This window comes from Pantoea sp. GL120224-02, from assembly GCF_900215395.1.
GTDB classification, from domain to species: domain Bacteria; phylum Pseudomonadota; class Gammaproteobacteria; order Enterobacterales; family Enterobacteriaceae; genus Pantoea; species Pantoea communis.
Genome location: NZ_OBEC01000004.1, coordinates 86587 through 144257 on the forward strand (window position 1 = coordinate 86587; position 57671 = coordinate 144257).

The 57671-nt window shown below is 56.8% G+C and carries 40 protein-coding genes, 2 tRNA genes and 1 pseudogene (1 of these 43 running past the window's edge); 10 read left to right on the top strand and 33 right to left on the bottom strand.

The genetic code is table 11. The features are described 5' to 3' along the window. Positions 1 to 8: 8 nt before the first annotated feature. Positions 9 to 85: transfer RNA gene (locus CRO33_RS09600), tRNA-Met, on the top strand. Between the two features lie 79 nt (positions 86 to 164). On the opposite strand, the gene amiC is transcribed toward CRO33_RS09600, so the two are convergent. Next, the gene (gene amiC, locus CRO33_RS09605; protein WP_034823092.1) at positions 165 to 1400 is read right to left on the bottom strand and encodes an N-acetylmuramoyl-L-alanine amidase AmiC; all 1236 of its coding nucleotides are present in this window, start codon (positions 1398 to 1400) and stop codon (positions 165 to 167) included. Positions 1401 to 1632: 232 nt separating this feature from the next. Here amiC and argA point away from each other — a divergent pair, with 232 nt between their 5' ends. Next, the gene (argA, locus tag CRO33_RS09610; RefSeq protein WP_034823094.1) at positions 1633 to 2961 is read left to right on the top strand and encodes an amino-acid N-acetyltransferase; all 1329 of its coding nucleotides are present in this window, start codon (positions 1633 to 1635) and stop codon (positions 2959 to 2961) included. A gap of 204 nt (positions 2962 to 3165) precedes the next feature. Here argA and recD read toward each other — a convergent pair whose 3' ends face one another. From recD to rppH, 12 genes are all read right to left on the bottom strand, one after another. Continuing rightward, a complete protein-coding gene (gene recD, locus CRO33_RS09615; RefSeq protein WP_097117985.1) occupies positions 3166 to 5016 on the bottom strand; it encodes an exodeoxyribonuclease V subunit alpha in 1851 nt (616 codons plus the stop codon). Beyond that, positions 5013 to 8558, bottom strand: a complete 3546-nt coding sequence (gene recB / locus CRO33_RS09620; protein ID WP_097117986.1) for an exodeoxyribonuclease V subunit beta — start codon at positions 8556 to 8558, stop codon at positions 5013 to 5015. The genes recD and recB overlap by 4 nt, the downstream gene beginning before the upstream one ends. Further along, the gene (gene ptrA, locus CRO33_RS09625; protein WP_097117987.1) at positions 8555 to 11452 is read right to left on the bottom strand and encodes a pitrilysin; all 2898 of its coding nucleotides are present in this window, start codon (positions 11450 to 11452) and stop codon (positions 8555 to 8557) included. The genes recB and ptrA overlap by 4 nt, the downstream gene beginning before the upstream one ends. A gap of 105 nt (positions 11453 to 11557) precedes the next feature. Then, positions 11558 to 14938: an exodeoxyribonuclease V subunit gamma gene (recC, locus tag CRO33_RS09630; protein ID WP_097117988.1), complete on the bottom strand. Its 3381-nt coding sequence runs from the start codon at positions 14936 to 14938 to the stop codon at positions 11558 to 11560. 79 nt (positions 14939 to 15017) lie between these two features. Further along, positions 15018 to 15290 carry a prepilin-type N-terminal cleavage/methylation domain-containing protein gene (locus tag CRO33_RS24775; protein ID WP_313373956.1) on the bottom strand — a complete coding sequence of 91 codons (273 nt, stop codon included), beginning with the start codon at positions 15288 to 15290 and terminating at the stop codon, positions 15018 to 15020. Position 15291: 1 nt separating this feature from the next. Beyond that, complete coding sequence (locus tag CRO33_RS09640) at positions 15292 to 15720, bottom strand: DUF2509 family protein (protein ID WP_097117990.1); 429 nt, start codon at positions 15718 to 15720, stop codon at positions 15292 to 15294. Then, on the bottom strand, positions 15717 to 16256 hold the full coding sequence (locus tag CRO33_RS09645; RefSeq protein WP_097117991.1) for a prepilin peptidase-dependent protein: 540 nt from the start codon (positions 16254 to 16256) through the stop codon (positions 15717 to 15719). Before CRO33_RS09645 ends, CRO33_RS09640 begins: the two co-directional genes overlap by 4 nt. After that, a complete protein-coding gene (locus tag CRO33_RS09650) occupies positions 16247 to 16717 on the bottom strand; it encodes a prepilin-type N-terminal cleavage/methylation domain-containing protein (RefSeq protein ID WP_097117992.1) in 471 nt (156 codons plus the stop codon). The genes CRO33_RS09645 and CRO33_RS09650 overlap by 10 nt, the downstream gene beginning before the upstream one ends. Positions 16718 to 16897: 180 nt before the next feature. Further along, a complete protein-coding gene (thyA, locus tag CRO33_RS09660; protein WP_045816400.1) occupies positions 16898 to 17692 on the bottom strand; it encodes a thymidylate synthase in 795 nt (264 codons plus the stop codon). Next, positions 17689 to 18570 carry a prolipoprotein diacylglyceryl transferase gene (gene lgt / locus CRO33_RS09665; protein WP_034823111.1) on the bottom strand — a complete coding sequence of 294 codons (882 nt, stop codon included), beginning with the start codon at positions 18568 to 18570 and terminating at the stop codon, positions 17689 to 17691. The genes thyA and lgt overlap by 4 nt, the downstream gene beginning before the upstream one ends. 115 nt (positions 18571 to 18685) lie before the next feature. Continuing rightward, a complete protein-coding gene (ptsP, locus tag CRO33_RS09670; protein WP_038645088.1) occupies positions 18686 to 20932 on the bottom strand; it encodes a phosphoenolpyruvate--protein phosphotransferase in 2247 nt (748 codons plus the stop codon). A gap of 12 nt (positions 20933 to 20944) precedes the next feature. Then, the gene (gene rppH / locus CRO33_RS09675; RefSeq protein WP_034823115.1) at positions 20945 to 21475 is read right to left on the bottom strand and encodes an RNA pyrophosphohydrolase; all 531 of its coding nucleotides are present in this window, start codon (positions 21473 to 21475) and stop codon (positions 20945 to 20947) included. 684 nt (positions 21476 to 22159) lie between these two features. On the opposite strand from rppH, the gene mutH reads away from it, so the two are divergent. The 4 genes from mutH to CRO33_RS09700 all read left to right on the top strand — a co-directional run bounded on the left by mutH (position 22160) and on the right by CRO33_RS09700 (position 25274). Continuing rightward, positions 22160 to 22846, top strand: coding sequence for a DNA mismatch repair endonuclease MutH (mutH, locus tag CRO33_RS09685; protein ID WP_097117994.1), 687 nt, complete (start codon positions 22160 to 22162; stop codon positions 22844 to 22846). 197 nt (positions 22847 to 23043) lie between these two features. Next, positions 23044 to 23754 (top strand): TerC family protein, encoded by a 711-nt coding sequence (locus CRO33_RS09690; protein ID WP_034823125.1) that lies wholly within the window; start codon positions 23044 to 23046, stop codon positions 23752 to 23754. A 117-nt stretch (positions 23755 to 23871) separates the two neighbouring features. Next, positions 23872 to 24090 carry a YgdI/YgdR family lipoprotein gene (locus CRO33_RS09695; RefSeq protein ID WP_034823127.1) on the top strand — a complete coding sequence of 73 codons (219 nt, stop codon included), beginning with the start codon at positions 23872 to 23874 and terminating at the stop codon, positions 24088 to 24090. Positions 24091 to 24233: 143 nt separating this feature from the next. After that, on the top strand, positions 24234 to 25274 hold the full coding sequence (locus CRO33_RS09700) for an NADP(H)-dependent aldo-keto reductase (RefSeq protein WP_097117995.1): 1041 nt from the start codon (positions 24234 to 24236) through the stop codon (positions 25272 to 25274). A gap of 212 nt (positions 25275 to 25486) precedes the next feature. Here CRO33_RS09700 and lplT read toward each other — a convergent pair whose 3' ends face one another. The 11 genes from lplT to CRO33_RS24575 form a co-directional block, all read right to left on the bottom strand. Next, entirely contained in the window at positions 25487 to 26677 is a 1191-nt protein-coding gene (gene lplT, locus CRO33_RS09705; RefSeq protein ID WP_097117996.1) for a lysophospholipid transporter LplT, read from the bottom strand. Then, positions 26674 to 28824, bottom strand: a complete 2151-nt coding sequence (gene aas / locus CRO33_RS09710; RefSeq protein WP_097117997.1) for a bifunctional acyl-ACP--phospholipid O-acyltransferase/long-chain-fatty-acid--ACP ligase — start codon at positions 28822 to 28824, stop codon at positions 26674 to 26676. The genes lplT and aas overlap by 4 nt, the downstream gene beginning before the upstream one ends. Positions 28825 to 29245: 421 nt before the next feature. Beyond that, positions 29246 to 30640 (bottom strand): efflux transporter outer membrane subunit, encoded by a 1395-nt coding sequence (locus CRO33_RS09715; RefSeq protein WP_097117998.1) that lies wholly within the window; start codon positions 30638 to 30640, stop codon positions 29246 to 29248. Between the two features lie 3 nt (positions 30641 to 30643). After that, complete coding sequence (locus CRO33_RS09720) at positions 30644 to 33745, bottom strand: efflux RND transporter permease subunit (RefSeq protein ID WP_097117999.1); 3102 nt, start codon at positions 33743 to 33745, stop codon at positions 30644 to 30646. Continuing rightward, positions 33745 to 36930 (bottom strand): multidrug efflux RND transporter permease subunit, encoded by a 3186-nt coding sequence (locus CRO33_RS09725; RefSeq protein ID WP_097118000.1) that lies wholly within the window; start codon positions 36928 to 36930, stop codon positions 33745 to 33747. Before CRO33_RS09725 ends, CRO33_RS09720 begins: the two co-directional genes overlap by 1 nt. After that, a complete protein-coding gene (locus tag CRO33_RS09730) occupies positions 36927 to 38171 on the bottom strand; it encodes an MdtA/MuxA family multidrug efflux RND transporter periplasmic adaptor subunit (RefSeq protein WP_097118001.1) in 1245 nt (414 codons plus the stop codon). Before CRO33_RS09730 ends, CRO33_RS09725 begins: the two co-directional genes overlap by 4 nt. Before the next feature lie 142 nt (positions 38172 to 38313). Beyond that, positions 38314 to 39714, bottom strand: a complete 1401-nt coding sequence (locus CRO33_RS09735; RefSeq protein WP_097118002.1) for an efflux transporter outer membrane subunit — start codon at positions 39712 to 39714, stop codon at positions 38314 to 38316. After that, a complete protein-coding gene (locus CRO33_RS09740; RefSeq protein ID WP_097118003.1) occupies positions 39704 to 42838 on the bottom strand; it encodes an efflux RND transporter permease subunit in 3135 nt (1044 codons plus the stop codon). Before CRO33_RS09740 ends, CRO33_RS09735 begins: the two co-directional genes overlap by 11 nt. A gap of 9 nt (positions 42839 to 42847) precedes the next feature. Further along, entirely contained in the window at positions 42848 to 43984 is a 1137-nt protein-coding gene (locus tag CRO33_RS09745) for an efflux RND transporter periplasmic adaptor subunit (RefSeq protein WP_097118004.1), read from the bottom strand. A gap of 199 nt (positions 43985 to 44183) precedes the next feature. Continuing rightward, on the bottom strand, positions 44184 to 44372 hold the full coding sequence (locus tag CRO33_RS09750; protein ID WP_058961818.1) for a hypothetical protein: 189 nt from the start codon (positions 44370 to 44372) through the stop codon (positions 44184 to 44186). A 425-nt stretch (positions 44373 to 44797) separates the two neighbouring features. After that, positions 44798 to 45187 (bottom strand): penicillin-binding transpeptidase domain-containing protein, encoded by a 390-nt coding sequence (locus CRO33_RS24575; protein WP_153012330.1) that lies wholly within the window; start codon positions 45185 to 45187, stop codon positions 44798 to 44800. An 81-nt stretch (positions 45188 to 45268) separates the two neighbouring features. Between CRO33_RS24575 and CRO33_RS24580 the strand changes: the two genes are divergently transcribed. Then, positions 45269 to 45381, top strand: a tRNA-OTHER gene (locus CRO33_RS24580). 556 nt (positions 45382 to 45937) lie between these two features. Here the strand turns inward: CRO33_RS24580 and CRO33_RS24950 are convergent. Then, positions 45938 to 46528 (bottom strand): annotated as a pseudogene (locus tag CRO33_RS24950) (peptidoglycan synthase); the annotation flags it as partial. Positions 46529 to 46814: 286 nt separating this feature from the next. Then, entirely contained in the window at positions 46815 to 49076 is a 2262-nt protein-coding gene (locus tag CRO33_RS09760; protein WP_097118006.1) for a molybdopterin-dependent oxidoreductase, read from the bottom strand. 196 nt (positions 49077 to 49272) lie between these two features. On the opposite strand from CRO33_RS09760, the gene galR reads away from it, so the two are divergent. Then, positions 49273 to 50274: an HTH-type transcriptional regulator GalR gene (gene galR / locus CRO33_RS09765; protein ID WP_034823157.1), complete on the top strand. Its 1002-nt coding sequence runs from the start codon at positions 49273 to 49275 to the stop codon at positions 50272 to 50274. Between the two features lie 29 nt (positions 50275 to 50303). Here the strand turns inward: galR and CRO33_RS09770 are convergent, their stop codons facing one another. Continuing rightward, positions 50304 to 50756 (bottom strand): GNAT family N-acetyltransferase, encoded by a 453-nt coding sequence (locus CRO33_RS09770; RefSeq protein ID WP_097118007.1) that lies wholly within the window; start codon positions 50754 to 50756, stop codon positions 50304 to 50306. Then, the gene (lysA, locus tag CRO33_RS09775) at positions 50753 to 52006 is read right to left on the bottom strand and encodes a diaminopimelate decarboxylase (protein ID WP_097118008.1); all 1254 of its coding nucleotides are present in this window, start codon (positions 52004 to 52006) and stop codon (positions 50753 to 50755) included. The genes CRO33_RS09770 and lysA overlap by 4 nt, the downstream gene beginning before the upstream one ends. A 108-nt stretch (positions 52007 to 52114) precedes the next feature. Between lysA and CRO33_RS09780 the strand changes: the two genes are divergently transcribed. Then, the gene (locus CRO33_RS09780) at positions 52115 to 53035 is read left to right on the top strand and encodes a LysR family transcriptional regulator (protein ID WP_097118009.1); all 921 of its coding nucleotides are present in this window, start codon (positions 52115 to 52117) and stop codon (positions 53033 to 53035) included. Here CRO33_RS09780 and CRO33_RS09785 read toward each other — a convergent pair. Further along, on the bottom strand, positions 53032 to 54195 hold the full coding sequence (locus CRO33_RS09785; protein ID WP_097118010.1) for an MFS transporter: 1164 nt from the start codon (positions 54193 to 54195) through the stop codon (positions 53032 to 53034). The two genes, CRO33_RS09780 and CRO33_RS09785, sit on opposite strands and share 4 nt — an antisense overlap. A gap of 365 nt (positions 54196 to 54560) precedes the next feature. On the opposite strand from CRO33_RS09785, the gene CRO33_RS09790 reads away from it, so the two are divergent. Continuing rightward, positions 54561 to 55187: a hypothetical protein gene (locus CRO33_RS09790; protein ID WP_097118011.1), complete on the top strand. Its 627-nt coding sequence runs from the start codon at positions 54561 to 54563 to the stop codon at positions 55185 to 55187. Here CRO33_RS09790 and CRO33_RS09795 read toward each other — a convergent pair whose 3' ends face one another. The 4 genes in view from CRO33_RS09795 to CRO33_RS09810 are tightly spaced (at most 13 nt apart) and all read right to left on the bottom strand, a layout consistent with a single transcriptional unit that may run on beyond the window. After that, positions 55188 to 55859 carry a DUF1989 domain-containing protein gene (locus CRO33_RS09795; protein WP_097118012.1) on the bottom strand — a complete coding sequence of 224 codons (672 nt, stop codon included), beginning with the start codon at positions 55857 to 55859 and terminating at the stop codon, positions 55188 to 55190. Positions 55860 to 55872: 13 nt separating this feature from the next. Beyond that, positions 55873 to 56538 carry an amino acid ABC transporter permease gene (locus tag CRO33_RS09800; RefSeq protein ID WP_034823167.1) on the bottom strand — a complete coding sequence of 222 codons (666 nt, stop codon included), beginning with the start codon at positions 56536 to 56538 and terminating at the stop codon, positions 55873 to 55875. After that, complete coding sequence (locus CRO33_RS09805; RefSeq protein WP_097118013.1) at positions 56538 to 57188, bottom strand: amino acid ABC transporter permease; 651 nt, start codon at positions 57186 to 57188, stop codon at positions 56538 to 56540. The genes CRO33_RS09800 and CRO33_RS09805 overlap by 1 nt, the downstream gene beginning before the upstream one ends. 3 nt (positions 57189 to 57191) lie before the next feature. Next, a protein-coding gene (locus CRO33_RS09810; protein WP_097118014.1) for an urea carboxylase-associated family protein crosses the window boundary here: on the bottom strand, positions 57192 to 57671 show its 3' portion. It continues 168 nt past the right edge of the window; 480 of the gene's 648 nt are visible here — the last part of the coding sequence; its start codon lies off the right edge, out of view; its stop codon occupies positions 57192 to 57194.

Consider the following 57671-nt stretch of genomic DNA (forward strand, 5'->3'; position numbering starts at 1 on the left):
CAGACGGACGCGGGGTGGAGCAGCCTGGTAGCTCGTCGGGCTCATAACCCGAAGGTCGTCGGTTCGAATCCGGCCCCCGCAACCAATTACAGATAAGCACCTTAACGGGTGTTTTTTTGTTTTTGGCTTCCGGTAAAAAAAGCGGCGCAGTGGCCGCCCTCCTCTCAGCGACGCGCCAGCACCGCACCTTTATCGAAATACGCCTTAATCCCATGCAGAATCGCCTCAGCCACCTGATGCTGATAACGCGGCGTGCGCAGCTTACGCTCCTCCTCCACATTACTGATAAACGCGGTCTCCACCAGAATCGACGGAATATCCGGGGCTTTGAGCACCGCAAACCCCGCCTGATCCACCGTGCGTTTATGCAGGTGATTAATGTGGCCCATGCGCGATAACACCTCTTTGCCGAACTTAAGGCTGTCGCTGATGGTCTGCCGCTGCACCATATCGAACATGGTGTGATCCAGATAGCGGTCACCGCTCATGCTCACCCCACCAATCAGATCCGATTCGTTCTGGGTTTGTGCCAGGAAGCGCGCTGCGGTTGAGGTTGCGCCGCTGGTCGAAAGGGCGAACACCGACGAACCGCGCGCCGCACGGCTGGTAAAAGCATCGGCGTGAATCGAGACAAACAGATCGGCGCGCTGTTTACGTGCTTTCGCTACCCGCACGCGCAGCGGGATAAACACATCCTCGTTGCGCGTCATATACGCCTTCATGTTGCGCTCTTTGTCGATCAGCGCCTTCAGATAGCGACCAATCTTCAACACAATGTCTTTTTCGCGCGTTTTGTATTTGCCATGCGCACCGGGATCTTCGCCACCGTGGCCGGGATCGATCATGATGATGATCGGACGATCGCGCCCCGCTTTGCCCGGCAAAGGTGCTTGCGCCGGTTGATCACGCTCAAGATCGCCCTGGTTGTAATCGTTCAGTAACGCCAGTAGCGGATCCTCTTCCGGCGAGGGCTGGCTCGGATAGAGATCGACCACTAAGCGATGTTTGATGCCCGCAACCGGTGCCAGCGTGAAGATCTTCGGCGCCACGTTGCGTTTCAGCTCCAGCACCACTCGCACCGTGTTGGCATCAAACTGGCCAACTCGCGCATGTTTGATATAGGGATCGTCAACGCGCACTTGCTTATCCACCCCTCTCAGGACCGGATTGATATGCAGGTTATCGATGTCGATCACCAGACGATCGGGATTGCTCAACGTGAACTGTTTGTACTTGAGGGGGACGTTCGACTCCAGCGTCACGCGGGAGTAGGTTGACGATGGCCAGATGCGCACCGCCACAATGTGCTGACTGGCCGCCAGCCCGGTTCGCGTTACGCTTAATAGCATGAGCGCACCCGCGCCCTGCAATAATCGTCGTCGTGTAAAAGCCTGGGACATGCCGCTCCAACTGCCGTGTAGTGTCTAAAATATCGTCAATTGACGAGAGGAAGGCGAAAACTTTGCTTAACAAGCCATGGGTTGTTTTGCCAGAAAAACCAGATAATGCAGGCTGTTAGCGAGGGTTGCATCAGGAAAATCGTAAAGTAACGTCAGGCCCGGCACTTGCATTAGCTGGCAAAAGAGCATAAAAATACACAAATTACGAATAAACATTCACAGAGGGTTTGCCGTGAAGGAACGTAGTACTGAACTGGTTCAGGGTTTTCGCCATACCGTTCCCTATATAAATGCCCACCGTGACAAGACCTTTGTCATTATGCTTGGCGGCGAAGCTATCGAGCATGAGAACTTTTCCAACATCGTTAACGACATTGGCTTGTTGCATAGTCTCGGCATTCGCCTGGTGGTTGTCTATGGTGCCAGACCGCAAATTGATGCCAGCATGGCGCAACAGCAGCTGGAACCGATTTACCACAAACACACGCGCGTAACCGATGCCCAATCACTGGAACTGGTGAAGCAGGCAGCAGGACGTTTGCAGCTGGATATCACCGCACGCCTGTCGATGAGCCTGAATAACACCCCGCTGCAGGGCGCGCACATCAACGTGGTAAGCGGTAACTTTATTATTGCCCAGCCGCTGGGCGTCGATGATGGTGTGGACTACTGCCACAGCGGCCGTATTCGTCGTATTGATGAAGAAGCCATCCATCGTCAGCTGGATAATGATGCCATTGTGCTGCTCGGCCCAGTCGCGGTGTCGGTGACCGGTGAAAGCTTTAACCTGACATCAGAAGAAGTGGCCACGCAGTTGGCGATTAAGCTAAAAGCCGAGAAAATGATTGGCTTCTGCTCTGAACAAGGCGTCACCAACCGCGAAGGTACGATTATCTCTGAGCTGTTCCCCAACGAAGCGCAGGCGCGTATCGATGAGATGGAGAACGACGGTGATTTCCTGTCAGGCACCGTGCGTTTCCTGCGCGGCGCGGTGAAAGCCTGCCGCAGCGGCGTGCGTCGTAGCCACCTGATCAGCTATCAGGAAGATGGCGCATTGATTCAGGAACTGTTCTCGCGTGACGGTATTGGTACGCAGATTGTGATGGAGTCCGCTGAGCAGATTCGTCGCGCCACCATCAACGATATTGGCGGCATTCTCGAATTGATTCGCCCGCTGGAGCAGCAAGGCATTCTGGTGCGTCGTTCGCGCGAGCAGCTGGAAATGGAGATCGACAAATTCACCATTATTCAGCGCGACAATCTGACCATCGCTTGTGCCGCACTCTATCCGTTCCCGGATGAGCAGATTGGTGAAATGGCCTGCGTGGCGGTGCATCCCGATTACCGCAGTTCTTCACGCGGTGAGCTGTTGCTGGAGCGTGTGGCGCTACAGGCTCGTCAAATGGGCCTGAAGAAGCTGTTTGTACTGACAACCCGCAGTATTCACTGGTTCCAGGAACGTGGCTTTACGCCGGTGGATATTGAGTCATTGCCGGAGAGTAAGAAGCAGATGTATAACTATCAGCGCCGGTCCAAAGTGCTGATGGCGGATTTGCGCTAACGGCGGGGAATGCCAGCTAACGCGGTTAAAGGCAGTTAAAGGCAGTTAAAGGCAGTTAAAGGCAGCGTAGGGTAGGTTTCGCTAAACGGTCTGGAATTGCCCAACGTCTTAAACTGATAACGTTGTCAGGATGCGCATCCACGCGCATCCAATAAAACATCTGCATTGCCTGCGGTCGGTTTCTTTACCGACCTCAACTCTCGCTCAGAATGACTCTCCGCTTAACCGGTCCAACAATCCGCTGCGACGCTGAGTGCGTAATTGCACCGCACGACGAAATACGCCTTCATCGCTGTAAAGGGTTAACTGTTTGCGCGCACGCGTAATGGCGGTGTAAATCAGTTCGCGGGTGAGTACCGGTAAAAACTGTGCCGGCATCACCAGCGCGGTATGCTCGAACTCCGATCCCTGCGATTTATGCACCGTCATCGACCAGGCCGTATCATGCGCCGGTAACCGGCTTGGCTGTACGGCTTTGATGCTGCCATCCGGCAACGGGAAGAAAACTTTCAGCAGCCCTTCATCATCAAACAGCGTAATGCCAATATCGCCGTTAAACAGCCCAAGCGCGCTGTCATTGCGAGTCACCATCACCGGACGGCCCTGATACCAGCGGCTCCCCCCCAGCGGACGACGAATCAGCTGCATCTGCATCAGTTTTTGCTCAATACGCTGATTTAATCCCTGCACGCCAAACGGCCCTTCGCGCAATGCGCACAGCAGCTGATAACGCCCAAATGCGTGCAGAATCTCTGCGGGCTGTGCTCGCTGGCTCACCAGCCGCAGGAATGGACGGTAGCCTTCCGCGATATCATTCAGCATTGCCTGATAGGCCTCGCCATCATTAAGTGGCTGGCGTGATATATCGCTGAAGCCCGCGTTAAATGCCGCCTCAACCGCTTTTGGCTCACCGGCATTGACCGCAGCCGCCAGCTTGCCGATGCCCGAGTTAGCATCAAAGCGATAGCTCTTGCGTAGTAGGCAGATGGCGTCGCGCACGGCTGGCGCGCTGTCATCATCGTGGCCTTCAACCTGGCAACCGGTTAACGCACTCAGCTGGGCTGCACGCGCGACGCTGTATCCCGCTTCCGCACAGCGGCAAATATCGCCCAGTACCGCACCGGCTTCTACTGACGCCAGCTGATCGCGGTCACCAAGAAAAATCACGCGCGCCTGGGGTGGCAGTGCGGCGATGAGATTGGCCATCATGCCCAAATCAACCATTGAGGCTTCATCCACCACCAGCACATCCAGATGCAGCAGGTTACCGGCGTGATAGCGCAAGCGCTGGGTTTCGGGCTGGGCACCTAGCAAACGGTGCAGCGTGGTAGCTTCCGCTGGGAAGCGTTGGCGCTCAGTGTCGCTGACCGGCAGTTTTTGCAGCGCTTTACCGAGCGATTCGGTTAAACGCGCCGCCGCTTTGCCGGTCGGGGCTGCCAGTTGAATGCGCAGTGCACCCTGGCTCAGGCGAATCAATGCCGCCAGCAATTTTGCCACGGTGGTGGTTTTCCCGGTGCCTGGGCCGCCGGAAATGACTGCTGTTTTCTGCGTTAGCGCCACCGCCGCCGCGATTTTTTGCCAGTCATCGGGTTCAGTACCAAACAGGTTATCCAGTACCGCACGCACCTCTCCATCAGGAAATGCCTGCGGAGCAGACTGCGCCTGAAAGAAACGCGCCACCTGCCCTTCATGGTGCCAGAGACGATGCAGATAAAGACGGCCTTCGGTCAGTACAATCGGTGCTGCCTGCTCGTTGTTGCTGTTGCTCAGAGCAGGCCAGCCAGCCAGAATTTGCGTCCAGTCCTGCGGCTCGCCCGCCGCCAGCCAGATGGCCTGCGCCAGTTCAGGATGGCGGCCATTGAATAACCCTTCACGGCTCAGCTGTGACAGCGGTAAGCAGACGTGCCCCTCACCCGCTTCCGCGCTGAGACAGGCAGCCGCCAGGAGGCGTGCTGGCTGCGTGTTATCCGCCAGCAACAGGGCGAACTGAACATCCAGTGAGCGCAGCAAACGCAGCTCAACCGCCTGTTGAAGTAGCACTGTAATGCCACTCATGCCGAGGCTCCCTGCCCGCGAAACAGGCTATCCAGTTGTGAAACAAAATCCAGAGTTGGCCGTGTGTGGAATACGCCGTTGGCCGGTGAAGTGCCATCCATGCCACGCAGGAACAGATAAAACACGCCGCCGAAGTGCTGCTCGTAGTCATAATCTGCCAGGCGATGTTGAAGATAGCGATGTAGCGCCAGCGTGTAGAGTTGATATTGCAAATCATAGCGGTGGTCGATCATCGCCTGTCTCATCGCTGCTGGCGTATAAGCTTCGTGGCTGTCGCCCAGCCAGTTGGATTTGTAATCCAGCAGGTAATATTTGCCTTGCCAGCGGAACACCAGGTCAATGAAGCCTTTCAACATGCCCTGTACCTCACGAAAATCGAGCGGCGGCGCATCGGACGATAAAGCATCCTGACGGATCAGCGCATCCAGATCATTCGCGGTCAGCAAACCGTCAATCGGCAAGTAGAAGCCCATCTCCACGAGGCGATCGCTGGTCTGTACCTGACCGAGCTGTATCCCCTGATCGTTGAGCGGCGTACTCACCACGCGCGCAATCCAATCCGTCAGTATCGGTTGCCAGTGTAATGGATACCCATTCTGCTGCAGATGTTGCTCCAGCAATGCGGCCGTGGGGGGATGTGGGAAATCGAGAGATTCGAACAGTTCATGCAGGAAAGTCCCCGGCGCGGCGCCGCGCGGGAAATGGTGCGGTGTCAGTGCAGCTTCAGCGATCTCTTCCTGCTGTTCTTCGCCTGCGGCTTCCAGGTCAAAACTCGGCATCACATCTAGCAGCCGCTGGCTGCCATGCTGCTGCAAACCGGAGTAACTGGTGACACGCCAGGGTTCCACCAATGTGCGGCTGACGGTGCGGGCGGCCAGCGCGTCATGAGCGGCATCAGGCGCCTGCCAGCGTTCGGCTTCCTGATCCTGCACGCGCATCACTTCAGTGCCCGCGACATTGATCTGATTGAGTAACATGTCCAGCTGTTCCGCTGTCGCCGCTTCACCGCGCTGCAAAAGATGGCCCAGTGCGCTTTTATGCAGATCGCTCTCGCCTTCTTTTTTGCGCGTGCCGCGAAACAGCGGTGCCACACCTACGCTACAGTGATACACCGAACGGGTAAGTGCCACGTACAGCAAGCGCAGGTCTTCGGCCAAACGCTCCTGCTCGGCCATCGCCAGGCTTGCATCATCGGCCTGCAGATCCAGCACCGCCTCAAAGTTGTCGCGATCGTGATACAGAGCGGTATCCGCCTCGCGGAATCCGGCAGCGAACGGCAGCCACACCAGTGGGTATTGCAGACCTTTGGATTTATGGATAGTGACGATCTGCACCAAATGGCGATCGCTTTCCAGACGCAATTGCTGGCTGGACGACTGGCTGTCCGGGCTGGCTATCTGCTGCGCCAGATAACGCACCAGCGCGTGCGGGCTGTCGAGCTGCGCCGCCGCTTCCTGCATCAGTTCACCCAGATGCAGCAAATCGGTCAGGCGGCGTTCGCCATTTTCTGAGGCGAGCAGGTTTTCCGCAAGCTGGCGTTCCTGTATCAGCTGGCGCAGCATCGGCAGTACGCCGCGCTGCTGCCACAGCAGTTGCCAGCGGGCAAAAGTCTCCACCAGCTCATCCCAGCCACGCGCATCCTGATCCAATGCATCCAACTGTGCCGCATCAAAGGCAAACAGCGAGGTAGCGAGCGCCGTGCGCAGCATGCGCTCCTGCTCGGGAGCCAGCACCGCCTGCAGTAACCACAGCAACTCGCGCGCTTCGGGCGTGGTATAGACGCTGTCGCGGTTCGATAAATAGACCGAGGGAATGCCAAGCTGGTTAAGTGCTTCGCGGATCAGATTGGCTTCGTTGCGGCTGCGCACCAGCACCGTGATATCCGATGCCTGCACCGGGCGTTGCGCGGCCGCTTTACCCAGCAGTGCACGCTGTTGCTGCCCCGCCTGTAACCAGTGGCTGATATCCGCGGCACACTGTCGCGCTAACGCCTGCTGATAATCGCCTACGCTGCACCCGTCGCCCGGCAGCAGCCAGAAACGCAGTGCCGCCTGATCCTGGTTATCCAGTGTGAGAGAAAGCGTCTGATTTGGCTCAGCGAAGTGCACCGGCAAGAAAGGGATATCATCAAAGACAAAAGGCGCTTCGAGCCGATTGAACAGCTGATTGACGCTCTCCACCATTGCTGGCGAAGAGCGCCAGTTGGTGTCGAGGGTGTAATGCGCGCTCACTTCATTACGTGCGCGAATATAGGTAAAAATGTCTGCGCCACGAAAGGCGTAAATGGCCTGTTTTGGATCGCCAATTAACAGCAATGCATGGTCAGGCTGATTACCGTACAGCGTACGGAAAATACGGTATTGCTGCGGATCGGTGTCCTGGAACTCATCAATTAACGCCACCGGGAAACGCTGACGAATCGCCTGCGCCAGCATTTCTCCTGCAGGCTGCTGCAGGGCATCATCCAGTCGGCTCAGGAGATCATCAAAACCCAGCAGCGCCTGCTGGCGTTTCTCTTTCCGTACGGCGGCGCGGATATCCACCAGCGCGCGCGCAATCAGCAAATCGCGTAGTGAAATGGGCTGAGTCAGAAACAGGTCGATGGCCGCAAACAGGGCATGGTGCGGAGGATGGCCTTTTTTGGTTTTCTCCTCCAGCACCCGTTGACCAAAGCGCGCCAGCTCTGCGGGCACCTGATAATCCAGGGTTTCACTCTGTGCCCAGAAACTGACTTTATTCACCCACACCGGCAGATTTTTACTGCTGTAGCTGCGTTTGTCCACGTCGGACTGCCCCACCAGCGTCAGCACCTCTTCACCCACCGCGCGCCACTCGGCTTTCATCGCGTTAATACGCGCCAGGTTTTCGTTGTGGCGCATCGTCAGCGTTTCGTCGTCAGCGGGCGCTAAACGCAGGTTAGGTGATTCGCCTTGCAGCCACGGCCGCAACGTCGCCAGCAATTGCTCCGGACCACTCCACTCACTGACAATCACGCGGGCGATATCCAGTGAGAGTGGATAACAGTGGCGACGCCAGAAATCGGCAGTGGCCTGACGCAGCAGCTGTTGTTCATCTTCAATCAGCTGCTGTTCAAACAGCATGCCGGATTCAAAGGCGTTGAGATTGAGCATGCGCTGACAAAAGCCGTGGATGGTAAAGATCGCCGCTTCATCCATCTGCCGCTCTGCAGCCAGCAGTAGCGATGCCGCTTCTGCAGGTTGCGGCATCTCCAGTAGCAACTGCATCAGCATCGGATTGCGGCTGGTACCGCGAATGCAGGCCAGCCGCAGCTCATGGATGTTGGCACGGATACGTCCGCGCAGCTCTGCGGTGGCCGCCTCAGTAAAGGTCACGACCAGAATTTCTTCGACCGACAGTGGCCGGGCATAGGCATGTTGCCCGCCCAGCCCCAACAAAAGCCGCAGATAAAGCAGACCAATAGTGAAGGTTTTACCGGTTCCAGCAGACGCCTCAATCAGCCGCTCGCCACGCAACGGCAGCGTCAGCGGATTGAGCGGTTCTGGCGGCTGAATCAGACTCATTGCGCGTCACTCTTAACCGGCAGGGATTGCTGTAGCTTCTCCACCTGATCCCAGGTCGTGAAGCCCGGCAGAGGTGCATAATCATCTTTGGTGGCGCCATCGTGGCTACCGCCAATCTGCGAAATCATCGCCATACCCTGCTGTTCCAGCACCGCTTTATGGAAGAAATCGGCCACGCCCTGCGGCGTGAGCTTTTGAATCTGCTCGATGGCTTTTTCACGGGTATCGAAAGCAAAATTCTGCCGGTTGAAGTCACGGCTGTAGCGATTCGCTTCTTCATCAAGCGTTTGCGGGCGCTGTTTTAAGTCATTGATCAGCGCCTGCTGATACTGGGCAAAATCTTCCGGTTTCATGTCGCGCAGGCGTTGCTCAGCCTGCGGATAAAACGCCTCAAAGCGCTGCATCAGATAGGCTGGCTGCTTGCTGTTGCTTTGCAGCAGGAAGCCAATCCCCCACTGGCGACCAATCGGCATCTGATACGAGAACACCGCATAGCCCAACTGTTCCTGGGTGCGCAGTTGGTTATAGAACCAGGGTTGGACAATCTGGCTCAACATGGTGCTGTTGGCCATGCTTTGATACTCGTCGTAACCCAGTGGCACGTAGAGTGCTGCCAGTGCTGAATCCGTGCTGCTTCCTGCGGTTTGCAGGTTGGCCTTCATGGCTTTATCGATCACCACGTAATCGCTGTGCCAGTAACTGTGACCATCGCTGTGCAACTGCTGTTGCAGATCGGTGCCCAGCTGTTTAACGCGATCGGCGGAGAGGTTGCCCACCACCATCATTTCCGGCGTGGCGTTGCGCAGTAAGGCATCACGGTAATCCGTCACGTCTTTCAGCGTCAGATCTTTCACTAACTTGCGGCGCGTCTCACGCTGGGTATACGGCAGCTGTGACAGCATCTGCATCGGTTGAATCGCCTGCTCGAAGGCTTTGCCCTTCTCGGCGGCTTCCAGTCGATCCAGATACCAGGATTTTGCCTGTTCCAGTTGCTGTGCGTCCGGCTGGAAGCTGGCATAGCCCTCAACCAGTTTTTTCAGTAACTCCGGCAGACGCTGGGTAAAACCACTGGCGCTGAACACAATGCCGTCATCTTCACCGGTAGAAAAACTGATCCCCCCCACTGACGCCTGCGAGTTCAACTCATCCAGCGCCACGCTTGAGAGATAATCATTCAGACCAAATAACACCTGCTGACGCGCGTCGCTTATTGCCGCTTTGTTGCGCAGTGCCAGAGTAATGGCTGCCTTTGGTTCACTGGCGTAGAACTGGCTTGGCATCCAGTAGATGCGCATGCTGTCACCGTCGGTCAGCGCCACCGGATGCGTATACGTTTTGCCATCGCCAGGCATAATGGAGAAATCAGAAGGGATATACGGATTCAGCGTCGGCATCGACAGTTGAATCTGCGCGCCACGCTGCTGCCAGTCACTGAACTGGGTATCACTGATTTTATCGACCTGGTAAGGCGCATTGACAAAATAGGCTTCTTTGTTGTGCGGCTCATTCGGGCTGATATACCAGATGCGGGCATTTTGCGGTGTCATCTCATCCAGACGAGATTTGATTGCCGCAGGGTCAAAGTTATCCGCGAGATAAGGTGCATCCAGCGTATGATCCACTGGCACGCGCAGCATGGTATCCACTAACCATTCAATATAATCCATGTCACGGGTGATCGACGGATAGCGGAAATCCAGCGCCAGCACATGCGACACCTCATCGAAATAACCCTTATCGATACCTTTACTACGCAACATGTCGAGGTAGCTAAAGATCGCCGCCACCACTTCATCACGCTGTGCCAGGCCTTTGTCGGTCAGGGAGACCGTGATGGCAAACACGCCGCTGTTGCGGTCCGTCATCGGATCGGCACCGGCATTCACACCGTCGGCCAGCCCCTGCTTTTGCAGCCAGTCGTTAAGGGTGTTTTTACTGCGATTGCCCAGGATGTAACTGATCAACGTATCGGTTTTGCTGCGGAACTGGTCGCTGTTGTTGGCGATGCGGAATTCAACTTTAAGCTGTTTTCGCGGTTGGGCAGGCACGTAGTGGATGATGATGCCTTTCTGCGCATCGGTCACCACCGGCACTTCGATTTTCGGTACGATGGCCTGATGGTTAGCCACTCGTCCAAAAGTCTGGACCGCAATGTCGGCCATCTCTGGCAGCGATTTGTTGCTGTATATCACCGCTTTCATCAGATTGGCGGAGTAGTGGCTGTGATAAAACTCGGTCAGCGCCTGATGCAAATTGCTGTCGGGCTTATCGCGCAGCGTATCAAGGTTACCGCCTGAGTAGCGGGAAGCTGGATGCGCTGGATTCAGAGTTTCCGCCCCGACCTGCGCCATACGCAGGCCGTCGCGCGAACGCGCCATAGTGAGCTCTGCATTAACTGCATGACGCTCACGATCGGCGTTGACCGGATCGAGCAAAGGCTCTGCAATGGCATCGGCCAGACGATCCACCGCCGGTTGCAGTGCATCGTTTTCCACTTCCAGATAGAACGCGGTGCGATAAGAAGCGGTACTGGCATTGTGACTGCCGCCGTGCTTTTTCAGGAATTCGGCCAGATTATCCGGTTGCGGATAGCGTTTTGAGCCCATCAACACCATATGTTCGGTATAGTGCGCCAGCCCTAGCTGCTGATTGGGATCGTCCAGCGAGCCGATAGGCAACGTCAGTGCGGCCAGTGATTTAGGCGCTTCTTTGTCAGACACCAGCAACACCGTCATACCGTTAGTTAGCGTGATGGCCTGATAACTGCGCGGATCGTGATCGCTTTTTCGAATTGTTTCATTGATGGGCTGCCAGCCGCGATCGCTATCGGCAAAGGCATTCAGCGCCAGCATGCTCAGCAGCAGCGCTCCCATCCAGCGTGCGTAAATCCGCATTTAAACCCCTTTCTTTACCCTTTACCGCTGGCTGTGTGCCCAGCGGCGCAATAGACAACTTTTTATGATTTTGGGAACACCCGCAAAAGCGGCGTTACCCAATTGCTATTCATCATCTTGATGCGCAAGGCGCACCGGTAAATACCACTGGCGAGCGGCGGCAACAATTACCTGCACCGCCTCATCATCCAGCGTCCGGCTCAGGCGCTGCAGATAAGGATCGCTGCCTTCGCCCTCCACCTGAAAACCACCCTGCCAGGCTTGCAGCAATTTGTTCAATGCCTTTTTCTGCGTGGCGTCATCGTCCAGCAACTGGCCGGATTTTCGATCAAAACTGGCATCCAGCCACGCGCCACCCGATTTGTTCAGCAACATCAACGGTTCCGTCATCCCCGCCTGATAAGCCGTCACGTATTCGTTCAACAGTGACAGCGCAGACTCAGCGTCGATGGCTTTAAAACGCCAGCGGCTTTGTTTGCGCCCGTACATGCGGCTTTCTCCTTTGCCGCCCAGCGCGCAATAAACCAGATGCTCCAGCCACAATAGCAGACCATCGTTCATGTTCAGCACACCCGGACGCCAGCGTAACAGTCCATCAGCTTGCACCTGGGTTAACCAACCGGTCAACTGCACCCCATTCAGCGGCAGATTGATTTCCCAACTCTCTGAGGGCTGACGCTGTCCACTCACTTCCGCAGCCACTTCCTTCATCTCTTCGGTCTGGCTCTGCCAGAAAAGTTCCCCAAAAGCACCATAAGGCAGATTGCCCGCAGCGCGATGACGCGCATAAAGCTGCGCGGGATCCTCACCGTTGACCAGGGTATTCAGTAGCTGCGCATTGATTTGATAACGCTCCAGACTATCTGGCGCAAACGGCTCGCTGTCCGGCAATTCGCTCTCTTCCATCCAGAAAGCCACGCCCAGCCGCTGTTGGAACCAGGCCCGTACCGGATGACGCCAGAAGCGCAGCAATTGCTCAAGCGAGAGCGTTTCCAGCGGCAGTGGCGGCAACCGTTGCACAAAGTCTGGCTGTGCCACGCCACTGTCGGTAGCAGCAGGCAACCACTCTGCGGCGAAGCTCTGGCCGTAAGCGTCAGGGCGGAAGTTCTCCGCTGCAAAGGGCATGCGGCTGTGGAGCTTCTGTAAATGCTCACGTACACGCTGCTCGCTGACGTCGGGTTCGCACGCTTCATCGCCTGGCAGACAAAAACTCTGACCAAGATAATCCACCAACTCTGTCACCAGCACTGAGGGATAACGCTCGGTGTTGTCCTGAATCGCGCGGCCGATATAGCTGATGTAGAGCTGATGCTGTGCCGAAATCAGGGCTTCAAGGAACAGGTAGCGGTCATCATCACGGCGGCTGCGATCGCCTTTGCGTGCCTGCTGCTGCATCAGGTCAAAACCGAGCGGCGCCAGCGTGCGTGGATAGACACCATCGTTCATCCCCAGCAAGCAGACGACTTTGAACGGAATCGAACGCATTGGCATCAGGGTACAGAAGTTTATCGGCCCGGCCAGGAAGCGCTGACTGATACGCTGCTGATCGAGGCGCGAGCGCAACTCATCACGCAGTAAGGTGACGGGAATCGGTTGCTGATAATCAGCCTGCGTGCCCTGCTCAATAATCTGTTTCCACTGGGTTTCAACCAGCAGTAATGCTGCGTCGCTTTCGGCATCGCCGTTGAAGAAGCTGTCGATCAGCTCGCGGCACAGCGGCAACCACTCCGGTAGCGTACGCTCGCCAGTCAGTCGGGTGCGCCACGACTCTAAGCGAGAGAGCAATTCGGCCAGATGCCCGGCCAGTTCGGCAATCAATCCGCTGGATTCGTCGTAAGGCAGAATGCCCTGCCAGTCACCGTTGCGGCTTTCCAGCGCGTAACCCAGTAGCATGCGCTGCAGGCCAAAGCGCCAGGTATGTTGACCGGTGGCAGGCAGTGCCAATGCTTCGACGCTGGCATCATCCAGCCCCCAGCGAATACCGGATTCCATCACCCAACGGCGCAGCAGGCGCAGACCGCTTTCATCCACCGAGAAGCGCTGCGCCAGCGCAGGCACTTCGAGCAGTGCCAGCACTTCTTCGGAAGCAAAGCGGCTGTCTGGCAGCGCCAGCAAGCTCAATAAGGCCAGAATCGCCGGATGTGCCTGGCTGGCGCGGCGATCCGAGATGGCAAACGGCAGATAACGATCCGCAGGCGCACTGGCAAACGCCGCCTGAATGAAGGGCGCGTAGCTATCGATATCCGCCACCATCACGATGATGTCGCGCGGTTTGAGATCGGGATCGGCCTCCATCAGCGCCAGCAGATGATCCTGTAACACTTCCACTTCACGCTGAGCGCTATGACATACCTGCAGCGTGATGGTGCGATCATCAGGGTCGAGCACCCGTTTTTTGTGGCTGTTACCCAGTTCATCGGCGTGCAAACCGATCACGGCGTGGTCATCCAGGTTGAGCAGGTCGGCTTGCAGACTGTGTAGCAGGCTGTCCTGCGGCATCTCAACAAAGGCATCAATATCGTTAGCGGCGGATTCCATCTGACTCAGCAGAAACAGATTATCGCGCCCCAGTTTGCCCCACGAGGCCAATAACGGATTGGTGAGTTGTTGCTCGCCGAGTTCATTGAACAGCGTCGGAGCTGCTTCGGGATCGCGGAACAGCGGCTGTGCTTCTTCAGACTGCATGCGGCGACGTTTGCGGCTCTGCAATTTGGCGAGGAAAGCGTAATCCTGAATATCGCCCCAGTAGTGGCGGCAGGGGTTGGTGAACAGCAGGTGAATATCGATATGGCGGCCAAGCGCTTCCAGCGCCTGTAAATACACCGGCGGCAGCGCGGAGATACCACAAATAAACACGCGCTGCGGCAATCCCGCCGGTGGCGTTTCGGCCTGCTCCAGCGCATGGATAAAGCGCGCATACAGGTTGGCACGGTGCCACATCGGCTGGCCCAATTGTTCAGTGAACGCCACCAGATCGCGCCACAGCGGTGCCTGCCACTGTTGGGCATCGCTCAAGCCGTCGATGAGTTCTCCGCGCTCCCAACTGTTGAGCCAGTCAGATCGATACACCAGATACTGGTCAAACAGATCGGCCACGCGGGCGCTGAGCTGATAAAGCTTGCGCTTGTCATCGTCATCATTGAGGTAGTGACGCAACGGCTGAAAGGCCTCCTGCTCCAGCAAGGTGGGCAAGCGATGCATCAATTTCCAGCTCATGCTGGCTTTAGTGAAAGCGCTCTCCTCTGGAATGCCGGGCAGCACTTTGACAAACATGTTCCAGATAAAGGTCGCAGGGAGCGGAAAGTCGATATTCGCTGCAATACCAAAACTGTTTGCCAGTTCCATCTGCAGCCACTGCGCCATGCCGGGGCTTTGCACCAGCACCTGTTCGGCCGCGAACGCATCGTTCAGCGGCTGGTTTTCAATCAGAATTCCTGCCAGATTTTTCAACAGATCAAGCTGATTAGAGTGGTAAACCCGGAACATAAATCTCCTTGAGAGGGAAAACAGCGCAGCCTGGTCACTCTACCCTGTATCGCTAACGATGCCTATCGCCGAGGTCACCTTAGTGACAATTGAGCTGGGCCAGACTGGCACTGCGCTGTTGCGAGCCCGTCACCGTGATACGCTCCAGCACGCATCCTATGCCCACACTCTGCTGCTGACGATCGATCTGCCAGCCCGCCACCTCACGCCCCAGCAAGGCTTGTCCGGCAACCTGCCACGCCTGGCGCTGCTGCCACTGTTGACTAAACCCTAAGGCCAGCGCGCGATGGTATTGCAACAGCATGCTGATGGTCATCGCCAGCAGCAGCATCGCCACCAGCGTTTCTGCCAGGCTAAAGCCCTGTTGATCCTTCCTGCGGCTGGCAGTGCTCCGGTTTAGACAATGGACAGTAGTCAATCCAGCCGTGCGCCTGGGGATGCAACCGTTGGTTGCGTGGCGAGACCCATTGCCAGAGGCGGAGATCACTCTTTTCATCCTGACCCGATAACAGCGCATTGCCCTCCTCCATCTGCAATAAGCAGCTTAACCACTGGTGCGCGGACTGTTGCTGACATTGCCAGCCGGACGCCGCTGGCCAACTCTGCATCAGCCCCCATTGCAGCGCAGTCTGTGCCTGCGCAAAATCTTTATGGTGCTGCTGCGTATCGGCCACCAGCACCATACCCTGTGACAACTGCGTGCGTGTGGCATGCAGCGTCAGGCTGCCGAGCAGTAACAGCATCAGCACCATGCCCAGCGTGCTGTTGCCGTACTGGTTCATAAGTTTCGTCCTTCAATCCAGTGCTCCACCTGCAGGCTTTGTGTACCCGATCGCCCCGTCAGATGGAGCATTAATCGGGTGCCTTGCCGCACCACGCTAAAATGTTCGATGGTGAGGAAAGCGGGATCGGTTAGGCGTTCCCAACCGTTGCCGTTGCAGTTATCCACTGCGCGCTGCATTTCCAGCTGCCCGCTGCGCAACCGATAGCCGTAAAAGTCGCTGTCACTGCTGCCCACATCTTCCCAGCGCCCATTGCTGTTTTCATCCCAGCGCAGCAGCACACAGCTGCCACTCGCAGCCAGAGTCAGTGCGGGGCCAGTACATTGCCCACGACAGTATCCCGCGCGCTGTAACGCTTTTTGCAGCGTATGAGAAAGCTGCTGTAGCTCCTGCTGCAATTGCACACGCTGCTGCAGGCGCAGATTTTGCTCCAGCAGTAGCGGCAAAAATCGGCCCACACTCACCATCAATATCGCGCCTACTGCCAGAGCAATCAGCATTTCCAGCAGGCTGAAACCGGCCTCCGCTACTCGCACCCTTTTTCTCCGGTCTGGCAGGCGCGAATACGTGCTCGCGCAGAGATAATCACCCGCCAGCGACCGGCAGCATTTTCAATCTCAATGCTGCCAGGGCGCGCCACGTCACGCCGTCCAAAGAAACCCGGCTCGCCGATGATGGCACTGAAGCGTACCCCGGCATGCGGCGGTGCTAGCCACCAGCGTGAAGGCAGTTCACAGCCCTCCGCCGGTTTTACACCTACGCCCAAACAGCCGCGTTCGCCGGGAATCAGCCACAAATTGAGATCGCTGTTATGCCCGTTCGCATGGGCGCGCAGCCGTAACAGAAACCCCTGCAGCTGCAGCACGCTATCGCGCAGTTGTTGATGCTGCTGCCAGCGCTGCCAACTGTGCAGGGCGCCGAGGCTGAGTATGCCGGCGATCACCATCACCAGTAGCAGCTCCAGCAGGGTGAAACCGAGGTTTGCGTGTTTGTTCATGGCAGCCAATGTGCGCTTCAATCGAACAGGCAACAAGGCATCAAGCGGCAGGATGGAAAGCGTCGCGCAGGCTGTTTTCGCGCGGTACAGGCTGAGACAAATATTTGCGAGGCGGATACAGATAACAGAGATAAAAAAGCCCCGCACAGTGGCAGGGCTTCAGCGTGATGACGCGTGAGTTTACACCGCAACCGGCGCTTTAATGGCCGGATGCGGGTCGTAACCCTCAATCTCAAAATCTTCAAAGTTGTAATCGAAGATAGAAGCAGGTTTACGTTTGATCACCAGTTTCGGCAGCGGGCGTGGCTCGCGCGTCAGCTGCAGCTGTGCCTGTTCCAGATGATTGCTGTACAGATGCGTGTCGCCACCGGTCCAGACAAAATCACCCACTTCCAGATCGCACTGCTGCGCCACCATATGCACCAGCAGCGCATAGCTGGCGATATTGAACGGCAGACCAAGGAAGATATCGCACGAGCGCTGATAAAGTTGGCAAGAGAGCTTGCCGTTTGCCACGTAGAACTGGAAGAAGGCATGACAAGGTGCCAGCGCCATCTGATCCAGCTCGCCCACGTTCCATGCCGATACGATGATGCGGCGTGAATCGGGATCGCGCTTCAACTGCTCAATCACTTTGCTAATCTGGTCGATCTCTTCGCCTGACGCACTGCCCCAGCTGCGCCATTGCTTACCGTAGACCGGTCCTAAATCGCCATTCTCATCCGCCCACTCGTCCCAAATCGTCACCTTGTTATCTTTCAGGTAGCTGATATTGGTTTCGCCTTTCAGGAACCACAGCAGTTCATGAATGATCGAACGCAGGTGCACCTTCTTGGTGGTGACCAGTGGAAAACCATCCTGCAAATTGAAACGCATCTGGTGGCCGAAAATCGACAGGGTGCCTGTACCGGTACGGTCGGCTTTCTCTGCGCCTTCATTCAGCACATGTTGCATTAAATCCAGATACTGTTTCATTTTACCTCACGAGTTTGTTGCTGCGGACGACGACGAAACGCCCAGATCATCATAATCACACCGGCCAGAATCATTGGGATCGAGAGAATCTGCCCCATGCTGATGCCGCCTTCAAACAGGCCCAGTTGGGCATCCGGCTGGCGGAAGAATTCGACGATGATGCGGAAAGCGCCATAGCCAATCAGGAATAGGCCAGAGACGCTGCCCATCGGGCGCGGCTTGCGAATAAACAGGTTGAGGATGATGAACAGCACGATACCTTCGAGGAACAGCTCATACAGCTGCGAAGGATGACGCGGCAACACACCGTAAGTGCTCAGCAACTGCTGATACTGCGGATTGTTGGCCGCCAGCGCGATATCTTCACTGCGCGACCCCGGGAACAGCATGGCGAATTTGAAGTTGGGATCGACACGCCCCCACAGCTCGCCGTTGATGAAGTTACCGAGACGACCGGCGCCCAAACCAAACGGAATCAGCGGCGCAATGAAATCAGATACCTGGAAGAAAGTGCGTTTAGTACGACGCGCAAACACCAGCATCACCACAATCACCCCAATCAAGCCACCGTGGAACGACATACCGCCATCCCAGACTTTGAACAGATAGAGTGGATTATCGAGGAACAGCGGCAGGTTATAGAACAGCACGTAGCCGATACGGCCACCGAGGAACACGCCGAGGAAGCCCGCATACAGCAGGTTTTCCACTTCTTCTTTTTTCCAGCCGCTGCCGGGTTTATTGGCACGGCGCACCGCCAGCCACATAGCAAATACAAAGCCCACCAGATACATCAAACCGTACCAGTGAAGCGAAATCGGTCCGATGGAGAAAATTACCGGATCGAATTGGGGAAACGAAATGTAGCCGTTAGTCATCTTTCACCATCGTTTTTTCTGCCCTGAAACGGGTCTGGCTAAGGGGTCATACCATAAAAGGCTGCGCATGATAGCACAGCCGCTTTTCACAATTGCCGTGGAAATGTAAACGCCGTTAACGGCCGCCGCGAATCAAACCGCCCAGGCCACGTCGTTCCATAAACGCGGACACCAGATGGCGCACTTCTGAAGCGGTATGGGCCGCCACACCATTTTCACTGAGCTTCTGCGTTTCCTCGTGATCGAGGTGACGCAACAGATACTTCACGCGCGGAATATTTTTACCGTTCATGCTGAGGTGGTGATAACCCATGCCCACCAGCAGCGCCACGCACATTGGGTCGCCGGCCATTTCACCACACAGGCAGAGTTCCAGTTTGGCCTGACGGGCTTCGTGGGCAATGCTCTGCAGCGCGCGCAGCATCGCCGGATGCAGCGGATCGTAGAGATTCGCCACACGGGTATTGTTGCGATCCACCGCCAGCAGATACTGCGTCAGATCGTTGGTGCCCACCGAAATAAAGTCCACGCGATCCGCCAGATGCGGGATCATAAACAGCATGGAGGGCACTTCGATCATCACGCCAATACGCGGTTTCGGGATCACATAGCCCAGCATCTCTTCCACTTCGCGACCGGCACGATCGATCAGCCGACGCGCATCGTCGATCTCATCGATATGACTGATCATCGGCAGCAGAATGCTGAGATTGCCGGAGGCCACGTTGGCACGCAGCATGGCGCGTACCTGCACCAGGAAAATTTCTGGCTGGTCGAGCGTCAGACGAATGCCGCGCCAGCCGAGGCAAGGATTTTCTTCACTGATCGGCATGTAAGGCAGCTGTTTATCGGCGCCGACATCCAGCGTACGCAACGTCACCGGCTTATCGTAGAACAGTTGCAGCATGCCTTGATATTGCGCGACCTGCTCCTCTTCCGACGGGAATCCGTTGTGCAGCATAAATGGAATTTCTGTGCGGTACAGGCCGATGCCATCCACCCAGTTATCCAGCTTCTGCTCATGCTCAGGGCTCAGGCCCGCATTCAGCATCACCTGCACCCGTTCGCCGCTTTTCAGCTCGCCGGGCTGCTCCACCACACCTTCAGCCATTTTGCTCAGCGCATTTTCTTCGCTGATCAAACGCTGATACTCCTGCACCAGCACGGGTTCAGGATCGATTAACAACTCGCCGCGATAGCCATCGACAATCAGCAGGCGTTTGTTGAGCTGCGCAGGGATGATATCCGCACCCATGACGGTGGGAATGCCCATCGCGCGCGTCAGAATAGCCGCGTGGGAATTGGCCGCACCGTCGCGTACCACCACACCGGCTAAACGCTCCGGTGGCAGCTCTGCCAGCGTGGTCGCGGTGAGTTCATCCGCCACCAGCACGAAGCGTTCAGGCCAGGCATTGGTGCCGACCAGCGTATCGTCGAGATGGAATAGCAGACGTTGTCCGAGCACGCGCAAATCGCCCGCACGCTCGCGTAAATATTGATCCTGCAGGCTGGCAAACTGTTCGGCGAACTTCTCGATCACCGTTTTCACCGCCCACTCGGCAACCGATCCGCGATCAATCTCGGCAAACAGATCTTTTTTCAAACGGGCATCGGTTAACAGGTGCGAGTAGAGATCAAAGATCGCCGCACTCTCTTTTTGCACGCTGGCGGTAAAGCGTTTGCTAAAGCGGCGAAATTCATTGCCCGCCTCGCCCATTGCCAGCACCAGACGCTCGCGTTCACGCTGCACATCCAGCGTGGAGGCCGCAGAGACTTGATCCAGCAAGGGCTGGGTTTCATCAACCCAACCGGGCGCGACCGCCACGCCAGGTGCCGCCGCGATGGCTTTCACCCGCGTCTGACGGAACTGACCAAACAGTTGGCCGAGCTGTGATTGCGATAACAAGCCCGCCATCTGCGTGGCCAGCGTCACCAGGAAGGATTCTTCGCTTTCGTCGAACTGACGATGTTCGCGCTGCTGAACCACCAGCACGCCAAGCAGTTGGCGACGGCTGATGATCGGCACGCCAAGGAAAGAGCGATAACGCTCTTCTTTAACAGAAGGAATGTATTTGAAGCTGGGATGGCTTTGCGCATCGGCAAGGTTGATCGGCTCGGCTAAACGTCCGACGAGCCCGACAATACCTTCATCAAACGCCAGCGTGACAGTGCGACCGCGCGGCTTTTTCAGCCCGCGCGTCGCCATCAGGTAGTAGCAACGACGATCGTGATCTGCGAGATAAACCGAGCAGACCTCGGTTTCCATCGCAAGGCAAATTTCGTTTACCAGAATGTCGAGTGCTTCATTCAGACGCGGAGCACTCGCCACTTTCTCTACTATTTCGCGCAACTGAGTGAGCATAAAGGGCGTGGCCTATCCTCTTTTACGTCGATGAGCGGCATTGTTATTACGCTGCCCCGCACTCTCCTGCATAGACATCACCACGCCAGCGAATTCTTTCATCACGCGGCGATAGACATCGCGCTTAAAAGAGACGACCTGACGCACCGGATACCAAAAGCTGACCCAGCGCCAACCATCAAACTCCGGCGTGCTGCTGTGTTGCACATTGATCTCCGCGTCACTACACATCAACTGCAGAAGAAACCACTTTTGTTTCTGGCCGATACACACCGGCTTTGTGTCCCAACGCACCAAACGTTTTGGCAACTTGTAACGTAACCAGTTACGGGTTGAAGCAAGTATTCGAACATCTTTGCGGTGTAAACCCACTTCTTCGAACAGTTCGCGATACATCGCCTGTTCAGCGGTTTCACCCGGATTGATGCCTCCCTGAGGAAATTGCCAGGAGTGCTGTCCAAAGCGCCTGGCCCATAACACTTGTCCTTGCCTGTTACAGATTACGATACCAACATTCGGGCGGTAGCCATCATCATCGATCACTGGACTACCTCAAAGCTAAATTTGAATAGCCTGATTGTTTCACACTCCTTACAGGCGGTAAACCACTGGATATCCGGGGCGATAGCCGAATAAAAACAGGATAACTCACAGAGTTTAGCCAAGTTATAAACAGCGGAGCGGTTTTCAGGGCGATCTTATTCACCTTTTCTGTGGATAGCTTTGTGCAGAACACGGGAATGAGTTGAATAACCACTTCGGAAAATTCTCATAAGGCAGATAAAGAATAGCACTAAAAACACCATTAATCATGGTGATAGGAAAAAATGACAGTGGTGTTTCAACGCGGAGCACTTTCTAATTATCCTCAGGTTCCATTCGCTGCTCAAAGATCCACCAGCGTCGCTTTTATCCACAGATAATGCCCTAAACCTGGTCAAAGAAAGGAAAAAAAGCGTTCAAATCGCTAAAGTCAAGGCTGTAAATCGAAACAGTGGTGCTCTGCGAGGGGGGTTATCCCACCATTCTGTGGATAAGTAGTCTTGAGATCCTGTTCATTGTCGATAACAAACTGGGATAACCTTGCCATAGCATCCACAACCGTCCGGCAATGCAAATAAAAAAGCACGCTTAATCATGCTATTATCACGGTTATTCACGCTGCGCGCATGTGGAAAACTCGCACCCGTCAGCGCTGTACATCCTTTAACCAATATGAGTTTTGCCATGAATTCCCCCGTTTTATTGCCGCCGCCACCACAAGATGAAGCGGAATTACTGCAACGTGCACAACAGCTGGCAGGCCAGACGTTTGCTGCACTGGCAGCTCAGCTGCGTTTGCCGGTGCCAGCCGATTTGCGGCGGGATAAAGGCTGGGTTGGCATGCTGATTGAGCTGCACCTTGGTGCCAGCGCGGGCAGCAAAGCGGAGCAGGATTTCGCCCATCTCGGTATCGAACTCAAGACCATCCCCGTGGATGCGCTGGGCAAACCGTTGGAAACCACCTTTGTCTGCGTTGCGCCTCTGACCGGCAACAGCGGCGTAACCTGGGAGACCAGCCATGTGCGCCACAAGCTGGCGCGGGTGTTATGGATCCCGATTGAGGGCGACCGTGCTTTGCCCCTCGCGGATCGTCGTGTGGGATCGCCGCTGTTATGGCAACCGAGCGAGGAAGAAGATCAGCAGTTGCGTGAAGACTGGGAAGAGTTGATGGATATGATCGTGCTGGGCCAGGTGGAACGTATTACCGCCCGTCACGGCGCCTGGCTGCAGATCCGCCCGAAAGCGGCCAACAGCAAAGCGCTGACGGAAGCCATCGGTGAGCATGGAGAGCCTATAATGACGCTACCGCGCGGTTTTTATCTCAAGAAAAGCTTCACCGGACCGCTACTGGCACGCCATTTTCTACTGTAAATGACTCGACTCCTTACACGACTGGTTCGGTTCCCCTGATGGGGCCTTTTTTTGGTGCAGCAAGGCGGCAAGTACGCGAATCCCCGGGAGCATACATAAGTAAGTGACTGGGGTGAACGTGAGCAGCCAAGGCAGCTGCAAGCCGAAACAGGACGTGTATAATCGCCGTTTAATTTTCGTTTAGGATTGAATGATTCATGTTTGACTGGATTGCTGATCCCAATGCCTGGCTGGCACTGGGAACTTTGACCATTCTGGAAGTGGTTTTGGGTATCGACAACATTATCTTCCTGTCGCTGGTTGTCGCTAAGTTGCCGAAACACCAGCAAAACAAAGCTCGCCGCCTCGGTTTAATGGGTGCCATGCTGATGCGACTGGGTCTGCTGGCGTCCATTGCCTGGGTAGTCCGTCTCACCAATCCGCTGTTTACCCTGATGGATCACAGCTTTTCTGCGCGCGACCTGATCCTGCTGTTTGGTGGTCTGTTCCTGCTGTGGAAATCCAGCATGGAGATTCATGAAACCATCGAAGGCGCCGAAGGTGAGCACAAAACCAACGTCCACTCCTTCTTCGGCGCGATCGTTCAGATCATGTTGCTGGACATTATTTTCAGCCTCGATTCGGTGATCACCGCTGTCGGCTTGTCCGATCATCTGTTCATCATGATGGCTGCCGTGGTCATTGCCGTGTTGATGATGATGTTTGCCGCACGCGCCATTGGTGAATTTGTTGAGCGTCATCCATCGGTGAAAATGCTGGCGCTGGCATTCCTGATTCTGGTCGGCTTTACCCTGATTCTGGAGAGTTTCGGTATCCATGTACCAAAAGGTTACATTTATTTTGCCATGTTCTTCTCCATGGCCGTGGAGTGCCTGAACCTGATGCGCAGCAAGAAAAGCGCGGCTTAACGATGTCAAGGGCGAGCGCATCTCGCCCTTTAATTTTAGGAATGATGCGATTACGTCAGCCAGCGAAAGCATTTATTACTACACTTTTGCAGTTGAAGTAGGTTGAGGGAGATAAGAATGAAAGGGTTGGTGAGTGTCGTGGGTATTATGCTGGTCGCGCTGACGTTGAGTGGTTGCAGCAGTGATTACGTGATGGCGACCAAAGATGGCCGTATGATTAAAACTGATGGCAAACCGTCCATCGATAAAGAGACAGGTTTGGTGCAGTACACTGACGATCAAGGTCATGTGATGCAGATCAATGGTGACGAGGTCTCCACCATCATTGAGCGTTAAGTGCCAAATTCGATTGCCTGCACGATTTTTTCCCCAGTGCAGGCGATTTCCCGAACTTTCCCCCCTTCCTTCCGCGCCGCTTCACAGGATATAGTCCCAGAGGACACAACATTCCCTTTCATAATGAAAAAAGGAAGCCGGCAATGCATTATCACCGCATCCCCCACAGTACGCTGGAAGTCAGCCAACTGGGGTTAGGAACCATGACGTTTGGTGAGCAAAACAGCGAAGCCGACGCCCACGCGCAACTCGATTACGCGATGAGCAGTGGCATCAACCTGATTGATACCGCTGAAATGTATCCGGTGCCGCCACGCCCGGAAACCCAGGGATTAACCGAACAGTACATTGGCAGCTGGCTGAAGAAGCGCGGCAGCCGTGACAAGATCATTCTGGCCAGCAAAATTGCCGGTCCGGTGCGCGGCGCAGATGCGTCGATTCGCCCTAACCAGGCGCTGGATCGCAAAAACATTCGCGAAGCGCTGGATGCCAGTCTGAAGCGTCTGAACACCGACTATCTCGATCTCTACCAGCTGCACTGGCCGCAACGTCAAACCAACTACTTCGGCAAACTGGGCTACCAGTACAGCGAAACCACCGCCAACGTGACGCTGCTGGAAACGCTGGAAGCCCTGAATGAGCAGGTGCGCGCAGGTAAGATTCGCTACATCGGCGTGTCTAACGAAACCGCATGGGGCGTGATGCGCTATCTGCAGCTGGCTGAGAAGCACGAGTTGCCGCGTATTGTGACCATTCAGAACCCGTACAGCCTGCTGAACCGCAGCTTTGAAGTTGGCCTGGCGGAAATCAGCCAGCACGAAGGCGTTGAACTGCTGGCCTATTCAAGCCTGGCGTTTGGTACTTTGAGCGGCAAATATCTGAATGGTGCGAAACCCGCCGGTGCGCGTAATACGCTGTTCAGCCGCTTCACCCGCTACAGCGGTGAGCAGTCGAATCAGGCGATTGCCGCTTACGTGGATTTGGCGAAGAAGCACAACCTGGATCCGTCACAGATGGCACTGGCTTACGTGCGTCAGCAGCCATTTGTCGCCAGTACCCTGCTGGGCGCGACGACGCTGGAACAGCTGAAGATTAACGTGGAGAGTTTCAACCTGACGCTGAATGCCGATGTGTTAGAGGAACTGGAAGCGATTCATCGTCAGTATACTTACCCGGCACCCTAACGGGATGCCATCGTTGCGGCGCAACGGTTTGCGTCGCAACGACCTGCAGCATTGATGGCCTGGTGGCTAAGACTTTGGCCCGATGTGCCTGGATGCACCTGGATGCAAACCCTACAGGCGTATGACGCGGTTTTTGATTGTGTGCACCCGAATGCGCGCATTTCGGATCTATGGTCGCCATTGCTGGCGACCTGGTTTTTCAACGCACCGCCTTAACGGCGCGATTTCCACCACAGCAACGCAATCGCCACAGCAAAAATCCCACCGAACCCGATACCGGTTGCCACTGCAGGTGCACCCAACTTAACAGCGATGGTGTACAGCGCCAGCATCACCAACATCGCGATGTTTTCACCGAAGTTCTGCACGGCAATCGCATTACCCGCGCCCACCGACTCTTTGCCGCGCTCCTGCAACAGCGCATTAAGCGGCACCACGAAGAAGCCACCGAGCGCACCCAACACCATCAGTACCAGATAGGCATTCAGCAAGCTGGTTTGCAGTGAGAACACCACCACCATCACGCCGATTAATATCCCGGCGGGCATGCAGCGGCGCACGGTTTGCAGCGTCACCAGTTTCGCCGCCGCGGCAGCGCCAATCACAATCCCGATCGCCACCATGGCATTTAACGTGGTGGGCGTTTTATTGTCGGTAATACCGAGCGCCACGGGCACCCACAGCACCAGCAGGAAACGCAGCGTAACCCCCGCGCCCCAAAACATGCTGGTGCCGAGCAGGGAAAAACGCGTCTCGCCGTTACGCCACAACAGCAAAGCGGAATCTTTGAAACTGCGGAACATGGCACCAAACTGCCAGCTCTGACCCGGTCGTGCCGCCAACAGCTTAGGAATAAAGATATTCGCCACCACTGCCAACGCGTAAGTGAGTGCACACACAATCAGCGCGGCCAGCAGATTCCAGTCCGCCAGAATACCGCCCGCCACTGAACCCAACAGGATGGCAGCAATGGTAGAGGACTCCATCAGACCGTTGGCCTTCACCAGTCGTTCACCGCTGGTGATCTCGGTGAGGATGCCGTACTTAGCAGGCGAGTAGGATGCCGCACCAATACCCACCAGCGTATAGCCAAGGAATGGATTGAAGCCAAAACAGATAACCAGTGCACCCAGCAGCTTGAGGCTGTTGGCGAACATCATCACCCGGCCTTTAGCAAAGCTGTCAGCCATCTGCCCGACAAACGGTGCCAGAAGAATGTAAGTGGCCACAAACATCATCTGCAGAATCGGCTGGCTCCAGTCGGGATAGAGCTGACTTTTCAGCACCGCCAGCGTGGCAAACAGCAGCGCGTTATCGCCAAACGCGGAGAAAAACTGCGCCACAATCACCGCCATCATATTGCGTGACAGTAACGGTGAATCGGGATTAACCGCCTGACTCATGCTTGATCCTCTTCGGCCAGCTGTTTCAGGCTGACGTAGTCTGGTTTACCGCTACCCAGCAGCGGCAGCTGTTTCATAAAGCGAATGTCACGCGGCACAGCCAATTCTGGCGCACCGATATCGCGGGCGGCTTTAAGCAGTTGCTCACGCCCCAGTTCGCCGTCAGTAGTGAACAACACTAAGGCTTCACCGCGATGACCGTCAGGGCGCAGTGACGCGGCATGCTGCTTCTCGCCCGAGGCTTTCAAAGCGATCTGTTCGACGCTTTCCAGTGACACCATCTCACCGGCAATTTTGGCGAAGCGTTTGGCACGGCCCTGAATCTGACAGAAGCCACCTTCATCAAAGCTAACAATGTCGCCGGTATCGTACCAACCGGCTTCCATCTCGCCTTCACCGTTATCGGCTACTGGTTTCTCCAGCACGCCAGGATTCTCGACGCGCAGATAACCGTTCATGATGTTCGGACCACGCAGTTGCAGACGACCGCCCTGCTCAATACCCGGCACGGAGATCAAACGTGAATCCATGCCCGGCAGGATACGGCCCACGGTGTGGGTTTTCGCCGCCATCGGCACGTTGATTGCCACCACTGGTGCACACTCGGTGACGCCGTAGCCTTCAAGAATACGAATGCCGTACTTCTCGGCGTAGATTTGGCGCGTGCCTTCCTGCAACTTCTCTGCACCCGCTACCACATAGCGCAGGCGTGCAAAATCATATGGATTGGCAAAGCGCGCATAGTTGCCGAGGAAAGTCGACGTCCCAAACAGCACGGTGCAGTTACGGTCATACACCAGTTCGGGCACGATGCGGTAATGCAGCGGGCTCGGATAGAGGAACACCTGTGCGCCGGTCAGCAGCGGCGTAAACAAGCCCACCGTGAGGCCGAAAGCATGGAACAGCGGCAGCGCCGACATAAAGCGATCGCGCGGGGTGAAATCCGCCACGGTGCGAATCTGTTCAACGTTAGCCAGCAGGCTTTTGTGCGAGTGCACCACGCCTTTGGGATTGCCTTCCGAACCCGAAGTGAACAGCACCATCGCGGCATCTTCCGGCTGCTGCCTGACCTGTGCGCGACGCGGCATCAGTAAGTGCGTCAGAATCCACAACTTGTCTTTCAGTGTGACGGTATCTTTCAGATCTTCGAGGTAGATCCACTGGACTTCCGTTAAGCCCTGCGGCAGGTGCTCCAGGTTGCCTTTCTCAAGGAACTGGCGCGAGGTGAACACGGTTTTGACCTGTGAAGCGGTGAGCGCTGCACGCATGCCGTTGACGCCCGCGGTGTAGTTGAGCATCGCCGGGATACGCCCGCGCAGTGACGCCCCGAGGATCGCCGCCGCCGTGACGGTGGCATTGGGCAGCAGCAGACCAACGTATTCCCCCTGCTGGCTGTAGCGCTCAAGAATTCGACCGACGCCGAGCGATTTTTTCAGCAGCCCGGTGTAGCTGTCCGGCTTGAAGTTGATGTCTTCGATGCAGGGTTTAGTCAGGCCATAACGCTGGCGTGCATTAAGGAACGCTTCAAAGAGCGTTTCTCGTGGACGCACCGCCATGCGCGCTTCCATCATCACATGATGTAAGTGCTCACCCGCCAGTATGCGACGATCGCGCGCGCGTTTGGCTTCCGGCATCGGAATGACGGTAGCGGGTAAGACGCTTAATGTGATGCGCGGGAACAGGCGGCGTTTGAATACGCCCGCCAGACGACCAAACGGCGTGTACTCCGCGCCTTCAATGCGCATGGGCACCACGGTCGCACCCGATTTCGCCGCGACAAAGCCCGCACCGCTGTAGATTTTCATCAGCGATCCGGTCACGGTGATACGTCCTTCCGGGAAGATCACCACCGGACGCCCCTCATTGATCATGCGAACCAGATGTTTGATCGACATCGGTTTAGTGGGATCGAGCGGCACGAAGTCGATAATCGGCTTCAGGAGCCGCATAAACCATTGATCGCTGATCGAGGAGTAGACGGCGAACACCGGTTTAATCGGCAAAAACAGCGCCACCAAAATGCCATCAAGGAATGACATATGGTTAGGGGTGATCAGCACTTTTTCTTTGTGCAGTGCGGTGAGATCGCCACGCAGTTCCACCCGCCATAACAGGCGAAACAGGAATCGCAGAACAGTGAATAGCATGCCAGCTCCTTAGCAGCGTTAAAATATGGCGCTTACCTTGCAGGATCTGGCGATTTTCGACAAGTGGCGCGGTGATTTATGGTGAGGAATTGAGGTGGGTGTGGTGTGTAGTCTGTAAAAATGTGCCGTTGGGGTGCTGTTTATTGTGAAATGCTGCTCAGTGCTAATGCAGACTGGGCTGCACTGGCGTAGCTGGTGATGCGCAGTCTGAGGGGGAAACAAGGCTGGGTAGACTGGGATGATAAACAGGTGCTGACGCAGGCTGGGATGATTAGCAGGTGCTGGCGCAGAGGGGCTATGGCCCATCCGCGCGCCAAAAAAGCCCACAACAGAATCAACAGCCTCAAACTCAGCTGTTGTAAACTGCCAGACAACCTTCATCTATGCTGCTAAAACTCATCCCTGCCAGAACGAATAACACTTATCCCTGCCAACCACCGCCTAGCGCAGCGATCAACTCAACGCTGCTCACCCACTGGGTGCTCTGCAATGACAGTAAGCTCTGCTGCTCGCTCAGACTGCTGTTTTCTGTGGTCGCCACATCAAGGTAATCAATCATCCCGGCATCATACTGATTACGCGTCACGCGTGCTGACTCCTGCGCGGCGCTGGTCGCCAGCTGCTGTGAAGCTATCTCACCCTTCAGCGTATTCAGCTGCACCAGATAATCTTCTACTTCACCCATCGCCGTCAGCACCGACTGGCGATAATCCGCCACGCTGGCGTCATAGGCGGCGCGGGCCTGCTCCACTTTGGCTGAGGTGGCACCGAAGTCCAGCAGCGTGCCGCTTAACTCCGGCCCTAATGACCAGACGCGATTTGGCAGTGAGAACAGACTGTTGATGGCCGATGAGCTCACGCCGCCCGTGGCACTTAACGTCAGATCGGGATAATAGCCGGCAATCGCTACGCCCACCCCCGCATTGGCCGCTGCCACGTTACGTTCGGCATAAGCAATATCCGGACGACGCTGCAGCAACGCAGAAGGCAGGCTGTTAGGGATGGCTGGCAGCGTGGCATCCAGCTTCGCCACTGGCAGCGAGAAATCAGCCGGTGCACGGCCCAGCAACAGCGCAATGGCGTGTTCCGACTGCGCGCGCTGCCACTGATAATCCTGTGCTGAGGCGCGCGCGCTCTCCAGCTGCATCTGCGCCTGTGCCAGCGTGGCACGTGATTCGCTGCCCGCCGAGTACTTATTCTGAATCACCGTCATATAGCGCTGATAGGCATCGATACTGCGCTGATACAGAGCAATTTTTTCGTCGAGGATGCGCAGCTGGAAGTAATCCTGCGCCAGCTCCGATTGGGCACTTAGGGTGATATTCGCCAGTTCGGCCTTACTCGCCTGCGCGCTGGCTTTGTTCTCTTCCAGCGTACGGCGCAGTTTGCCCCACAAATCCAGCTCCCAGCTGGCGCTGAGATCGGCGGCATGCGCGTTGCTGACGCTGCGCTGCCCGGTGGTGCTGACGCGACTACCGCTGCGCGTGCTGCTGGCGTCGTAGCTTACCGACGGGAACAGTGCCGCGCGCGACTGCGAGGTCAGCGCCTGCGCTTCACGGTACTGCGCGGCATAGCTCGCCACGTTCTGGTTGGAGATGCTCACCTGACGCAACAGGCTATCCAGCGTGGCATCGTGATACACCGACCACCAGTCGCCTTTGCTCTGCTCATCCTGCGGCGTGGCCTGCTGCCAGCCTTTGGCTTCTTTAAAATGCGTCGGCATCGCCATGGTGGGGCGCTGATAATCCGGCCCCACCGCACAACCCGCCAGCAACAGTGCCATCACCATCGGGGTAAATTTCAGAACATTTTTCATCGATCAGGATTCCACATGACGCATGCGCTGCCACTGACGTTTGGTGGCACGGCTTAAACTATCGAGCCAGAGATAAACAACCGGCGTGGTAAACAGGGTTAACAGCTGGCTCAGCGCCAAACCACCAGCAATCGCGATGCCGAGCGGGCTGCGTAAATCCGCATCGCCGCCGCTGCCTAATGCCAGCGGCAAAGCACCAAAGAAGGCGGCCAGCGTGGTCATCATGATCGGACGGAAACGCATCAGACAGGCCTGCGTGATCGCCTGTTTCGGCGACATGCCCTGCGTGCGCTCAGCGTGGATTGCAAAGTCGATCATCATGATGGCGTTCTTCTTCACGATACCAATCAGCAGAATGATGCCGATCAGAGCAATTACCGTCAGTTGGGTATTGGTGAGCAGCAGCAGCAGCAGCGCGCCAACCCCCGCCGATGGCAGCGTCGAAAGAATGGTGATGGGATGGATGTAGCTCTCATACAGCACGCCCAGCACGATATACACCGCCGCCAGCGCGGCAATAATCAGCCACGGCATGGTGGCGGTCAGCTGCGCAAAGGCGGCTGCGGTACCGGTAAATCCGGCCTGAATGGTGGACGGCAGGCCGAGCTGCGCCATCGCCTGTTTAATCAGCGCCTGCGCCTGCTCCAGTGACACACCATCATTCAGGTTAAAGGCAACGGTGCTGGTGGCCGACTGCCCCTGATGCGCCACCGACAGCGGCGCGTTACCGCCTTTGAAGCTGGCGAAAGCGGAGAGCGGCACACGATCGCCGCTGTCGTTGATCACATACAGTTCTTTCAAAATCTCCGGATCGCGCGTGTAGCTGTCCTGCAACGACATCACCACATGATACTGATTCAGCGTGTGATACAGCGTCGCCACCTGGCGCTGGCTAAAGGCGTTGTTCAGCATGGTATCCAGCATCTGCACATTCACGCCGAGGCGTTGCGCGCGGTCGCGATCGATATTGATCACCACTTCCTGGCCGCCGGTTTGCGAATCGGAGTCCACGCTGTTGAGCTGTGGGATCGCCGCCAGCGCGGCCTGCACTTTCGGCGTCCACTCGCGCAGCACATCCAGATCGTCCGCCTGCAAGCTGTATTGATAGGTGGCATTGGCACTGCGCCCACCGATATGCAGATCCTGCGCCGCCATCAGGAACATCTGCGCCCCGGCGATATGGCTGGTCTTCAGGCTCAGTCGATTGGCGACTTCGGTGGCCGTGGCATCGCGATCGCTAAAGTCTTTAAGACGCACAAAGAAGTTGGCGCTATTGCGCGAGCCAAACATGCCGCTACCCATCGACGACATCACGCTGTCCACTGCGGGATCGGACTGGATGATCTTGGTGAACTCCAGCATCTTCGGCTTCATCGCCTGGAACGAGATGTTTTGATCGGCGCGCAGTGCGCCCATCAGCAGGCCGGTATCCTGATTGGGGAAGAAGCCCTTCTGCACCACGGTGAACAGAAACAGGTTGAGCAACACCGTCAGCACCAGGCTGAACATGGTGATCTTCTGGTGCGCCATCACCCACGCCAGACCACGCGAGTAGGCTGCCAGCAAAGCATTCAGCTGGTTTTCGATAAACTGATATAGCGGATGCGGGCGCTTGCTGACTTTCGGTTTTGGCTTCAGCAGACGCGCGCACAGCATCGGCGTCAGGCTCAGCGAGACAAACATCGAGATCAACAGCGAGACGGTGAGCGTCACCGCAAACTCGCGGAACAGACGACCGACAATACTGCCCATCAGCAGGATTGGGATAAACACCGCCACCAGCGACATGGTCATCGACAGCACAGTGAAACTCACTTCCTGCGCGCCTTTTAGCGCCGCCCGCAGCGGACTCAAACCTTCTTCGATATGTCGCGTGATGTTCTCCAGCACCACGATGGCATCATCGACGACAAATCCGGTGGCGATGATCAGTGCCATCAGCGAAAGGTTATCGAGGCTGTAGCCCAGCAGATACATCACTGCACAGGTGCCAATCAACGACACCGGCAGTGCCAGCGCCGGGATCACCACCGCCTGCACGTTACGCAGGAACACAAACACCACCGCGATCACCAACAGCATGGCGATCAGCAGCGTCTCTTCGGTGTCATACAAAGATTCACGCACCGTCGGGGAACGATCCACCACCACTTTCAACTGGGTATCCGCAGGCAGATCTTTTTCCAGCGCTGGCAACTGCGCTTTGATGGCATCAATGGTGTCGAGCATATTGGCACCGGCCTGGCGCTTAATGCCCACCATGACTGACGGCTGCGAATTGAGGAAACCGGCCTGATACTGATCTTCCACCGAATCGTAGACGGTGGCGACATCGTGCAGGCGCACCGCTTTACCGTCTTTATAGCTGACGATCAGATCCTGATACTGCGCCGCTTTATCTAACTGACCGTTGCTGTCCACCACCCATGATTGCTGGCTACCCTGCAGAATGCCCTTGGGTTTGTTGGTGGTGCTGTTGGCGATGGCTTCACGCACCGTGTCCAGCGAGATGCCGTATTGCGCCAGCTTGAGCGGTTGCAGATCGATACGCACGGCGGGCAAGGCGCTGCCCATTAGTGACACTTCGCCCACGCCCTTGACCTGCCCCATCGCCTGCTCGATTTTGCTCTCAGCGAGGTCGTAGAGCTCACCCGGCGTGCGCGTGGCGGAGGTCAACGCCAGCATCACAATCGGTGCATCGGACGGGTTAGCTTTGCGATAGGTCGGCAGTGATTCCATCGCGCTCGGCAGCAGACTGCGCGCGGCGTTGATCGCCGCCTGCACATCGCGCGCCGCGCCGTTGATGTCGCGGTCGAGATCAAACTGCAAAATCACGCTGGTGGAGCCCTGCGAACTGGTCGAAGTCATTTCGGTGACGCCGGCGATCTGCCCCAGCGAGCGCTCCAGCGGCGTCGCCACCGTGGCCGCCATGGTCTCCGGGCTGGCACCGGCTAAGCTGGCGCTGACCATAATGGTCGGGAAATCCACCTGCGGCAGCGGGGCCACCGGCAACAGCCGATAACCCAGCAAACCGAGCAGCATGATCGACAACGTTAACAGCAACGTGGTGACCGGGCGAAAGATAAAGAGTCTGGTGAGGTTCATTACTCGCTCCGCGCCTGCTGCTGTTTACGCTGCATATAGCGCTTGCCGCGCTGCGCAATGCCATCGAACCACAGATAAATCACCGGCGTGGAGAACAGCGTCAGCACCTGGCTGACAATCAACCCCCCGACGATCACCAGACCGAGCGGTTGACGCAGCTCCGCACCCGAGCCCGAAGCCAGCATCAGCGGCAGTGCACCGAGCAGCGCCGCCATGGTGGTCATCAGAATCGGACGGAAGCGCAGCAAGCAGGCCTGATGAATCGCATCACGCGCGCTCATGCCCTGCTTGTTTTCGGCCTCCAGCGCGAAGTCGATCATCATAATCGCGTTCTTCTTCACGATACCGATCAGCAGGATCACCCCGATTAAGGCAATCAAACTGAATTCACTGCCCGCCAGCAACAGCGTCAACAGTGCGCCCACCGCCGCTGATGGCAGCGTCGAGAGAATCGTCACCGGATGAATAAAGCTCTCATACAGGATGCCCAACACCACATACATGGTGATCAGTGCGGCCAGAATCAGCCACAGCGTGTTACCGGTCGCGCTCTGGAATGCCGAGGTTTCCCCCTGATAGCGCAGCGTAATGCTGGATGGCAGATCCAGCTGCTGCGTCACTTCGGCAATCGCCTTCTGCCCATCCTCCAGCGAATAACCGCTGTTGAGATTGAACGACACCATCACCGCCGGGAACTGATTCAGACGCATATGCATCAGTGAACCGGTGCGCTGGTGAATGGTGGCAATCGAGGTCAGTTTCACCATCCCGGTAGTGGTGTCGCTGTCGGAACTGGTGGTTGAGCTGCTGCTGGATGTGCTGCCCGAACTGCTGCTGGTTGATGTGCTGGAACTGCTGCTCACCGGCAGATAAACATCATCAAACGACGCCGGAGACTGCTGATACTGCGGTGCCACTTCCAGCACTACGCGATACTGGTTAGCCTGGGTAAAGATGGTGGAAACCAGACGCTGACCGAAGCTGTTGTACAGCGCCGTATCCACATCCGAGGCGGTAATGCCGTAGCGCGCGGCTTTGTCGCGGTTCAGTTCGACATAGGCGACACGGCCCTGATCCTGCAGGTTACTCACCACGCCGTTAAATTCCGGGCGCTGCTGCAAAGCCGCCACCATCTTCGGCGTCCAGCTCACCAGGTTTTCACTGTCTGCGTCATCCAGCGTGAACTGATACTGGCTCGGCGTGACCTGATCGTTGACCGTCAAATCCTGCGCCGGTTGCAGATAGAGCTGAATGCCCGCCACCTGCTCCGCCGCCTGCTGCAGCTGCTTGATCACCACATCGGCTTTGTCATCGCGCTCATCAAACGACTTCAGGTTGATTTGGATACGGCCACTGTTGAGGCTGGTGTTGCTGCCGTCAATCCCGATGGTGGAAGAGAGGCTATCCACCGACGGGTTCTGCAGAATCACTTTTGCCAGCGCCTGCTGACGCTTCGACATCTCGCTAAATGACACATCCTGCGACGCCACGGTGACACCCTGAATCAGTCCGGTATCCTGTGTCGGGAAGAAGCCTTTCGGGATGGCGATATACAGCAGCGCTGTCAGCGCAAAGGTCGCCAGCGCCACCAGTAACGTCAACTTCTGATGGTTCAGCACCACGGTCAGAAGACGGTCATAGCCACGCACCAGCTTATCGAAAATTTGCCCGCCCTTGCGCGAGAAGCGCGACTGCTTCTCTTCCGGGATATGCTGCAACAGGTAAGCGCACAGCATTGGCGTTAGCGTCAGTGACACCACCATCGACACCAGAATCGACACCGCCAGCGTAATGGCGAACTCGCGGAACAAGCGCCCTACCACATCGCCCATAAACAGCAGCGGAATCAGTACTGCAATCAGCGAGAAGGTCAGCGAGATGATGGTGAAGCCGATCTGCTGCGAGCCTTTCAGCGCCGCCTGCATCGGCGTTTCGCCCTCTTCCAGCCGACGCGAAATGTTCTCCACTACCACAATCGCATCATCGATGACGAAGCCGGTGGCGATGGTCAGCGCCATCAGCGACAGGTTATTCAGGCTGAAATCGGCCAGATACATCACGCCGAAAGTGCCAATCAGTGACAGCGGCACCGCCACGCTTGGAATCAGCGTCGCCGCCACATTGCGCAGGAACAGGAAGGTGACCATCACCACCAGCGCCACCGACAGCATCAGCTCAAACTGCACGTCGCTGATGGATGCACGGATGGTTTGGGTGCGATCCGACAAGATGCTCATCTTCACGCCATCGGGCAACGCGGCCTGCAGGGTTGGCAGCTGCGCTTTGATGCTGTCCACCACCTGAATCACGTTGGCACCAGGCTGGCGTTGCACGCTGATCACAATCGCCGGGCTGTTATTGGCCCAAGCCGACTGGAAGCTGTTCTCCGGCCCCTGTTCGATGTGCGCGATATCTTTCAGGCGCAGTGCAGCACCGTCCTGATAGGTGATGATCAGATTGCCGTACTCATCGGCGGTGCGCAGCTGATCGTTGGCATCGATGGTCACCGAATGGTATTTGCCATCGAAGCCGCCTTTTGAGCCATTGACGTTGCTGTTGCTGATCAACGTATTCACGTCTTCCAGCGACAGCTTGTGTGCCGCCAGCGCTTTCGGGTCCATCTGCACGCGGATAGCCGGCTGATGACCACCTGCCAATGTCACCATGCCGACGCCGTTAATCTGCGACAGCTTCAGCGCCACGCGGGTGTTCACCAGATCCTGCACCTGCGTCAGCGGCAGGTTATCCGAGCTGGCCGCCAGCGTAATCACCGCCGTATCCGCCGGGTTGACCTTTTTATAGGTCGGCGGATTGGGCAGATCGCTCGGCAGCAGGTTGTTGGCGGCATTGATCGCCGCCTGCACTTCCTGCTCGGCGACATCCAGCGACAGATCGAGGCTGAATTTTAGCGTGATGATCGAGGAGCCACCGGAGCTGGTGGAGGTCATCTGGCTTAAACCGGCCATCTGCCCGAGTTGGCGCTCCAGCGGTGAGGTCACAGACGATGCCATCACATCCGGGCTGGCCCCGGGATACAGGGTGGTGACCTGAATGGTCGGATAATCCACCTGCGGCAGCGCCGAGGTGGAGAGGAATTTATAGGCAAAGATCCCGGAAATCAGCACGCCGACCATCAGCAAGATGGTGGCGACGGGACGCTGGATAAACAGACGTGACGGATTCATTTTTTGGCCGCTGTGGCAGTTTTGCTGTCATCGGCCAGAGAGACTTTACTGCCATTGGTCAGGCGATCGATGCCTTCGGTAACAAGACGCTCGCCCGGCTCGACACCTTTTAGGATCGACTGCTGATCTTCACCAAACGCCGGGCCGGTGGTCACGGCTTTGCGCGTCACGGTGTTGTCTTTATTGATCACAAACACAAAGCTGCCGTCGCTGCTCAGTTGCAGCGCCTGCGCCGGGATCACCGTGGCGTTATTCAGAATGTTGGTTTGCAGGCGCAGGTTGACAAACTGATTGGCAAACAGCGACTCATCTTTATTCGGGAAAGTGGCTTTTAGCTCGATGGTGCCGGTGCTGGTATCGATCTGGTTGCTAATGAACTGCACGCTGCCTTGAGCCAGCTGGGTGCTATTGTCCTGATCAAAAGCCACCGCCGGTAAACTCTGCCCGTTATGCAGCGCTTTGGTGAGCTGCGCGATATTGCTCTGCGGCACGCTGAAGGTCACGGCTGCGGGCTGCATCTGCGTCACCACCACAATGCCGGTGGTGTCGGTGGTTTGCACCATGTTGCCCGGATCAACCAAACGCAGGCCGACACGGCCGCTGACTGGTGAAGTGATGCGCGCATACTCAATATCCAGCTTCGCACTGGCGATCTGCGCCTGATCGGCTGCCACTGCGCCTTTGTACTGCCCAACGGTGGCCGTTTGCGTGTCGAGATCCTGGCGTGACAACGAGTCCTGGGCCGCCAGTTTTTTGTAGCGGGCCAGCGTCAACTCGGCGCTTTTCAGCAATGCCTGGTTCTGATTGAGATCGCCCTGATACTGCGCCAGTGTCGCCTGATAGCTGCGTGGATCGATCTGCGCCAGCAGCTGTCCGGCCTCGACTTTTTGCCCTTCGGTAAAGAACACTTTTTCCAGTTGACCCGCTACGCGGCTGGTCACGGTAACGCTGGCATTGGGGATCACCGTGCCCAGCGCATTGAGATACACCGGCACGTTGGCCGTCGTGGCCACGCCACTGTGCACCAGCGTGGCACTGCCGCCCATCATCGCCATGCCCGGAGGTCCACCTGCGCCCCCGCGATGACCGCCTTTTCCGCCTCCTGGTGGCATGCCGCCCGGCGCACCGCCATGGCCGCCGACAACGCGCCAAATCACGCCAGCCACGATTAACACAACAAGTAAAATGAGTAGCCATTTCAGCCAGTGGAAACGCGATTTGCCAGGGGAATTAATTGTCATCGGACTCTTCAGATAAACAGGAAAAAGGAAAATCCCCTGCACTGACAGGGGATTATTTCAAAGGAAATCATCACTGCTTGTATTATCAGCTGAAGTGCCATGGAATTTCCATGGAGAAACCGTAAGGGTAACGTTAAGGCACTCAGGCCTTCCAACCGCCTCCTAAGGCTTTATACAAGGTGATTTTCTCGCTCAACTGGCCCAGATGTGCACTGATTAACGACTGCTGCGAACTGTAAAGCGATCGCTGGGCCACTAATACATTGAGATAATTGTCTACGCCTTGCTTAAAGCGCATTTCGGAATAGTCGTAATCGCGTTGATTAGCACCAACCTCCTGTTGCAGCGCTGTCAGCTGATCCTGCCAGGTATCCTGACCGGCCAGCGCATCATTCACCTCTTTGAACGCGGTTTGAATCGCTTTCTCATAGTCAGCAATTTCAATGCGTTTCTCGATGTGCGCGATGTTGAGATTAGCCTCGTTTTTGCCGCCGTCAAAGATCGGCAGATTGATCGACGGCACAAAGGACCAGGCACCGGTTCCGCCGCCCAGCAAACTGCCGAGCGAACTGCTGGTCGATCCCCCAGAAGCGGTCAGCGTGATGCTCGGGAAGAACGCCGCGCGCGCTGCGCCAATGTTGGCATTCGCCGCTTTCAGGCTATGTTCTGCGGCCATGATATCCGGACGACGCGTCAACAGATCAGATGGCAAGCCCGCTGGCGTGGCCGGGAACTGCCAGTTGACGTCCAGCGTCGCGTGGGACAGCAAAGTGGCGGGCAGATCGGTGCCCACCAGCAAGCGCAGCGCGTCCACATCCTGCCGTACCTGACGCGTATAGCTTGCCACATCCGCCTGGGCAGCCCGCACCGTGCTCTCTGCCTGCGCCAGATCCTGATCGCTACTGGCCCCGCCGTTGTAGCTGAGTTGCGTCAGACGATACGACTCTTGCTGACTTTTAGCGGTATTTTGCGCCAGATGCAGCAGATCGTTATCCGAACTCAAGGTCAGCCAGGCGGTGGCCACCTCCGAAATCAGCGAGATGCGCGTGGCGCGTTCGGTCGCGGCGGTGGACAGATAGGTTTCCTGCGCTTCATCACGCAAGCTCTGTAAACGACCAAAGAAGTCCAGCTCCCACGAGGTGACGCCCAGCCCGGCGTTCAGCTCGTGATAGGTCACCGCACCGGTGGTTTTGGTGTTGTAGAGGTTGGCCGGTTCATGCGCCGAGGTCTGGCTGGCGGTAGCATTGATTGACGGCATTAACGCCGCACGCTGCACCGTGACGCTCTGCTGTGCCTCTTCGACATTTAGCGCCGCTACGCGCAGGTCACGGTTGTTGTCGAGTGACAGCTGAATCAGATTGCGCATCGTGGCGTCAGTGAAGAAGTTCTGCCACGGCAGATCCGCCACGTTGCCCACCGGCGTGGGCTGATCGTACTTCGCGTCTACCGGCATTGCGGGGCGCTGATAGTGGGGGGCCAGCGTACAGCCCGCCAGCGCCATAGCCAGCGGCAGCAGCGCCATACGGAAAGTTTTAGTGTTCATGCGTTGTCACCTCTGCGGATGCTTTTTTCTTGCGGGCGAAGAACTGCGAAACCACCACGTAGAACATCGGAACAAAGAAGATGGCGAGGAAGGTGGCGGTGATCATCCCGCCTGCTACCGCCGTCCCAATCGAGTGCTGGCTACCTGCGCCTGCGCCGTTAGAGATAGTCAGCGGCAGCACGCCGAGAATAAACGCCATCGAGGTCATGATAATCGGTCGGATACGCAGTCTCGCGGCTTCCACCGCCGCCTCGACCAGCGTTTTGCCTTCCCGTTCGTGCAACTCTTTGGCGAATTCCACAATCAGAATGGCGTTTTTCGCCGCCAGTCCCACCGTGGTGAGTAAGCCCACCTGGAAAAATACGTCGTTCTGCAAGCCGCGCAGCAGTACGGCACTAATAGTCCCGAGAATGCCGAGCGGCACCACCATGATCACTGAGAACGGAATCGACCAGCTCTCATACAGCGCGGCCAGACACAGGAACACCACCAGAATCGAGATGATATACAGCTGCGTGGTCTGGTTGCCGGAAGCCTGCTCTTCATAGGAAATGCCGTACCACTGCACGCGGAAGCCTTTGGGCAACTGCTTCGCCAGCTGTTCTACTGCTTTCATCGCTTCACCGGTACTCTGCCCTGCCGCGGGCGATCCGAGGATCTCTTCAGAGGTCAGGCCGTTAAAGCGTTCGAAGTGTGGCGAGCCGTAAACCCATTTGCCGCTGGCGAAGGCGGAGAAGGGCACCATGGTGCCGCTGCTGTTGCGGAAGTACCATTTATCGAGATCGGATGGCGTGACGCGTGAATCGGCTTTACCCATCAGGTAAACCTCTTTCACACGGCCGTTATACATAAACTGATCGATATAGCTGGAACCCCACGCCACTGACAGCGTGTTGTTGATGTCGGTCATGCTCAGGCCCAGCGCGCTGGCCTTCTCGTCATTGATCTCCAGCTGATACTGCGGCTCATCTTCCAGTCCGTTCATGCGCACCTGCGCCAGATGCGGATCTTTGTCGGCCAGATCGATTAACTGGTGCGTGGCATCCATCATCTGCTGATGGGTGTGCGCGCCCGTATCCTGGAGATAGAGATCGAAGCCAGTGGCGTTACCCAGCTCCATCACCTCAGGCGGCACCATGGCGAAGATTTTGGCGTTTTTGTAGTTGGCAAAATGCGCCATCACCCGGTTCGCCAGATCCTGCACGCTTTGCCCGCTGTGGGTACGATCGCCCCAATCCTTCAGGCGCACGAAGGCCATGGCGTTACTCTGGCCGCGACCGGCAAAGTTAAAGCCCGCCACGCCAAAGGTGGTGGTGACCACTGAGGTTTCATTCTTCTGCAGGTAGTCATTGAGATCGTTGATCACCTGCTGCGTACGCTGTGAAGAGGAGTTCACCGGCAGCGTCATCTGCACCATCATCAAGCCCTGATCTTCTGCAGGCAGGAACGTGGTGGGCACACGCGTGAACAAAAAGCCCGTCACGCCGACGATCACCAGGTAGATCACCAGGAACAGGCCGCGACGGGAAATAACGTTGTTAACGCCGCGCGTGTAGTGCATCGCGCCGCTATCAAACTTACGGTTAAACCAGCCAGCAAAACCGGTGGTCTTGTGCTCCGCCGCCGAAGGTTTGAGCAGGGTGGCACAGAGTGCAGGGGTAAAGATCAGCGCCATGATCACCGACAGCGCCATCGCCGACACAATGGTGATCGAGAACTGGCGATAAATCACCCCGGTCGAGCCGGAGAAGAACGCCATTGGCAGCAGCACCGCTGACAGCACCAGCGCAATACCAAACAGTGCGCCCTGTATCTGCTGCATCGACTTGATGGTGGCGGTTTTCGGATCGAGATGTTCTTCGTGCATCACACGCTCGACGTTCTCCACCACCACGATGGCATCATCCACCAACAGCCCTATCGCCAGCACCATACCGAACATGGTCAGGGTGTTGATGCTGTAACCGAAGGCCGACAGGATGCCGAAAGTACCGAGCAACACCACCGGCACCACCAGGGTAGTAATCAGGGTGGCGCGCAGGTTTTGCAGGAACAGCAGCATGACGAAGAACACCAGCACCACCGCTTCGATCAGCGTTTTCACCACTTCTTCAATCGAAGCGCTGACCACTGGCGAAGTGTCATACGGATACTGAATTTCAACATTATCCGGCAGTGAGTCTTTCAGATCGGCTATGGTCTGGCGCACCGCTTTGGCGGTATCCAGTTCGTTCGCCCCGGTGGCCAGACGCAGCGCGATACCTGCCGCGGGCTTGCCGTTCATGGTGGCGTCAATGCCGTAGCTCTGCGGACCGAGCGCCACGCTGGCAACGTCTTTCAAACGCACCTGTGAACCATCGCTGTTCACTTTCAACAGCACATTTTCAAACTGCTGCACCGTGGTGAAGCGAGTTTTCCCCAGTACCGTGGCCTGCGTTTTGGCGCCCTGAATGGTCGGTAACCCGCCGAGTGAACCGGACGACACCTGCACGTTCTGGTTATCAATGGCGGTGGTGACATCACTCGGCATCAGGTTGTACTTGTACAGTTTGGCGGGATCGAGCCAGATGCGCATGGCATATTCCGAACCCAGTACCATAAAGTCACCGACGCCTGGCGTACGCGAGATCGGATCTTCCAGCTTCGACACCAGCATATCCGCGAGATCGCCGTTGCTCAGCTTGCCGTCTTTAGAGATCAGCCCGATGACCATCATGAAGTTCTTTTGGTACTTACGGATGCGGATCCCTTGCTGGGTCACGTCGGTTGGCAACTGCGATTCCGCCAGCGAGACGCGGTCCTGTACCTGCACCTGGGCGATATCCGGATTGATGCCCTGGTTAAAGGTGGCGATGATCTGCGCACTGCCGTCCGAGGCACTGCTGGATTCCAGATAGCGCAAGCCATCCAACCCGTTCAACTGCTGCTCAATCACCTGCACCACGGTGTTCTGGGTGGTTTCGGCGCTGGCCCCCGGATAAGTCACCGAGATCGACACCGCAGGTGGGGAGATATTGGGATACTGATTGACCGGCAAACTGATGGCCGCAATCCCGCCCACCAGCATCACGATAATCGCGATAACCCAGGCAAAGATGGGACGTTCAATAAAAAACTTCGACATGCCGCCCCCTTATTGCGCTGCTGCGTCGGTCATCGACAGACTGACAGCGTTGGCAGATGGCGTGTCATGGGTGTTGGCAGCGGTGGTGGTGACTTTCGCCCCAGCACGCACACTTTGCAGATTGTTCACCACCACGTTTTCACCTTCGCTCAGGCCGGAGGTCACCAGCCATTCACCTTTGATCATCTCGCCGGTGTGAATGCTGCGCTGCTCAATGGTGTTATCGCTTTTCACCACGTACACATACGGCTGGCCTTTGGTGTCATGCATGATCGACTCCTGCGGCACCAGAATCCCCTGCTGCTGAATGCCCTGCGGGAAGCTGGCGTGTACGTACATGCCTGGCAGCAGTTCATTATGCGGGTTCGGGAACACCGCACGCAGCACCACGGTGCCGGTGGCGGTGTCGACGTTCACTTCCGAGAACGCCAGTTTGCCCTGCTGGCCATACTGGCTGTTGTCTTCCAGAGAGAGTCCGACCGCCGCGGTGTTGTCATCCACTTTGGCGATCTTGCCGTCGGCTAAGGCTCGGCGCAGACGCAGCAGATCGGTAGAGGATTCACTGACATCAACATAGATCGGATCAAGTTGGGTAATGGTGGCGAGATAGTCGGTCTGGCCGTTGGTCACCAGCGCACCGGCGGTATACAGCGAACGGCTGATATGTCCGGAGATCGGCGCCTTCACCAGTGTGTAATCAAGATTGACCTTAGCGGTTTCCACATCGGCCTGTGCTTCACGCTCTGCCGCAACGGCATCGTCGTAAGTCTGCTGGCTGATGGCGTGTGCAGAAGCGAGCGGCTGATAGCGTTTTGCCACCATCGCATCGTTTTGCCAGGTCGCCATCGCTTTGTCGTAAGCGGCTTTATAGGTCGCCGGATCGATCTGATAGAGCGGCTGGCCTGCTTTCACTTCGCCGCCTTCGGTAAACAGGATTTTCTGGATCACGCCGCTGACTTGTGGGCGCACCTGTGCGGTGCGGACCGCCGTGGTGCGGCCAGGCAGTTGTGTCACCAACGTAACGGGCTCAGATTTTAGGGCGATGACACCCACCTGGGGTGTCGCGGATGCAGCGGGCTTTGCTCCGCCCTGGTCACAGGCTGCCAGTAAAAACACCACGCTGGCAGAAAGAAGTTTCAGGCGCATAATTTTTCTCTGGATGAAAGGAGGGATAGTCACTGATGTGATGACATGCAAAAAATCATTGTAGGGAGGGAGTGATAAGGCGGTTGTTAAGGTTGCGTAAAATATATTTTCCAAAGGAAAATGGTAAACCTTTCGTGCCATAAATGGCTGTGAAAATTAGCTTTTTGCGGGTTTTTTACCGCCATGCAGAGCAACAGGTTTACCCTTTCGGCTCGATCCCGCGACGGCGCAGTTCGCGACGCGCCAAATCTTTCAACCAGCACGATAGCGTGATGTTTTCATCTTCGGTGACTTCGCGCAGTTGATCATGCAACTCCGGATGAATGCGTAACTGAAACGCCGTGGAGCGGCCCTCGCCTTTTGGCGTTCGGTCTTTGGTTTTTGGCATCGGGTCACACCTCAACGAATGGCAATAAAAAACGCCCCAAAGCCGCGCTACCAACACGGCAAGGGGCTGGCGAACCGAAATGGAATGCGGCATCGCGGTGCGTTACATACAGGTTACACGGCAAGATATTTTTATGTTGGCGGGGAAGTGTTAAGACTCAGACAAGAGGTGTGAGCGAGTTCGCTGAGTGCTGAATTTCAGGCAAAAAAAACCCACGCATCCGCGTGGGTCGGTGCAACCGAACAGGGTGAATACCTGAAGACAGGTATTGCTGCCGCAGCAGCCGATCTTCACACCAATCAATACCTCTGGGACTTTTATCGTCGCCGAAAGTGGTGTGAGAAAACAGCCGCAAATCGCAACGGAGTTCGGCGAAATGCAACGAGGTGTGAAAAGCACCTCACGGCAGTTACATCCTGATTTTACTAAGATTTATCCGAAGTCGGTTTGCTGTAAATGGCGTCAGGCGCAATGTTCATATGCTTCAACACCGGCCCCATAATGCTGCCGAAAATCGGCGCCGCTACCGAACCACCAAAGTGATCGCCCGCTGTCGGATGGTTGACCATCACCACCAGCGCCACCTCAGGATGGCTGGCAGGAGCAATACCGGCGGTGTAGTTAACGTAACCGCCATCGTACTTCCCGCTGGTGCCCATTTTCTCTGCGGTACCGGTTTTGGTCGCCAGGCGGTAACCCGGCACAGCGGCTTTGACGCCGGTACCACCAGGCAATACGTCACTCTCCAGCATGTGCACCACGGTTTGCACGATTTGCGGATCGGCCACCTGCTTGCCCAACACCGGCGGTGTCACTTTGGTGATCGACAGTGGACGATATACGCCGTAAGAACCAAGCGTGGCGTATTCACGGGCGATTTGCAGCGGTGTGACGCGCAGGCCGTAGCCAAAGGCAAAGGTGGCGCGTTCAATATCCGCCCAGCGTTCACGGTGCAGCGGGAAGTAGCCCACGCTCTCGCCGGTTAACCCGAGTCCGGTCGGCTTACCCAGGCCAAACGCCTGATAGGTGTTCACCAGCGCTTCAGCAGGCATCGCCAGCGCAATGTGCGATACGCCGATATCACTCGATTTCTGCAAAATGCCCGTCATGGTCAGGCGCGGCCAGTGGCCGACGTCACGAATCAAGTGGCCGTTAACGCTGTAGGGTGTGGTATCGATCACCGAGTCGGCACGCACCAGATGACGCTCCAGCCCTTCCATCACCACCAGCGGTTTCACCGTTGAGCCGGGTTCGTAGCTGTCATTGATCGCCGTGTTGCGCATCTGTGCAGGCGTGGCGTTATCGAAGTTGTTGGGGTTGAACGAAGGATAGGAAGCCATCGCCAGGATCTCGCCCGTATCAATCTTGATCAGCACTGCCGCACCGGAATCCGCTTTATTCAGCAACACGCCATCGCGTAGTTTGCTGTAGAGGGTGAACTGGTCAAACTTATCAATACTCAGCTGTACCGTTGGCGGCTGCTTCGGCGGCTCGTAATCCAGCATCGCCACGATATTACCCTCTTTGTCCTGACGATAAACCTCTTTGCCCGGCTCGCCTTGCAGCACGTGGTCGAAACCTTTCTCCAGACCGTTCAGGCCATTGCTGTCAGCACCGACAATGCCAATCAACGGCGCAGCGGCTTCACTCATTGGATAGAAGCGGCTGTCGTTGTATACCGAGCTGATGCCCTTCAGGTGCAGTTCGGCGATGTCTTTGGCGATGCCCAGTTCGATTTTACGGCCAAGATAGAGGAAGCGTTTTTTCGGGTTCGCGATGATCTGCTCACGCAACTCTTCCGGACGTAAGTTCAGCGCCGAGGCAAGATAGGTCCATTTGGCGTTGGTAAAGTCGGGATTGGCTTCCAGCACGCGCATCGGGTCGGCGATGATATCGCGCGCCGGTACGCTCAGTGCCAGTGCCTGGCCATCACGATCCAGTAAGGTGCCACGGTTGGTGGGCAAGGTGACGGTGCGCAGTGAACGCTGATCGGCCTCGTGCTCCAGCATCGGATGCTTAATCAGTTGCAGGTCACCGACGAAGATCAGCAGCAACACCATGCAGCTGAAGACACCCAGACAAATCAGGCGAAAACGAAACGGGTTAAATGGGGCTTTGATCTGGTCTTTTCCCAGAAGTTTTTTTATACGGGGCATAGCATTCCGCTGCAATAAACAGTTTTTTCAAGCTTGTTATCCGCAGTTATAAAGAAAGGTAAAGCGAGTTGACAGGAAAACTGTGTTTCAGTTCGTTAGCGGGAACGACAGGCAAAAAAAACCTGCGCATCTGCGCAGGTCGGTGTAATCAAGAAAACTTTTTGATGTTCACCCATCAATACCTCTGGGACCCTGACTGTAGCAAGGTGGCATGACGGTTCTCCATCTCTCAAACGCAACAGTTACCCGCAAAATGTAACCAGCAGTGAGATTGTTAGCACCCCATTCACATCAGGTGTTTTTTGATTTCCACCAGGCAACTCATGGCGTTAGGGCCTTGCGTCAGTGACGAGGTGCCAATATCCAGCGTCAGCACATTGGGGTTACCGGCACGGTCCCACGGCTGCCAGGTGCGGCCGAATCCGGGATCAAACCAGGCACCGGTGGCGATGATCACCACACCCTCGGTTAAGCCATCGGTCAGGCGCACACCGGCCAGCATACGGCCACGCGCATTACTGACTTCGATTTCGTCGCCATCCACAATCCCACGCGCACTGGCGTCCTGCGGATGCATATATAAGGTTTCACGCCCGGCCGTTTTATTCGCTTGCACCGTGGCAGTTGCGTCCATCTGGCTGTGCAGCCGATCCGAGGGCTGAATCGAGATCATATGCAGCGGGAAATCCCCGCTCAGCGGTGAGCCCAACCACTCCTGCGGCTCACGCCACTCGGGATGTCCGGCAAAATCTTCCAGTTGATAATCGGCGATGGTCTGACAGAATAGCTCGATTTTACCACTGGCGGTCTGGATCGGATGGGCCTGCGGGTTAGCACGGAACTCATCCATAAACACATACGGCTTGCCACCTTCCGGGATCTCAACAAAGCCACGCTCCCAGAACTCACCAAACTCCGGGAAGTGGATATCTTTACGCGCGTGCGCCACCGCACACTGCTGATACAGGTGCTCAATCCACTGCATCTCGTTGCGCCCTTCGGTGAACAGATCGCGGTAGCCGAGGCGATCGGCGATATCCGCAAAGATATCGAAGTCATGACGCGCCTGATGCTGCGGTTTCACCGCCTGATGCATCGCAAACACAAAACGATCGCGTGAAGATCCGCCGATGTCGTTGCGCTCCAGCGTGGTGGTGGCGGGTAACACGATATCCGCCATCTGCGCCGCCGGGGTCCAGACGATATCCTGCACGATAACGGTATCCGGGCGCTGCCAGCCTTCCACCAGGCGGTTAAGCTGCTGATGGTGGTGGAACGGATTGCCCCCCGCCCAGTGCACCAGATGGATATCGGGATAGTGCAGGGTTTCGCCCTGGAAGTTGTAGGGCTGGCCGGGGTTGAGCAGCATATCGCTGATGCGCGCGACCGGAATCGAGAAGTTGCCGGGATTCGGCCCGGTACTCATCATCGGCGCGGGCCCTTCCTGACGCGGATTACCGACGCTGTTCATCGACCCGTGACCAAAGGAGAAGCCGCCGCCCGGTAAGCCCGGCTGACCGAGCATCGAGGAGAGCGCAATCATCATCCAGTACGGCTGCTCACCGCGATGGGCGCGCTGTACCGAGTAAGAACAGGTGATAAAGCTGCGTTTGCCAATCAGTTGCTGTGCCAGTAACGCGATACGCGCCGCCGGAATGCCGGTGATGGCACTCGCCCACGCCGGCGTTTTGGCGATGCCGTCGCTTTCGCCTAACAGATATTCTCGCAGTTGCGGCCAGCCGGTGCAGTGACTGGCGAGGAAGCTTTCGTCCAGCGCGTTACGGCGGGTGATTTCGAAGCCAAGCGCCAGCATTAACGCCACATCGGTATTCGGGCGAATCGGAATCCATTCGGCATTCACAAACGCCGGGCAGTCATCGCGCATTGGGCTGATGTTGATGATTGGCGTGCCTTTGGCGCTGAGTTGCTCCAGCGCCGGTTTCAGGCTGTGCTGTCCGGCACCGCCCGACGCCACCTGGGCATTTTTCAGCGCCAGACCACCGAAGGCGATAAAGATGTCGGCATGTTCCACCACGCTCGGCCAGTCGGTGACGCGGCCGGTGAGCGGCATGTAGGTACCGATCACATAGGGCAGGAAGAACTGCGCGGCGCCCCAGCTATAGTTGCCCTGCTGGTCCACCCCGCCGCCGCCCTGGAAGTAGAAACGACGGATCAGGGTGCGCGCATGGTTAACGCGTCCCGCCGATGACCAGCCATAAGAACCGTTGAAAATACCCGATGCGCCGTAGCGATCGCGCACGCGGCGATTCTCTTCTGCCACCAGATCCAGTGCGGTATCCCAATCCACGGCGACAAAATCTTCACGTCCACGCAGCGTGCGATCGCTATTCTCACGCGACTTTAGCCATGAACGACGTACCATTGGCTGGCGGATACGCTTATCCGAGTAGACCAGTTCCGGGATGGTGTTGAGCATCGGCGACGGATCGGCGTCAGCAAAAAAGGGTTCACAGCCAATCAGGCGGTCGTTTTCCGTGACGGCAGTAAATGCGCCCCAGTGCGCCAGGTGTGGCACGCGTGTTTTCATGGTTATTGGGTCCGGCAGACAGGTCTGAATCGTGCTGGCAGCATACCATGCCGCCCTGACGCGCTGAAGTCTGGCTGTGAGCGCCTGATTTTCCGCGCTTTTGCGACAGCGCTGGCATTCTCGCGGGTTGCTACAGGTACTGTTTTCCGTAACACTGATGGGATGTGTAAACGTTTTCCCGGATGCAAGTAACCGCATGGCTACCATTAAGGATGTTGCCCGCATGGCTGGGGTATCGGTCGCGACCGTTTCCCGCGTCATCAATAATTCGCCCAAAGCCAGCGAGAGTTCACGTCTCGCCGTGACCCAGGCAATGGAGCAGTTGCAGTATCACCCGAACGCCAATGCGCGTGCGCTGGCACAGCAATCCACCGAAACCCTGGGTCTGGTGGTGGGTGACGTTTCCGACCCGTTTTTCGGCGCGATGGTGAAAGCGGTCGATGAAGTCGCCGGTGCCACCGGCAACTTCCTGCTGATTGGTAACGGTTACCACATTGAGCAAAAAGAGCGTCAGGCGATTGAGCAACTGATGCGTCATCGCTGCGATGCGCTGGTGGTGCACGCCAAGAAAATTCCTGACGCCGATCTCGAAGTGCTGATGAAGCAAGTGCCGGGCATGGTGTTGCTCAACAGACTGCTTAAAGGCTTTGAATCGCGCTGCATCGCGCTGGATGACCGTTACGGTGCCTGGCTGGCAACGCGCCATCTGATTCAGCAAGGTCATACGCAAATCGCCTTTATCTGCTCGACCCACCCTATTTCTGACTCCGAAGACCGCCTGCAAGGTTACTACGACGCGTTGAAAGAGCACGGCTTACCGTCCAACGACCGCTTAGTGGCGTGGGGCGAGCCGGACGAAGTCGGGGGTGAACAAGCGATGACGGAATTGCTGGGGCGCGGTAAGCAGTTCACAGCGGTGGCCTGTTACAACGACTCCATGGCGGCTGGCGCGCTGGCGGTGTTGAGTGATAACGGCATTCGCGTGCCGGAAGAGATGTCGCTGATTGGTTTTGATGATGTGCTGGTCTCACGCTATGTGCGTCCACGACTGACCACGGTGCGTTATCCGATTGTCACCATGGCGCAGCAGGCGGCACAGCTGGCGCTGGCGTTAGCCAACGGCACGGAAATGCCGGAGGTGACCAATATGTTTAGCCCGACGCTGGTGAGAAGGCATTCGGTGAGCGGACCGGGTTGATCTCCAGGTGCGCATCAATGCGCACCGGGTCATAACACCTGCGAATAGACCTTCACCCGCACATCCGGGAACTCCAGCGCATCACACTGATACTGCCAGCCAAAGCGCTCGTAGTAGCCACCAAACGTTGACCACAGCCACAGTTTTTCATGTCCGCGCTCGCGAGCATAATTCAACACATGCTGCTGTAACGCTTCGCTCAGGCCATTGCCGCGCGCGTGTTCATCCACATAGAGCGCGGCAATCCACGGATAGAGATCCTGACGGCTGATCAGATCACAGCGCCAGAATCCCACCGTGCCCAGCGGCACATCACCATCCAGCGCCACGAAAGTCACCGGATACTCGGCACCGTTCAGGCTGCTGCGTACAATACTGTCATAAAACTCGCGCGACGTCCCCTCGCCAAACGCCTGCCACAGCCAGTCGGTGATATGGCTGGCGTGATGTGGGGCTTCACTGAGTGGAACAATGTTAATCACATCAGCTCCAGCGCCAGCAGCTCCTGGATGGTCTGCGCACGACGAATTTCACGCGGAGCGCCATTCTCAAACAGCACTTCCGGAATCAACGGACGGCTGTTGTAGTTGGATGACATCGAAGCGCCGTACGCGCCGGTATCGTGGAACACCAGATAATCACCGACCTGAGTGGCAGGCAGTGCACGCGTCTCGACTTTACCGCCTTCCAGCTGGGTGAACACATCGCCCGACTCACACAGCGGACCGGCCACCACGCTCTCAACGGTTGCATCGCTCAGCGCGCGACCATCGGCTGGCAGCACAGAAATATAGTGATAGCTGCCGTACATCGATGGACGCATCAGATCGCTAAAGCCCGCATCCACCAGCACGAAGTGACGGCTGCCCATATCTTTAACCGCACGCACTTGCGACACCAGCACGCCAGACTCCGCCACCAGGAAACGACCCGGTTCGATCTCCAGTTTCACCGCATGACCAAGATGCGCCGCAATGCGGTCACGTGCGCCACTCCACAAACCGAAATAGTGCTGGGTATCAATGGCTTCTTCACCGAAGCGATAAGGAATCGACAAACCACCACCGGCTGAAATCGCTTCCAGATCCTGACCAAATTCGATGACCTGATCGACCATCGCGTCACACACCTGCTGCAGGTGACCGTAATCGACACCGGAACCGATATGCATATGCAGACCCACCAGTTTCAGGCCGTGCTGCTGAATCGCTGCCAGCGCCAGCGGCAGATCGCTATGCCAGATGCCATGCTTGCTGTTCTCGCCACCGGTGTTGGTTTTTTGACTGTGCCCATGACCAAAACCCGGGTTGATACGCAGCCACACTTTATGGCCCGCAGAGACCGCGCCAAGCTGATGCAGCATATCCACAGAACCGGCGTTGACCGGCACTTTTAACTCCGCGATACGCGCCAGGGTTGGCTGATCGAAGACGTCAGCGGTAAAGACGATATCTTCGTCACCCGGCTGGAAACCGGCGGCCAGGGCGCGCTCAATTTCACCCAGGGAAACGGAATCGACCTTCACGCCTGCGGCACGCATCAGGCGCAGAATGTGAATATTGGAGCAGGCTTTTTGCGCAAAACGCACCACGTCAAACGCACTCAGCTGGGCAATACGCTGCTGAATGATGGCGGCATCGTAAGCCCAGAATGGACCAGCATAGCGCTGTGCCAGCGGCAGTAAATTAGCGGCGGTCAGCGCCGTTTCGTTGTTGTTCAGTGGACGTGGCATCTCAATTCTCCTGTGTCTTTACCACTATTTAGCCACAGCAAGACGATTCAGAAAAATATCTGTTTTAGCGTCAGCTATACAAATATGATATGGATTAACGGAGGAGTGATGGCAAAAATTAACTGGCGACATATCGAAATTTTCCACGCGGTGATGACCAGCGGCAACCTGACGCAAGCCGCCGCGTTGCTGCACACCTCGCAGCCAACCGTTAGCCGTGAGCTGGCGCGGCTGGAGCAGCAGCTGGGTCTGGAACTGTTTGAGCGGGTGCGTGGACGATTGCAGCCCACGGTGCAGGGTTTACGGCTGTATGAAGAAGTACAACGCTCCTGGTACGGGCTGGACCGCATCATGGATGCCGCCGAAGGATTGCGCCAATTCCGTCAGGGCGAGCTGTCGATTGCTTGTTTGCCGGTGTTCTCGCAGTCACTGCTGCCACCACTGCTGCAACCCTTTCTGCAACGCTATCCGCAGGTCAGCCTGAACATCATTCCGCAGGAGTCGCCGCTGCTGGAAGAGTGGCTGTCGGCACAGCGCTACGATCTGGGTTTGACTGAGACTCAACATGCGCCAGCAGGCACCGAACGCGTACCGCTGCTGACCTGCGATGAAGTGTGCGTGTTGCCGCCCAACCATCCGTTGTGCCAGCGTGAGGTGCTGACGCCGCAGGATTTTCAGGGAGAGAATTACGTCAGCTTGTCGCGCAGTGACAGTTATCGCCAGCTGCTGGATTCACTCTTTCATGAACAAGAAGTGGAGCGCCGTCTGGTACTGGAAACACACAGTGCGGCATCGGTTTGCGCGATGGTGCGCGCCGGCGTGGGGATTTCGATTGTGAATCCGCTGACGGCGCTCGATTACGCCGACAGCGGTGTGGTGATGCGCAGATTCAGTATCGCGGTGCCGTTCACCGTCAGTCTGGTGCGGCCACAGCATCGCCCGGCGTCAGCGCTGGTTGATCATTTCTGCGACCACCTGCAACAGCAGGTGGCCACCTTTACCCAACGCATTGCCGAGCGTCTGGTTTAAGCGCGTACCGTTTCGCCCTGCCCGCCTGATTTGCGGAAGGTGATCAGACAGATGACCAGACCGACCACCGCCAGTGCAGCGGCGGCCACCGGCACTGACGTCAGCCCGTAGCCTTTATCGATCACCGCGCCGCCTACCCAGGCACCGAGCGCATTACCGACGTTGAACGCCGAGATGTTAAGCGTGGAGACCAGATTAGGTGCGTCTTTACCATGGCGCACCACGTTAATCTGCAAGCCAGGCACGGTAGCAAAGGTCGCCATCGCCCACAGGAACAGCGTGATTTCCGCCAGCCACAGCGCGTGGCTGGTCCAGCTGAACAGCAGCGAGAAGACGGCGACCAGCACAAAGCTGAGGATCAGGCTAAACGAGACTTTCCAGTCGGCCAGCTTGCCGCCGAGGATATTACCGACGGTTAAGCCTGCGCCAATCAGGAACAGCGTCCAGCTCACCCCACGATCGGTGATGCCCGTGACCTGCAACAGCAGCGGCGCGATATAGCTGAACAGCGCAAACATCGCAGCAGCAAAGAACACTGTCATCAGCAGCGACAGCCACAGTTTGCCATTTGCCAGCGCGCTGACTTCACTCGCCAGATGTACCGGTTTCTCTTCTTTGTTGGTTGGCAGACTGACAATCAAAGCGATAAAAGCGAGGATGCCGATGATCGCCACGCCCCAGAAGGTGGCACGCCAGCCAAACATCTGACCAAACCAGGTGCCGAGCGGCACACCCAGCACGTTGGCGAGGGTTAAGCCGGTGAACATCAGCGCCACCGCCGATGCCTGACGGCTCGGTGCCACCAGACTCGCCGCTACTACCGCACCAATCCCGAAGAAGGCCCCGTGACAGAGTGCGGTGACCACGCGCGCCAGCATCAGCAGGTTGTAGGTGTACGCCAGCGCGCACAGCACGTTGCCGATGATGAAGATGATCATCAACAGAATCAGGGTTCGTTTACGCGGCAGCTTCGCCGTCAGCAACGCCATAATCGGTGCACCGATGGCTACGCCCAGTGCATAACCACTGATCAGCCATCCTGCTGAAGGAATCGTTACCTGCAGATCGCCCGCCACTTCCGGCAGTAATCCCATAATCACGAACTCCGTGGTGCCGATGGCGAACGCACTCAGCGCCAGCGCCAGTAATGCAACAGGCATAACACACTCTCCTAAAAATGTTTTGCAGGCAGGCCGCACAACGAACGCCGTGCGGTTACAACGGACGCTTATAGATATTTGAACTGCGTCACATTCTGATTAAAGCACAGGCTTGGCAGCTCAACCAGCCTCTGCGCTGCAAGGCATCTTTGCTTGCAAAGCAATAATCCCCGCGCGCGAAAGTGACTCTGCCTGACCACTGAGACAGATGACACTTTTCACGCTACGCTTGATTCAGTTGTGATCGCTGTCACAGCTCATCAGCTTTTGGCGAGCAATCAAGCAGTAAAGGATGGGCGCGCATTGCCGATACCTCAACCAGTTACGCGGTGATGCGGTGTCAAACAATGCAGGGGGAATGACCTATGCGATGGCTGATCGCACTGACAGTGGGCTGCCTGAGCGGCTGCTCCGTGGGGCACTATGAGTACAGCAAAGAAGCCGCAAAACGCGTCGATATGACCGTAACCGGCATTCCTACCGTGCTGGGCATTGGTGCGCTAGGCACCACCATTCCCCTGACACCGGAATACAGTTTGACGGCCGCACATGTGGCAAAATACTCGATGTATCGGGTGAAAGCCTGGCATCCCGAGTGCGATATCGCCGTGGTGTACCACAAGAACAGCGAACCCAATCTTCCTCCCCCGTTCCGCAACAGCCATATCGGCGACAACGTCAATCTCTACGGTTACAGCTTTATCTCTGCCATGCCGGTGGCCTCAAGCGGCAAGAATTTGATCAACACCACACTGGCCAACGACTGGAATAAACCGAGTTGTGTGGTGGTCGCGGCGAATGCCGGTGTAGTGAAAGGCATGTCGGGTGGTGCGGTGTACAACGCCAGCGATGATACGCTGGCGGGGGTAATTGTCGGCTACAGCAGCGCGATTGACGACAATAAAAGCGGTAAGACCTTGTATAAGGATGTGGCGCTGTATGTGCCTTATTCGCGTTTTCAGGTGTGGCTGGATCAGGTCGTGAAATCGTAATTACGCTGGCACCCAGGCCCCTTTCAACTGCACCTGCGGGAATCCGGCAGTCAGAATACGCAGTTCGGCATCACGCGGGGTGTTGTCGCCCTGCCCCTGAATGCTGACGATATCCTGTGGGCAGGCGGAGAATGCCACGTAGCAATCCATCTCAGCGCGCAGCACAATGTAGTCACCGGGCTTTGTCACCACCGGCAGCGTTTTCAGAGTAATGCCGTCCGGCTGCACCTGAATATTCATAAAAATATTCAGAGACGCCAGATTACCGTGCGGCAGTTCAACACCTAACTCGCGCATGCCCTCAAACAGGTTATCGTGGCAGTTGCGGTGATACTCGGTGCAGCCCAGCAGCTCATAACGACGCGCATCGCAGGCCGCCATAAAGGAATCATGCACGCCGGGTGAAGTATCTGCCACCAGGGTCAGAATCGGGTGGCGCTGGCTGGTGATAAAGCTGTCACCGACTTTGGGATTAAGACGCTGGTTCCACACGCGCGTCGCTTCCATACACATATATTCACTGACGTCTTCGGCGTTGTACGCCCAACAATCCACTACCTGAGTGCCATGCAGATTGATCACCTGCACCGCTTCCCCTTTCTTCAGACGCACCGCTTTGCCGTAGCGCGCGGGAATGGTGATCGCTTCACGATGCTGATATTCAGCTGACATAGTGTTCTCCTGATTAATGCTGCATGCCGCGACGATAGCGCGTCATGCGAGATTCAAGGCCGCGTGCCAACCAGTCGATCAGACTGTTGAGCAGCCAGTAACAAAGCGCCACCGTGAGATAGATCTCCAGCGGCGCGTAGGTATCTGAAATCGCCTGTTTGGCGGCGTACATAAACTCCTGCACCGAGACAATCGACAGCAGCGCCGAGTCTTTAATCAAACCAATCATCAAACCGACCAGCGGCGACAGCATCTGCGGCAGGGTTTGCGGCAACACCACATCGCGCAGCTGTTCGCTGCGGCTCAAACCCAGCACGCGGCAAGCTTCCCACTGCCCCTTCGGCAATGCCTCTATTGCCGCACGAATAACCTGTGCGATATAGGGCGCGTAATAGAGCGTCAGGGCCAGCACGCCCACCACCGGCGATGACAGCGTGATGTCGTACTCCGGCAGCACAAAATAGAGCAGGTAGATCACCACCAGCAGCGGCAACGCGAGGGTTAATCCGCTGTAAAGATTGAGTAAACGCAACCAGAACGGCGAAGCGCGCATTAGCAGTAATGCCATCAGCCCGCCCCATGCCAGTGAGCAGAGCGCGGCAACAATGCACAGTTGCAGCGTGGCGATCATGCCGTCTCCCAGCGAAGGCAGGGAAGTGAGAATGGCTTGCCAATCCATCAGGCAATCCTCCGTTTGGCTTCCAGACGTCGGGCAGCGGCAATTAACGGCATGGCGATCAGCAGATATCCAGCCGCCACCAGCAGCAGCACCTGCGTAGCTTCATAGGTACGCGCAATCACAATCTGTCCTGCGTAGGTCAGTTCCGTCAGCGCCACCACCGAGGCCAGCGGCGTGGTTTTCAGCAGGATGGTGAACTCGTTAACCAGCATCGGCAGGCTGGCGCGCATCACCTGTGGATTAATCACATACCACCAGGTTAAGAAGCTGCTGAGACCTAGCGTGCGTGCGGCTTCGAGCTGACCGCGCGTCACCAGTGAACGGTTCACCCGCAAAATCTCCGCCACGTAAGCGCCACTGTTGAGGCCGATGGCAATCACCGCCGCCAGCATCGGCTGACCGCCCAATCCGAGGCGCGGCAAGGTGAAAAACACCACGAACAGTTGCACGATGGCCGGTGTACCGCGCATCAGGCTGACGTACAGCCGGCCGATGGCGCGCCAGATCCAGGCACGGCGCAGTTGCAGGAAGCAGCCAAGCTGCCCCATCACCACGCTGACCAATGATGCCAGTACAGTGAGTACCAACGTCATCAGCAGGCCGTGTCCGAGTTCCGGCAGCGCGGCCACTACCTGTTGATCCAGCCCCATGCGTTACTCCGCGTTAAAGTCGTGCAGGTTTTCCGCCACCGACAGCAGCAGCGGTGCAGGTTGATCGTTGCCCTCGATGCCGGTGTTGCAGGCCGAGACGATAAACTGCGTGTCCATCACCACGCGACAGGTGATGCTGTCGCCTGCTTTGGTGAGGTTCGGCTCCGGCAGGATGTCGCCGGCCCGCGTCAGCTTGACGTGCATAAACAGGTTGATCGGGTCCGGCAGCTTCGGCACCACCATCCCCAATCGCGCCAGCTCGCCGCTCACCGCTTCCAAACAGCCTTCACCCTGATACCCTTTTTCCGTCAGGAAGGCGCGGGTAGAGGCAGGCAGCAGCAGGTCGTGACGCTTCACGCTGTCTTTGCCCAGCACCATCATCGGACGGCGGCGGTTGTTCACCAGACGCATACCGGAACCCAGCAGATAGCTGTTGCTGAAGACGCGAGTGTGATGCACCGACAGCCACACAGCAGGATCGGC

Bases quoted from the DNA above. Each gene is read 5' to 3' on its own strand.
- CRO33_RS09715 (WP_097117998.1), bottom strand. From the start codon at position 30,640: ATGAAAAATGTTCTGAAATTTACCCCGATGGTGATGGCACTGTTGCTG.
- CRO33_RS09730 (WP_097118001.1), bottom strand. From the start codon at position 38,171: ATGACAATTAATTCCCCTGGCAAATCGCGTTTCCACTGGCTGAAATGG.
- recC (WP_097117988.1), bottom strand. From the start codon at position 14,938: ATGTTCCGGGTTTACCACTCTAATCAGCTTGATCTGTTGAAAAATCTG.
- CRO33_RS09745 (WP_097118004.1), bottom strand. From the start codon at position 43,984: ATGCGCCTGAAACTTCTTTCTGCCAGCGTGGTGTTTTTACTGGCAGCC.
- CRO33_RS09795 (WP_097118012.1), bottom strand. From the start codon at position 55,859: ATGTCAGCTGAATATCAGCATCGTGAAGCGATCACCATTCCCGCGCGC.
- CRO33_RS09800 (WP_034823167.1), bottom strand. From the start codon at position 56,538: ATGGATTGGCAAGCCATTCTCACTTCCCTGCCTTCGCTGGGAGACGGC.
- CRO33_RS09650 (WP_097117992.1), bottom strand. From the start codon at position 16,717: ATGAACAAACACGCAAACCTCGGTTTCACCCTGCTGGAGCTGCTACTG.
- lysA (WP_097118008.1), bottom strand. From the start codon at position 52,006: ATGCCACGTCCACTGAACAACAACGAAACGGCGCTGACCGCCGCTAAT.
- CRO33_RS09640 (WP_097117990.1), bottom strand. From the start codon at position 15,720: ATGAACCAGTACGGCAACAGCACGCTGGGCATGGTGCTGATGCTGTTA.
- lgt (WP_034823111.1), bottom strand. From the start codon at position 18,570: ATGACTAACGGCTACATTTCGTTTCCCCAATTCGATCCGGTAATTTTC.
- thyA (WP_045816400.1), bottom strand. From the start codon at position 17,692: ATGAAACAGTATCTGGATTTAATGCAACATGTGCTGAATGAAGGCGCA.
- CRO33_RS09785 (WP_097118010.1), bottom strand. From the start codon at position 54,195: ATGCCTGTTGCATTACTGGCGCTGGCGCTGAGTGCGTTCGCCATCGGC.
- CRO33_RS09735 (WP_097118002.1), bottom strand. From the start codon at position 39,714: ATGAACACTAAAACTTTCCGTATGGCGCTGCTGCCGCTGGCTATGGCG.
- CRO33_RS09700 (WP_097117995.1), top strand. From the start codon at position 24,234: ATGCATTATCACCGCATCCCCCACAGTACGCTGGAAGTCAGCCAACTG.
- CRO33_RS09695 (WP_034823127.1), top strand. From the start codon at position 23,872: ATGAAAGGGTTGGTGAGTGTCGTGGGTATTATGCTGGTCGCGCTGACG.
- CRO33_RS09740 (WP_097118003.1), bottom strand. From the start codon at position 42,838: ATGTCGAAGTTTTTTATTGAACGTCCCATCTTTGCCTGGGTTATCGCG.
- CRO33_RS09780 (WP_097118009.1), top strand. From the start codon at position 52,115: ATGGCAAAAATTAACTGGCGACATATCGAAATTTTCCACGCGGTGATG.
- CRO33_RS09725 (WP_097118000.1), bottom strand. From the start codon at position 36,930: ATGAATCCGTCACGTCTGTTTATCCAGCGTCCCGTCGCCACCATCTTG.
- mutH (WP_097117994.1), top strand. From the start codon at position 22,160: ATGAATTCCCCCGTTTTATTGCCGCCGCCACCACAAGATGAAGCGGAA.
- recB (WP_097117986.1), bottom strand. From the start codon at position 8,558: ATGAGTCTGATTCAGCCGCCAGAACCGCTCAATCCGCTGACGCTGCCG.
- aas (WP_097117997.1), bottom strand. From the start codon at position 28,824: ATGCTATTCACTGTTCTGCGATTCCTGTTTCGCCTGTTATGGCGGGTG.
- ptrA (WP_097117987.1), bottom strand. From the start codon at position 11,452: ATGCGGATTTACGCACGCTGGATGGGAGCGCTGCTGCTGAGCATGCTG.
- CRO33_RS09805 (WP_097118013.1), bottom strand. From the start codon at position 57,188: ATGGGGCTGGATCAACAGGTAGTGGCCGCGCTGCCGGAACTCGGACAC.
- CRO33_RS09760 (WP_097118006.1), bottom strand. From the start codon at position 49,076: ATGAAAACACGCGTGCCACACCTGGCGCACTGGGGCGCATTTACTGCC.
- CRO33_RS09790 (WP_097118011.1), top strand. From the start codon at position 54,561: ATGCGATGGCTGATCGCACTGACAGTGGGCTGCCTGAGCGGCTGCTCC.
- galR (WP_034823157.1), top strand. From the start codon at position 49,273: ATGGCTACCATTAAGGATGTTGCCCGCATGGCTGGGGTATCGGTCGCG.
- CRO33_RS09690 (WP_034823125.1), top strand. From the start codon at position 23,044: ATGTTTGACTGGATTGCTGATCCCAATGCCTGGCTGGCACTGGGAACT.
- recD (WP_097117985.1), bottom strand. From the start codon at position 5,016: ATGAGTGGCATTACAGTGCTACTTCAACAGGCGGTTGAGCTGCGTTTG.
- CRO33_RS09720 (WP_097117999.1), bottom strand. From the start codon at position 33,745: ATGAACCTCACCAGACTCTTTATCTTTCGCCCGGTCACCACGTTGCTG.
- amiC (WP_034823092.1), bottom strand. From the start codon at position 1,400: ATGTCCCAGGCTTTTACACGACGACGATTATTGCAGGGCGCGGGTGCG.
- ptsP (WP_038645088.1), bottom strand. From the start codon at position 20,932: ATGCTCACTCAGTTGCGCGAAATAGTAGAGAAAGTGGCGAGTGCTCCG.
- lplT (WP_097117996.1), bottom strand. From the start codon at position 26,677: ATGAGTCAGGCGGTTAATCCCGATTCACCGTTACTGTCACGCAATATG.
- CRO33_RS09750 (WP_058961818.1), bottom strand. From the start codon at position 44,372: ATGCCAAAAACCAAAGACCGAACGCCAAAAGGCGAGGGCCGCTCCACG.